Genomic DNA, 57671 nt, shown 5'->3' with positions numbered 1-57671 from the left:
TGCAAAGATGATCCCTATCAACATATTCAGCTTGGAAATTGGTACGCTCAAAAAGGATTGGTGGACGAGGCTATTCTTGAATATCGGGAAGCTGCCCGACTTTATCCGGAAAATCCGAGAGATCTATCTCGCGAAGAAATAACATTGCTTTCACAAGCTCACCATAACCTTGCTCTTATGTACACAAAAAAAGGGTGGTGGAACTATGCAATTACAGAGGCAGAATTATGTTTTGACCTTCTGCCTACAGTTGAGAACCACGAATTAGTTCAACTGGTAAAACGCCGGGCTGATCTTGTGGATTCGGGTTCGAATTCCTAAATACGCAATCGCGAAAAAGTCCACGGCGCACCTAGGCCGATCCACAATCCAATACATAAAAACATTACCCAATTGAATAAATCTGTCGCCGGAAAGGTAAATTTAAATCCGGAATAAAGTACCACGGCTACCGCCATCCCAATTATAGCTTTTGCAATCTGCTTCCAAAGAATCGTCGACATGCGAAAATTTCCCCAAGATTTTTCCAGAAAAAGACCGGATAAAGCTCCTGCCATTAACCCTCCACCTTTTACCGTTAGTTCATGATAGAATACAGTTGGTATCAATACGCCCAAAAAACCACATATTAATGCCATGGGAATTGGCTCAAATTGAATCTTACGGAATTCAATCCTTTTTTGAATCTGAATTCCAAGATATAGCGTTGTAAATCCAATAAGCCACCCTGCGATTACATCCTGGATAAAATGAACTCCAAGATATACGCGTGATATTCCAATAAGGAAAATAATTAGGGCAGGCCATCGGTAAGATTTTGTCATCCATGCAATATAGCCCCACAAAACCATCGGCGCTTGAGCGTGCCCAGAAGGAAAACTAAATCCCGTTGCTTCAATTAATCGGATTGACTCGTTTGGTCGCAAAATACTCCAGTATTCTTTAAGTACCACATTTAACACAAGGGTAGAAATCAATAATAAAGCAAGCGGTACTGCAGCATCCTTTCTCCAACACCAGTATGCAATAGGCAATACAAGAATATAAAATACTTCATCGCCTAAATGTGTAATGCCGCGCATAAGGTGCACCACAAAGGGGAAGTCAACTTGCTGTAAATATTGGATGAATGTCATTTGATTTTATGCATCCGGATTAATTTATGGATAAATCATCGTTCCAAAAAATGGGAAGCACAATACCAACATGCTCGCCTCTAAATAGTGGTTTTTTCTCGCCGATCTAACTCATTCCTAAATTCCGCAGCCTCTTGATCCAAAACTTTTTCTTGGTTTTTGTACAAAAGTTTAAAAAGAACCCGAGCGGTGTTCGCCACCATCACAATATATAATGGAGCAGTTAATAAAGTTGGCTTCCGGCTGTAGAAGCATTGATATAGTTTTAGCAATATCCTCAGGAGTTGTCGTGCGACCCATGGGGTTCCGCTTTTTTGTATTTTCAACCCAAGCTTCCCAATTCTGAGTAATTTTAGTTAAAGCGCGAGTTGGCGTTACGCCCGCCTGAACTGCATTGGCAGTAATCCCGTGCTCGCCCAGCTCCCAGCCAATTTGTCTAATAATTGCCTCCATCGCTACTTTTGCAACACTTACTGGACCATACCCATCCATCGCAACATAATTCCCCTCGCTGGTTAATCCCAAAACTCGAGATCCTTGCCCAAGTAGTTTTTCATCAAACAATTTTTGCGTCCAGTATAACATCGAGTTCCCCATAATATGAACGGTCATATCCATTTGCTTTTGAGTGACTGGTTTTTCACCGAAAAAATTGGTAGTGGTTCCAAACGCGATAGAGTGTAGCATCAACTTCAGGGGCTTGCCTCCGGTGATTTCCTTAATCTTCGGAATGTATTCGTCCATCGTATCTGAATCTGCTGCGTTGGTATTCCAAAAATGAACTCTACCACCATTAATTTTTCCAATAGCTTCGCGCGCTGCTTCTGCTTCTTTTTTTACGTCTCCACGATCAAAATGAAATCCTATGATTCCATAGCCATCTTCTGCAAGTCGCTTTGCAGTAGCGCCACCGTGCCCGGTAGAACATCCAAGAATTAGTACCCAATCTGACATATATGCCTCCTTGTATTAATCTATAATTTAGTCATGCTTTTTGTCCTTGCAAAAGAGTAACGCCAAAATCATACCTGCTGTGTAAATTCTACACTTTGTGAAAGGAAATAAATGAACATAAAATCATCATACACCAAAAAAGATCTTTTTGAAATTGGCTCTGGAGCTATGTTTGGATCAAAAAATGGGAAACTCCCCACACCTCCAATGCTGATGATAGATCGAATTACTCACATTTCTAATGATGGTGGAAATTATGGTAAAGGCAAAATCACTGCAGAATTAGATATTGATCCAAAACAGTGGTTTTTTGATTGTCATTTTAAAAACGACCCTGTAATGCCGGGTTGCCTCGGTTTGGATGGCTTTTGGCAGTTGGTTGGTTTTTTCCTTACTTGGGCCGGCGGGAAAGGCAGGGGACGCGCTCTTGGCGTTAAAGAAGTAAAATTTAAAGGTCAGGTGAGACCATACCACGATACAATTACTTACCAAATTGATATTAAAAAATTCATACAAAAACCGACATTTATGGCTTGGGGGGATGCTGTGTTACACGTAAAAGACGAGGCAATATATTTTGCAAAAGATCTGCAAGTTGGGTTGTTCGAAAAATTAGTGTGGGATACCGGTATGGATCCGGGTCTTGACCCGTTTTAATTCACTTATATTTTTTCTTAATAATTATTAGATCATGTCTTTGCGTTGCGGAATCATAGGACTGCCAAATGTTGGTAAATCAACTATTTTTAATGCATTAACCCAATCATCTGTCCCAGCAGAAAATTATCCATTTTGTACTATAGATCCGCATGTAGGAGTTGTACCTCTCCCGGATTCAAGACTAAATCGATTAAGCGAAATTTATCGACCAAAAAAGGTAACTCCCGCTACAGTAGAATTTACAGATATCGCTGGGTTGGTTCGGGGTGCCAGTAGAGGAGAGGGGCTTGGAAATCAATTTTTAGGTCAAATAAGACAAGTAGCAGCTATTATTCATGTAGTGAGGTGCTTTGAAGACGACAATACTGTTCATGTAGAAGGATCACTAGACCCGGTTCGAGACGCTGAACTCATCGAGACAGAATTGCTAATTGCTGATATAGAATCGCTTGATAAACGAATCCGAGTTACAGAAAAAGCTGCAAGAAGCAATGAAAAATCCAACAAAGAATTAGTTATTTTGAATGCACTTCTTTCTCATTGTAACAATGGTCATAGGGCTCGGACTTTCCCAGTTGACGAAGACAATGTTTCACTTATTCATTCACTTCATTTGTTAACCCAAAAACCTATTCTTTATGTGGCTAATGTTGATGAGAATGAAATAATGCATGAAACTCGAGGGCCTCTTTGTCAGTCGCTTTTTGATTTTGCGAGTAAAGAAAATAATCTTTCCATTAGACTTTGTGGGGCTCTAGAACAAGAAATTGCATCTTTACAAGAAGAGGAAAAACATCTATTTCTAAATGAATATAATTTATTCGAACAAGGGTTAAATAAACTTATTCACGCCGGTTTTAGATTGCTTGGATTAGAGACCTTTTTTACAGGTGGTCCAGAAGAGGTAAGATCTTGGACAATAAAAAACAACACCACAGCCCCAAAAGCTGCAGCAGAAATTCACACTGATTTTGAACGAGGATTTATAAAAGCCGAGGTGTTTCCCTATGCTAAATTAGACCAACTTGGATCGGAAAAAGCCGTAAAAGAGGCGGGGCAGATTCAGCTACAAGGTAAAAATTATGTAGTTCAAGATGGTGATTGTATTTTTTTTCATTTTAACGTTTAAGTTGATTGTATGTGGTTTTTCATGGTGTTATCATACATTTTACTTGGGATTTCTGGGTTTGGGCTGATTGCTATAGGAATGAATCATTATCTTCACTTTTTGGCTCATCAACACATCACTTTAGACATTTTCGTAAGCCTAGTTTTTCTCGCTGGACAAACACTTGTAATGTTCTTTTTTGTTGGTACCGGTGTAAATGTGCGAGAATATTCAGAGTCGCAACCAGAGTTAGGCGATCAATTTATTAAAGAAATGCTTGGGTTAAAGCGTTCATTGTATCCACCAACTATGTTAACAACAATAGTGTTTATGATAATGGTTATTCTTGATGGTGTTTTTTTTATGGGGAGGATATCGGAATGGTGGTTTCATATTTTATACCCATTATCATTTTTTCTTTTTGTTCGTTCAACTCTTGTACAACATAAAAGTTTTGTTGGAAGCACTCATATTGTTTTGAGCATGACAAAGTCGTTTAGAAAATAAAAAAGGCGGGCGACCCACCTCTTTTCAATATTTGTTATAGTAAAAAGATTTATTCTTCATAATCGTCGTAATCATAATTTTCATCATCATAGTATTCGGGAGGATAAGCATACATATAGGGATTATAGTTTTGATAGTCCCACTCATTGGTTTCTTCTGATCCCTTTTCTGCATCATCCTGTTTTACAATAATTACCTTTGTATTATCGGCATCGTCTTCATCAAGAGCGTTACGAACAAGAGCGGCTTCTTTGTCTGTTAAAGAAGGTGCGGTGTTTTCAGATGGAATTGTTCGTTTAAATACCATTCCAAATAACAATGTAAAAAACAAAATGATTAGAGACATGATAATACCTTCGGGTCTGAATTCTATCCCGCCAAACATATTTTTTGATAATCCATAAGTCAGGAACACCCCAAGTGATATAAGAGCACCGGATAAAATCATAATATTACCAGTTTCAGGTGGATTGGGAGTGTTCATTACTGCCATGTAAATAAACCAGCCTAAAACTCCCACGACCACAAAGATTATCCCAATAACATATTGCTCGGCGAAAATAGATAATACAAACCCAATTAATCCACCAAAGGGAAATAGGAATCCTATCCCAGATCGTATATTTTCAGACATCGGTTGTCTCAACCAGTGTTAGACTATTTTTTAAAGATTTGATAAGAACATACCTCGAATTTGTTCGGTGAAAATTGATAGTATTTACTCACTAAATGCAAGGAAATTCGGGATTAATTTATTACCCTAGATTAAGCGTAACTTTAGAAACTTATAACCTGAAATCATGCCGAATCCGAACACAATCAGTATTGGCGTTATTGGGGTTGGTCATTTGGGCCAGCACCACGCACGACATCTAAGCCAACTATCCAATATTAATTTTATTGGTGTCTATGATAATAACAAACATAGATGCAATGAAATTGCGCAGAAATTCAGCACTACTGCATTTACGGATCTTCCAGGAATTATCGATTGCGCAGATGGTCTTTGTGTGGTTACTCCCACCTTGTCGCACGCAGCGGTTGCGGCGGAGTGTATCAAATCGGGAAAACATGTGTTTATTGAAAAACCGATTACACAGTCAATTGAAGAAGCAGATATGTTACTTGCCCTTGCAGACAAAAATAAAGTATCCATTCAGGTTGGACATATAGAACGGTTAAACCCTGCGCTTTTGTCACTTCAAAAGTACAATTTGAATCCAAAATTTATCGAGGTGCAGCGTTTGGCGCCTTATACAACTCGGGGCACAGATGTTCCTGTGGTGTTGGATTTAATGATTCACGATATTGACATTATTTTATCCCTAGTCCGCTCTCCGGTGGAAAATATTCTTGCCAGCGGATTATCAATTATAACAAATTCAGTTGATATTGCCCATGCTAGGATTCGATTCGAAAATGGTACCGTAGCAAGTATGTTATCCAGCAGAATTGCAAAAGACAAAGTCCGGAAGGTAAAAGTATTCCAGAAAGATTTTTATGTAACCATAGATTTTTTACTTGGGCTGACTGAAATATATAGGGTGCAAGATGCTAAAAACGAAGACTTAGAGGTGTTGATGGCAGTTCCTTTGGATGAAACAGATTTAAATAAACAAATTGTATATGAAAAACCACCCATTGCAGAAATTGATGCTCTAAAAATGGAACTGGAAAATTTTGCAAACGTAATTCGGGGTAACGAAAAACCAATTGTTGACGGCAGCGCCGGACGTGCCGCATTAGAAGTAGCCACACAAATTCATGATTTAATTATTGAGGATTTACATTAATGGATATACGTCAATTTTTCTTTCAATACAGAAGTTTTACTCCAATCCCTATTGCTCTTACTATCATCTATTTCTCTCAACCAAAAATTGAACAGATAGTCCCCGGAGTGGGAATGCTTTTGATTGGAGAATTAATTAGGATTTGGGCAGTTAGTCATGCTGGCGGTGCAACGCGTACACGAAATGTGGGAGCACCTTTTTTATGTACATCGGGGCCATATAATCGAGTGAGAAATCCTCTTTACATTGGAAATTTGATGATGTTTGCTGGAATTGTTTTAATTGCCGGATCACCAAATATTTTAGTAATGCTGGGCGTAACGCTCACTTTTTTTATCGTACAATATTCGTTGATTGTATCTCTCGAGGAAGAGACGTTGATCGATCTCTTTGGCGATCCTTATGATATATATAGGAAAAACGTTCACGCACTGTTTCCTAGATTAACAGCTTGGAAAGATGCAGAACCGAGAGATCCATCTCCGCTTGGGCAAACTCTAATTACGGAAAAAAGGACCTTACAAAACGTTGTTCTGATTCTATTGCTGATAGCTTTAAGAGCATATTTATCCTGAAAATGATAAGCGAGTTCTGGAAATGAATTCACTCACCTATTTTCTAGTTGTTGGGGAGGCATCCGGGGATCTGCACGGAAGCAATCTAATCCGTGAAATAAAACGCCAATATCCAAATGCTGAATTCGTTGGGCATGGTGGTGATCGCATGGCAAAAGAAGGAATGAAAATTCTTGAACATGTGGATAATTTGGCGATCATGGGGTTTACAGAAGTTGTCAAACATTTACCATATTTTACAAAGGTTATGAGTGAAACCGTTGACAAAATCAAAGAAATAAACCCAAATAGAATTATTTTAATTGATTACCCCGGATTTAATCTGCGTCTTGCAAAAAATGTTCAAGGATTAAAAACTCCAATTACGTATTTCATCATGCCTCAAATGTGGGCGTGGAAAGAATCGCGTGTGAAAATACTAAAAAAGTACATTGATCAATCCTTATGTATTTTCCCTTTTGAGCAAGATTGGTTTGAGGATCGGGGTGTGCCTGCATTTTTTGTGGGACATCCATTTGTTGACGACTCAATGAGCAATATCAATTCTGCAAAATTTTATTCCAAACATTCTTTAACGAAACAAGATCCTATCCTTACCTTACTTCCCGGGAGTAGACAGCAAGAAATAGAAAATCATTTGCCGATATTTTTAGAAACATATCAAATGTTGAAAAAAGAATTGCCTTCGCTCCAATGTATACTAGGAAAAGCGCCCGGCGTTACAATTTACAACTTACCACCAGGTGTGCGGGTTGAATCTGAACATCCACCTTCCGCTATTCAATTTGGAACAGCGGCGGTTGCAGCATCGGGGACGGTTACTTTAGAATGCGCTGTATTGGATACGCCAGTCGTTGTCTCTTATAAACTATCAACTCTATCATATCAATTTATAAAACGGTTATCAAAAGTACCCTTTGTATCAATAGTTAACCTTATAGCAAATAGGCAAATTGTGCCAGAATTTCTACAATCAAAAATGACGGCTAAAAATCTTACTAAAGCGATACTTCCTTTATTATCAAAAACTCAAGAACGGAAAACTATGATCATAAATTACGAAGAAGTCCGTCGAACATTAGGGTTGCCCGGAGTATATCAAAGAGCTGCAGATGCAATTTTGTCAAAAACAAACATGGCTCGATGAAAAAAAAATGTACTTTTTTGCTTGGGGCCTATTTAGGGAAACCCTTATTAAAATTCCTGTACAACACCAACCGCTGGAATATTGAAGGTGAGCATTTTTATACTGATGCGCTAAACAGTGGGAAATCCGTTATTGTGGCGTGTTGGCATAATTGCTTGCTCGTGCCATTTATGCAATTATCCGGACAAAATAATTATGGAATTGCAGGTACACATGGCGATGCGGAAATCGTTTCGAGAATTGCAGAAAAACTAGGTTGGCAGGTGTTAAGAGGATCCAGCACAGAGCGTGGAAATGAAGTTTATAATGAATTACTAAATGTATTAAACGTGCCGGGGAACCTTGTTGCTATGACACCGGATGGGCCAAAAGGACCTGCTAAAGTTCCAAAAGCAGGGGCTATTCGCGCAGCACAAAAAACCGAAGCTGTTATTGTTCCAATGGCTGGAAGATCTACTAAAACATGGGGATTTACAAACTGGGATACTTTTCTTGTTACAAAACCATTTGGTACCATTGAAGCTATTTACGGGGAGCCATTAGAATTTCATCAGGATGATGAGTTTGATTTATGTAAAATTAAATTGACCGAAGCTCTAAACGCTCTTGAAAAAAGAGCAGAAGAAAAAGTTGCAATACATAAAACATAAATCTTTCGGAATTTTATTAATTCCATTAGCGTTTTTTTATCGCGCCATGATCTTTTGGCGAAATTTTTTCTATAATGTCGGATTTTTTGTTTCAAAACGATTGCCTTGCATCGTTGTTAGTGTTGGGAATTTATCTGTTGGTGGTACCGGAAAAACCCCTACCGTTATCTACATTGCCAGCACTTTGCAAAACAGCGGAAAGCGTGTGGCGGTTTTAAGTCGGGGATATGGTAGAAAATCTAAAGGGACTGTACTAGTTTCGAATGGGAAGGGGGAAATTGTATCGTGGCGCGAAGGAGGCGACGAACCCGTTCTAATTGCAAAAAAACTTCCTCAAATTCCTATCGTATCCGATGAAAACAGAATTCGAGGTGGGCAATTTTTAATTGAGCATTTTAATCCAGATTATATCATTTTAGACGATGGGTTTCAGCATCGGGCGATTGAGAGAGATTTAGATATAGTGTTAATAAATGCACAGTCGGATGAAAAAAACCATACACTTCTTCCATTTGGAATGCTTCGAGAACCTATCAATCAATTAACACGAGCTGATATTATTTTTCTAACCAAAACTAATTTGGGGAATGCAAAACCATCTTTACCAACAAATTTATCTGTAGCTATTTTTAATAGTTCAATTTTAACTCAAGAAACCTTAAAAGGAATGGCTGGAGAAGCTCTATCAATTAATGAAATATCTACAAAAAAAGTTTTTGCCGTTTCCGGTCTAGGTGATCCTGTTAGTTTCCATTCTACGCTCACTCAAATCGGCGCTCAATTGTCCGGTCATTTTACCAAGCCAGATCATTACAATTATACCAATAATGATTTGATTGAAATAAAGAATTGCGCAGAGGATTCCGGTGCTGATTATATTTTAACTACAGAAAAGGATTTAATTAAATTAAGCGAATTAAAAGCTAGCGATATTCAAATTTTTGCAGTTCCCATCAAATTTCAACCAGACGTTGATGGGCGTAATCAGCTATTAAAAATGCTGACGCTTAATTAGCGTTAAATCTGAGCCATTCCCCAAGCAAACATAACACCAACAAATGTCAGCAACAGCGGCCACCCACGATTAACCATTTGCCGGGCGCTTGGATCTTCAAAGACATGAACTTGGACTTCGTGCACTGTTGTAGCTCCTCGCTCATCAATGGCCGTAATAATAATGTCATTTGGGCCGCGTTGACGGGCTCGAGGTTTCCATCTAAAAAGACCGGTTTTTCTGTTAAATGTTGAATATTTTGGAAGTTTAATTGCGCGAAATTGGATTTTATCACTATTTAAATCTTCAGCCATAATCCGATAGCGATATTCGTGACCAGTGAGCGCAACGGGCTTTGGCGTTGAAATAATAGTTGGATTAATATTAATGAATAATTTGTTTTCCTGGATATCTTCTGTGTAACCATCTTCTACCTTTACGGTAAAGTAGTTATTATTTATCTGGGCGGTTTTGGGTATCCACACAATTTTGCCCTGTTCGCTGATCTGCATCCCTTGGGGGCCCTTTAGTAGCGAATATTTTAACTCAGCATCAGAGTTTTTATCTTCCACACGAATTTGATATTTAAATACTTCTTCCACCATCCCACCTACCGGAGAATTGGATACAATAATTGGAGGGTAATTGATATAAACATCAAACATTTGCTCATCCCTTGTATAGCCATCGGATACAATGATTTTTACAGGATGGATATCAAACTGATTTTTTCCAGGTGTCCATCGTATCGATCCTGAATATTCATCTACAACCATTCCATCCGGAAAATCTAAAAGGGAATATCTATAAGGGCTCATACGTTCAACCATAACGCGAGGCGGTACTCCCTTGCTCCCTTGAAAAAATTCCCATAGCATATCCTTAATCGAAACCGTTCTTTTGTCAAGAGCTTCAATAATAACGATTAGGCGATCGTCCTCATAAAATATAGAAGGAACATATTTTTTAAGATTAAGTCTTGCAAAATTTTCTTCGCCCAAACTCTCAGGATCAATTAGATACACTGCTTCTGCTGTCTCCCAATCTCGAATATAGCGATCAATATTCTCCCGGTAAATATCATCAGATATATTGACAGAATAAATCCTAACGCGATCCACATCATCAATACGAATCGGATTCAAGTATGGCAACAAAGCACCGCGGTTTTGGTCGGATATAAGAATTGGATACTCAAAAGGTGAATCCATTGACCCAACCATAGGAGGTAGCGAAACAATTCGGATTGGGGCATTCACAAAAAAGTCTGACTCTACAATTTTCGTCTCACGACCATCGGTGATTTCAATTTTCAAATGGGAAAAGTCAATATTATCGGAATTAGGCTCCCAGTGGATTCGTGCTGTATATGGATCCATTCGCATTCCTTCCGGCATTTCTACAGCAGTAAAAATAAGTTTATCATTTGCGTTTGGATCTTGAGCCATTATTTCAAAATCAAAATCTTCGCCCAAATTAACCACATTCATAAGGGGGGGGGCTTCTTCAACAATCGGTGGGTGGTTCACAAATAGGTTTACCCACTGCGTATCTCTTGCCATACCATGATTGGCAACTATAAAATATGATTGTGTATCAATTTGGGACACAGAGGGCGTCCAAGCAATCATTCCTTCTTCGGATATTATCATTCCTTCCGGATGGTCAATCAATTCATAACCAACTTGATATTTTAAATCGGGACGCCATACTTCCACTTTGTAGGTATAGGGTTTTTCAACTTGGATTTCAATTTCAGATTGAGAAAGGATTTTTATTCCCGCTCTGGCAAATAAACGAAATTCTTGAAGAGCTCTATCAAAACCGTCCGATACTATAATTCTGACATCATATACATCTACGTGTGTACTATCAGTTTTCCATCGGATGGTATTGGTTCCATCAATTAGCATTCCTTCCGGTTTTACTTCTAATTCATAGCGCAAATCGGCATCACTATTTCTATCCAAAATGAGCGGTTTATAAATAAACTCGGAATTAGCTATAAATTCTGTCCGAGAAGGTTCGCTCAAAAAGGCTGGTAAATCGTTTACATAAACCCAAAGTTTCTCATCATATCCTTCTAAATCCGGTATCATTTGATAGGTTAAGAGAGTGTCGTTTTTTGAGGTTTCTAACTTTACATTTTCTCCCACCTTCATTTCAACATGATAAGAAATGTGGTAGGCCCCAAGTTGGGAATCATCCGGAATCCAGCGAATTGATTTTGACTCATAATGAAAAAACATTCCGCGTGGTGGAGGTTCAAGCCACCGAAAACTGAAAAACCGGGTGGCCTCATCCTCTGGCAGGGTGTAAGCAAACGATTGGTTTACAGGTAACACGTGACGCGGGAGCACACCTGCCGGTAAAGGTTGCCCCACAGATTCAAGCGGTTTGGGAGTGCGTGGAAAATCTAAAATTATATCCGGGTTGAGTTCTGGATACAAACTTAATATATCTTCCTGATCTCGAATATCTAACTCTGTAATGCTATGCGGAGGGGAAACTATATCCGGGGTTTTTCCAATGTCAGTAATAAATACAGATGTTTGTCTTCCATCCCAGCCTGCGGCGACAATGGAACCAGAATATTCTCCCTGAAATTCTATAGGTAGTGATGTAAATACTTGAGTGTTTTCATGTTCTGCTTCAAGTGTAAAATATTCTACAGGACTAATCAATCCTTCGTTTGTACCATACGCCAAAGTAAGGATATTCATTTCTCCAGACACAAGCAAAATATCATTAAATCCATCGTGATTAAAATCTGTGATATTCATGTCCGACATTGGCCCTCCATCTACAGGCAATGTGGATACCGACACCATTCCGATTGAAGGTGTTAACGCTACAACATGTCCACTTTGGAAAGGCAACAATACATCGTTAAAACCATCAGCATCCCAATCAGTCTTAGAAATTCTAAAGGGCAAAAAACCATCTATTCCTTGGATTTCTTGCTCAACGAGATCGCCGGATAAAAATTCGCCACCTGTATTAAAAAATGGTTGAACCCGCAAAATACTTCCCTCCGGGCTGAATGTTAATAATTCATCAAACCCATCTCGGTCATTATCAACAGATGCTACATACACAAAACCAATCCCAGATTTCAAACCTTCCGGGCTCAATGCTTTTAATTCTCGAATGGATCCGTCATCAGAAATATCTAATAGTTTAATTCCTCGAACCGGGCTACCAAGAGAAACGGCTAATTCTTGATCTGAATCTCCATCCACATTAACCAATTCAAGATTGTGGCAACGCAAAAACCTTTCCCCAGATGATAAATTAAATGTTCCACCCGGATTTTCTGTAAACCCATCTTTATCCCAGGAATAATAGAATACAATCGGCTGAAGAATTTCTTCCTCTTCAACATCAGAGACGTTTAACACAGTTACAAGTTCAGGAACGCCGTCGCCATTCAAATCTCCAACTTTTACCCCCACAAAACTACCAAGAAGGCCATGCGGCGTTTCTAATTCCCAATTTAGACGCTGGTAGCCTTCTTCGTCTATTTCATAATAACGGACAACCGAAACAGCGGCATCCTCTACAAATCCTGTTTCTATTGTTACAAATTCATGGAGTTGATCCTCGTCTAAATCATAGGTTCCATCCATGTAAGTAATTTTCAAATCCTGCGCTGATACAAAAAACATTAGCAAAAGATAAGATGATATATTTCGGGCATTTATCATGGGTTTATTACTTCCGAATTTAATGCAGGAATTTTGTTTTTCAATTTTACCGATGGAAGTGGTATCGCTCTAGTGAAATCATCATCCGAATGAATAAGATTTGTTATTATATGTGTAGAATAAAATTCATCAGAAAACCTGAATTCTGATATTGTGGTTGCAGAGCCATCATCTCGGAATCTAACTGTTCCTCTAATTTCATATAAGTCGCCAGCATTAAATAAAATCCTTACAACATGGTCTGGTCTTGATGGTCCAATAACCTCAATCCATTGAGATAAAGAATCTGTTTGTATTGCAGATTCTCCTTCATGAAAAACGATTGAATTTTCTAATGAATCCATAATTAAATCTTGCTCAAACCCGTGAAACAAATATTCAGGAAAACCTAAAAGGTCTCGATCCCAATCTCCCGGATAAAACGTTTGAGGAATGGAATCTAATGCAGGATTAAGTGTTACAGAAAGCACATTTGAATTTAAATCGTGAATAACGGATAACTTTAATTGGGGCATAGTATCGGCTGAAGACGAACGAAGGGAAAATGAAATTTCATCTTCGCGTGGTAAGGATTCAATATTGGTAGAAATGGAATGGTGTAAACCTGTTCGCCCCGGAAGCACTTCGGTCTCTAATTGGTAAGATGCTTTACCTTTGAAAGTATAGGCAGTAGAATCATACTCATTCGTTCGAACGGCCATTGAAAATATTTTTTTCTTGAATGGTGGATGTATAACGGGAGGCGGATACCATTGGGTTGAATCAACAACAACCAAACCCCAAGTACTGTCGCCCGGAATCAATACAGGAATTATTTGGTGACGATCCCCAAATTCATCAACATCTTCAATAAGTGATTCATTGACGCGGATTTTAAATGAATAAGAAAAAATATGATGCCCAATATCTTCATCGCTAGGAATCCACCGGATTGAACCAGAATGGGGATCAAAATATGCGGAGTCCGGTTGGTGACGGGTCCATCTAAAACTGTAAAACCCTGATGATGAATCAGGCATCGCTGAAATTAAAACTGTGTCACCAACAGATATAGTGTCTATAAATGCCAGAGAAACAGAATCCGGAAATTCGCTCTCAAGAATCATTAAAAAATCTGAATCAATCAAGCCTGCGTTGATTTGAGCTTCTAGAAATGTATTGATTTCTGATTCATTCGCGGTGGGTGGTAGCGTAAAGAGTCCTGACTGGCTAAGGTATGTCTTGAAAAATTTCAGCGAAGAGTCTTCAATTGTAATTGAATAAATATCATCATTTGTAAACGGTAACAATATATCATTAAATCCATCTCCGGACAAATCTCGCACCTTGATTGAAAAGGGATAAAGGGACAATTCTGGAATCGGAAAAACTTCTGAGAATTCCGGATAGTCCAGCGAATTGTTATTAAACACATCCACACTAATAGAATCAGATTCCAACGAAAATACAGCTAAAAGGGGGTTATTTTCAGTGCCAAACCATTCACACATTATTTTTCCGAGACCGTTTTTCATTAAAAGAGAATCGATAATCCCAACTGATGCAAAAGTTGTGGAATATAATTCGGGTTGATAAATCAAAACTTCCCGGGTGGGGCTATTCACAGAAATGGCTACGAGATTTAATTCTGAAGAATATGAAATGTGCTCTAGTCTAAGACGATCGCCCTTCTTTTTCCCAGAGATAAGAGGCGCGCCAAGGTCAGAAAATGTGGAATCTTTCCATTGAAATCCCTCAAGGGAAATTAATTTATTATCAGATCTTACGTTCAAATTGGGGCCGCTTAATACAAGAAAAGTTGTGGTTGAATCACTATTGGAAATCATTTCAACATGGCTCAAAATGAACGGAAAATCATCTAAGGATTTAGACCATAAATTCACGTGGTTCATCTTTTTCGTAAGCTCAATATATCGGACGGTTGGATTTGCACCTTGATCAATAAGGATGAATTCTCCGAATCCATCTTTGTCCAAATCATATCCAGAAATAATGTACATATCACCGGCTGTCGTTAGTGAGACCATCACAACGAAAACGATAATTGGATAAATCCAACCGCAAACGATTCCCTTCATTCCATTCATGTTTACTCAATACCATATTTAAGGGAGGTTTTAACGGTGAAAATATCATCGTTGTTACTATTCCCTTACCTCAGATTCTCGGCAAATATAGAGTGGCCCCTCGGAATAATCAAATTAAAAGGATCTGCCAAACAAGGTAGATCAAAATAGGATAAAATCTGATTATTAGACGTTTGATATTCACGGCTATTTTTCTAAATTGTTATTTCATTCTATTATCATGACAGATATTCGCACCAAAATTTTGCTGACGGCATTCGCTGTCTTTTTATTACAAAATCCTGCACAGGCGCAGGGAGATATGTTCCCCGTAGATGAATTTTACGGAGGCGGAATCGGGTACAGCGCTATGTTTATGACACTGGATTCAATCCCGGGAAGTAATCAATTGAAAACTTTGGGGTTAAATCCTGATGAATTTAAAACCCCATTCGTAATACATGGCGGAGAGGGATTTACACACATAGCCGGGCGATGGAGACTTGGTGGATACGCCGGAATGGGATCTGCTGAAATTTCGGACATTTTCCAAGTGTATCTTTATGTAAATCGCGATACGGTAAGCGGATACCAAGCACCTACGCCGGGATCTACCGGGGATTATGCAGTCGCATATGAAAGTGAATTCCCAAAACCTTCCATCCGAGCTCGCTTTTCATTTTTATTAGGAGCTGTTACCATGGAATATGTTGTCCCTATTTATCGTGACCTAGAAGTTACAGCTGGGGCGCTAATGGGAATTGGAAGGGTAAATTTATCGTTTGACCAATTTGCCGGCAATCCAGAATGGGGAAATCTGTTTTCAAATAATATGTATGGCGAAGTAACAAATGGCATTATTTATTATCCCGTAGATACAACAGGATCAAACATCCAAACTGCCATTGATACATTACAGGGACAATATTTAATACCTATAAACGTGACTCATAATATGACAAATTTGACGGGGACTTTTTTCAATTTTCAACCTTATGTTGCCATAAAGTGGCAATTCCTGGATAGAATGGGACTACGAATAAGCGCCGGATTTAATAAAGGCACTATCGCCAAAAGCGGGTGGGTGTTAAATGATCATTATCCAATTGACGATTCTCCAAAATCTGCCATCCAAGGTATGACCATTAGGGCGATGGTTTATTTTGGTTTGTAAATATTCGGCAATTAAAACCTAGTTTCCTCTTTTTATGAAATATCCTAAACAAAACAAAACTAAAAGCCGGATTTTTCTGTGGTTTTCGGGGATTATGTTAACCCTATTTATTGCAGGCCCATTTTTCCAGCAGCAGTTTTTCTCTGCTCAAAATCCCTATAATGTTCTTGAAAACAAGATGAGGACACTGAATCAAATATTAATTCATGTGAATGAACTTTATTTTGAAGATGTGGATATGGAACAACTTATGGATGGCGCTTTTTCCGGCATCATGAAAGAACTTGACCCGCATTCAATTTATATTCCTGCAAAAAAACAAAAAACTGTTGATGAACTTTTTCGGGGGAAATTTCAAGGAATCGGAATTGAATTTGATATTTTAAATGGGTACATCACAGTTATCTCGCCCGTGGCCGACAGCCCCTCTGAGCGTGTCGGGTTACTCCCCGGGGATCAAATAACAAGTATTAATGGTGAAGATGCATACAATATCACAAAAGAAGAAGTCTTTCAAACCCTTCGTGGCCCAAAAGGGACTAGTGTAGATTTGTTAATTAGAAGAATTGGTGGTGAAGAATTTCCGGTTACCATTATTCGCGATGATATCCCGATTTACAGCGTACGCGCAGCTACAATGCTCGATGAAAAAACAGGATACATTTGGCTCACGCGCTTTTCAGCTTCAACATCTAAGGAAATGAAAGCGTCAATTAAAAAACTTGAAAATTCAGGAATGACCCAACTTATTCTTGATTTAAGAATGAATAGCGGAGGTTATCTTGAGCAAGCAGCAGAAACAGCAAATATGTTTATCGCGCGGCCAGATACGCTGGTATTCACCAAAGGTAAGCAAAATCAACTTGAACAAACTTTTATTGCCAACCCCAAAAAAGGAAGAGAAGATTATCCACTAATAGTCCTAATTAATAGAGGGTCTGCAAGTGCTAGCGAAATTGTTGCAGGCGCTGTACAGGATTTGGATCGTGGATTAATTGTCGGAGAAACCAGCTTTGGAAAAGGATTGGTGCAAAGACAAATTCCCATGAAAGATGGATCTGCTATTAGAGTTACAATTGCGCGCTATTTCACTCCCAGTGGAAGATTGATTCAGAGACCTTTTGAAAAGGGTAAAGATTATGATTATTACAAAGAACTATATGCCGAGAATCGAGAAGCTAAAATAGATTCGTTAAAAAATTTAAGACCAAAGTATAATACCCGACTTGGAAGAGTCGTTTATGGTGGTGGTGGAATAACGCCCGATAAATATATTCCTCAAAAAGCAGCTATCCAATCCGGTACACAAAAAATAATCGCTAACCCAAAGCGGCTTCTTTTTAATTGGGGGTCCAATTATGCAAACGAACATTGGGAAGATCTTCGAGACTATACCGAGTTTAAAAACAGTACCTTATCTGAAGATGATTATAGTAATTTTTTAACCTACTTAAATGAGCAGGAAATAATGCCAGATACATCTGATTTGAATATAGATAGAAAATATTTATTCGCAATGTTGCGAGCTGAAATCGCTAGCGCCCGGTGGGGAAAAGATAGTGCTTTTGGGATAAGAATTCTCGCTGATGAACAAATAATGACTGCATTTACTTTCTTTGACGAAGCTACTGCATTCTTGAATTCTTCGCAGTAAATTCCGCGTCAGTATTTAATGAACCGAGGAAAATGAACTTATATAATTTTATTAACATAATCATTACACGGAGGTACAACCTATGGTACAATATTTCATAGATGGCGGCTCTTTCATGTGGCCTATTTTGGTCTCATTGGTTTTCGGACTAATGTTTGTAGGAGAACGTGCATATTCATTATTGAAATCTTCCATCGACTCAAAAAGGTTTTATGATGATGTAACAAACTTAATAAACGATAAAGGTCCTGAAGCGGCATTAAAATTATGCGAAGATACACATGGACCCGTTGCAGAGATTTTCCATGCGGGGCTCTCAAGAATCCATCGTGGAATTGAAACTGTCGAAAAAGCAATTCAAAATGCGGGTTCGCTTGAAATGGCTTTTTTAGAAAAAAATATGATTTGGTTAAATGCTGTAATCACTATCGCACCTATGATTGGATTTACCGGAACTGTTGTAGGAATGATTAGCGCTTTCGATGCAATCAAAGCGGCAAATGATATTTCACCCGCCGTTGTTGCGGGAGGCATATCCCAAGCGTTATTAACTACTGCTTTTGGACTTATTACAGCTATGATTATTCAAGTGTGTCAGAACTTTTTTGTATCAAGAATTGATAAACTAATTCAAGATATGGAAGAACATTCTATCCAACTTGTAGATCAGCTCTACGAACTAGAAAATAAAAAGGCATAAATAATGGCCGGCAAGCGGCGCATAAAGGGAGGTGCAATACCCACCTCATCTATGGCAGATATTGCCTTTCTGCTTCTCATATTTTTCCTTGTAACAACTACGATTGATATGGATAAGGGGCTTGGTATCGTTCTGCCCGCTGAGGGGCAAGAGATGGAAATCAAGAAAAAAAATATTCTCAATTGTCTTATTAATTCTTCTGGACAAGTTCTTCTTGGTGACGAACCCACACCTGTAAGCGAAATCAATCGAGTCATTAGACAAAAAATAAAAGAAAACAATAAGCTCATTATTTCAGTTAAGGCACATAATAAAACACCTTATAAATCTTACATATCTGTCATCGACCAATTAAAAATGGCAAATGCAACTAGGATTTCAATAGCGGATTCCGATTAATGTCTTTTGCCAGAAAAACTCAACTTGATACCGAGATTCCAACTGCATCCATGCCGGACATTATTTTTATGTTACTCATCTTTTTCATGGTTACAACCGTTCTCAGAGAATATTCCGGCCTTCCAATTGAGCTTCCACGTGCAAAGCGAATTGAAAAACTTAAATCAAAACGACATACATCTCATATATGGGTATCTAAAGATGGTCTTGTTTCCATAGAAGATAAACTCTATGATGTTAAAAGCGTTAGGAATGTCATGTATGAAAAACGTGTTTCCGATCCACAATTAACCGTTTCGTTAAAAGCTGATGGATCCGCAAAAATGGAACTTATATCGGGATTACATATAGAACTTCGTAAAGCAGATGCCCTGAAGCTAAACTATTCAACTAAAACTGCTGTAGATTAATGGTGGGCCTAAGTCCAAACGGTTTGCTCTCTTTAAAAAAACAATATCGAATAACGGTACGTTTGGCAGGGCTGACGGGTATATTGCTGATTACATTTGGGTTTCTTATTTTTCCCAGAAGCGCTACCGTAATGGAACTAGATGAAGAAGTTCAGATTATTATCGAACAAATTGACATTCCCCAAACTGAACAATTTGATCAACCGCCGCCACCAGCCCGTCCATCTGTACCTGTGGAATCAGAAAGTGAAGATATCGCTGATGACGTTACATTAGATGAATTTGATCTGGAAGGCTTTGATCCGTGGGGCGCTCCGCCTCCACCGCCCGAAGGACCCAATGTAGTTTTCATTCCATACGATGATCCGCCACAACCCCTTTCACGAATCAGTCCAAAATATCCTGATATTGCTCAAGAAGCTGGTATTGAAGGAACTGTAGTAATTCAAGTCTTCATAGATAAAAAAGGTCGAGTACAAGAAATGAAAGTTTTAAAAGGCATTCCAAATACCGGGCTAGATGAAGCTGCAATGGAAGCGATTCGAAAAACTCGATTTACACCAGCCAAACAAAGGGATCGTCCGGTTGGCGTTTGGATTTCAATCCCGGTTAATTTCCGACTGAAGAATTAACAAAAAAGCCACTTTTAAAGTGGCTTTTTTATTTCTGGTTACTGTCAATGTCAGTCTGATAGATTGGCAGTATTGAATTCCCTGTTCATCCTTGCTATATGACCTATAGATATATCTTTTGGGCACTCCGCTTCGCAGGCTGCCGTATTGGTACAATGACCGAACCCTTCCTCATCCATTTTGGAAACCATATTCATTACTCTTTCTGTTCTTTCAGGTTGTCCCTGTGGAAGTAATGCTAGTTGCGAAACTTTTGCTGCAACAAATAAACTCGCAGACGCATTTTTACAAACCGCAACACAGGCACCACAGCCAATACAGGCAGCAGCATCAAACGCTTCCTGCACAACCGGCTGAGAAATTAATGTGGCATTTCCATCGGGTGCGCTTCCTGTATTCACCGAAATATATCCACCCGAATACATAATTCGATCAAATGAGCTTCTATCCACAACCAAATCTTTAATTATTGGAAAAGGCCGGGCGCGCCAAGGTTCTACTGTAATCGTATCGCCATCTTTAAAATTAAACATGTGAAGCTGGCAGACCGTTGTCGATTTTAATGGTCCATGTGGACGCCCATTAATAACCATAGAGCAGGCACCACAAATTCCCTCCCTACAATCATGATCGAATGCAATTGGCGTATCCCCGGTTTCAATTAATGTTTCATTTAACACATCCAACATTTCAAGAAAGGACATGTGTGAGTTTATTCCATCAACAGAATATCTTTCAAATTTCCCGGGTTTAGTTGAAGAAGGCTGCCTCCAAATTTTAAGCGTTAAATTTAGATCGCTCATTTATAACTCCGCTGGGTTGGAGTAACGGTTTCAAACACAAGGGGTTCCTTATGACAAATTGCCGGATTTTTTGATCCTTTATACTCCCAGGCAGATACGTGTAAATTACTGTCATCATTACGAAGAGCTTCACCTTCTTCTGTTTGATACTCTTCACGAAAATGCCCACCACACGATTCTTCTCTATCAAGTGCGTCTCGTATCATTACCTCGCCTAATTCAATAAAATCAGCGACACGTTCTGCTTTTTCTAACTCAAGATTAAGTTCATCATTTTCCCCGGGAACCTTTACATTTTTCCAAAAATCAGATTTTAATTCCTGGATTTTATCCAATGCTTTTTTCAGTCCTTCTGCATTGCGAGCCATTCCACAATAATCCCACATTATAACCCCCAAATCTCTGTGAAGGCTTTCAACCGTTTTGTTTCCGTTGTTATTAATTAATTTATCAATTCGATCTTTTGTTTCTTGTTCGGCTTGAGAAAATGCTTCATGATTTATATCAACCCCCGTTGAGTTGATTTCGTTTACCAAATATGTACCAATAGTATAAGGAAGAATAAAATAACCGTCTGCCAATCCTTGCATAAGAGCAGATGCGCCTAGACGATTTGCTCCATGATCAGAATAATTACACTCACCAATAGCAAATAACCCGGGCACCGTTGTCATTAGATTGTAATCCACCCAAAGACCACCCATTGTATAATGAACTGCCGGATAAATCCTCATTGGCTGTTCATATGGATCATCATTGGTAATCTTCATATACATTTCAAATAAATTTCCATATTTTGAACTCACTACTTCTTTGCCCATCTGGTCGATTGCATCTTTAAAATCTAAGTAAACAGCTTGCCCCGTTGGTCCAACGCCATATCCGCTATCACACCGTTCTTTTGCCGCACGCGAAGCAATGTCTCTTGGAACAAGATTCCCAAAAGCCGGATATCTCCGTTCAAGATAATAATCCCTCTCATCTTCGGGAATATCATTCGGCTGTCTTGTGTCACCCTGTTTTTTCGGCACCCAGATACGGCCATCATTTCTGAGTGATTCGGACATCAGAGTTAATTTTGATTGATAATCCCCAGAAACCGGGATGCACGTTGGATGAATTTGAGTAAAACAGGGATTCCCAAACATGGCACCTTTTTTAAAAGCCTTCCATATTGCGGTTACATTGCTTCCCATTGCATTGGTTGACAAATAAAACACATTCCCATAGCCGCCGGTTGCAAGTACCACTGCATGCCCGAAATGCCGCTCTAATTCGCCGGTGATGAGATTTCTAGCAATTACACCACGGGCTTTTCCATCAATCATAACAACATCAAGTATTTCATGTTTACTAAACATTTCAACTCGGCCCATAGAAATCTGACGGTTAAGCGCACTGTACGCTCCAAGTAATAATTGTTGGCCGGTTTGCCCGCGTGCATAAAACGTGCGAGAGACCTGAACACCACCAAAAGAACGATTATCTAGCGTTCCACCATAATCCCGAGCAAACGGAACGCCCTGCGCTACACATTGGTCAATAATATTTCCACTTACTTCCGACAATCGGTAAACATTTGCTTCCCGGGAACGATAATCCCCTCCTTTAATTGTATCGTAAAATAAACGATAAATGCTGTCTCCATCATTTTGATAATTTTTTGCAGCATTGATTCCACCTTGTGCAGCAATAGAATGGGCACGGCGCGAACTGTCCTGAAAACAAAATGCTTTTACATTGTATCCCATTTCCGCAAGAGACGAAGCGGCGGATGCTCCTGCTAACCCTGTTCCAATAATAATGATATCAAGTTTTCGTTTATTTGCCGGACTCACCAATGAAAGACTAGATCGATAATTTGTCCATTTATCTTTTAAATCTCCTGGTGGTATTTTTGCATCAAAAATCATACTTGACCTCCACCCAAGATGCCAAACCAAAAAGCAATCCCAAAAAAGCCTAAAGGAATCACAAACCAAAAAAGGAAACCAACGCGCTCAATAAATTTCCCAATTCTAGTCTGCTTCATTCCGAACGTTTGAATTGCAGATTGAAATCCGTGCCTTAAATGGAATCCTAATAAAACCATAGCTAATAAGTATAAAATGGTAATAAAAATATTCGAAAAGCCAACAGGACCATTAACAACAATATCGTAGTAGGCTTCATGATCTTTAGCAATTTGAAATCTGTACCAGAAAGTAGATAAATGGGTTACAAGAAAAATAAAAATGATGCTCCCCGAAATACCCATCGTACGAGAAAATATCGAACTATTTTCTCCGGAAGCGTCTATCTGATATCTGATAGGTTTCGCTCTGCGAGAATCCAAAGATAGTTGAGATCCTCTGAAAATGTGCATTAAAAAAATGCTCAATAAAATAACTTCGATGACTCTAACAAAAGGTTTTATACTTTCAAGATTGCCAACAAGATGGTTAAAAGTTCCGGGACCTGCAAGTAAAGTAAGGTTGTTACCAAAATGTATTAAAAGATAGAGGCAAAGTAGAGATCCTGTAATTGCCATAACCAACTTTTTCCCTATGGATGAATTGATATATGTTTGAGCGGATTTCATTGTTGAGGTCAAATTTAGCCAAATCGCGGTGCTTGAAATTAGGTAGTTTTCACTAATTTATTAAATGGATTTGCTCATTATTATATTTTTCCTGAAAGCAATATGCCAAGGTGGGATCCATAGAATAATAAGCTCACAAACAAAAACCCAATTATTAAATAGGGTTTACCCAATTTGAGAAAATTTGAACCCATTTTTTTTCGCCAAATCCAGAGCCCGGCAAACCCGAGTGATACAATTATTTGTATCGAACCATGGGTTGACAATGTGCCAGAAGTGTTGTTCATGTGGCCAATTACACCATCTGATATATTCCCGGTAATAATTCCGACAATTGCAAACAACAAGCCAATATTTAAATTCCATTCGCCAGCATTTGTTAAAGAATAATTTCTAAACAATGTTCCAGCAGCATCAAATAAAACGGACATTGTTAGGAGAGCAATAGGAAAATGAATCACCATTGGGTGGATATCGTTAATTGTCATTGATAACACATATTCGGATGTAACAATTGGTCTGAAAAAACACCAGTTTGTTTTAAACTAAAATTAGCTAAAAAACTTGTCGCCATAAATAAACTTACTCATTCTATTACATTAATACAGCCTTGTTTTGTGTTGTGACGACATTTAGTTTATTTAGTATTATGAAATACGGATTGATAGCCGCAGGAGAAAAACACACCGCAGAAGCTGGGCAACATATTTTAGAGTCTGGAGGTAATGCCTTCGATGCTGCTGTAGCAGCAGTTTTAACATCTATGACATCTGAATATGCACTCACAAGTGCAGGGGGCGGTGGAGCCTGTTTGGCTTGGCCAAAAAATAAAAAACCCATCGTATACGATTTTTTTGTAGATGCACCAAAAACGGACAAAAACAGGAATATCGAATTTTTTGAAACCGTGGTTAATTTTGGTACAACTAAGCAGCTGTTTCATATTGGGAAGGGGTCTATTGCTGTGCCCGGATGTATAAAGGGATTATTCCAGATTCATAAAGAATTGGGCATTTTGCCGATTGAACAAGTAATGGAACCTGCTATTCGGGCCGCACGATTCGGAATTCGTTTAAACAAATGTCAAGCATATGTAATAAAATTACTTGAGCCAATTCTTACCTATAATCAATTAGATGAACAAATATTAACTAAATCAGATGGAACGTTAATCGGCGAAGGGGATATTCTTAAAAATCCTGATTTTGGTGATTTTTTAGAAATCTTGATAAAAGAAGGGCCCGATTACTTTTACAGCGGAATAGGATCTAACCTTATTCTCTCGCAATCTAAATCGGGCGGTTTTTTAGATGAGCGAGCGTTGCAACAATATCAAGTATATCGAAGGCATCCTGTAAAATCCCAATATCATGGAAAAACAATTTATTCAAATCCTGCACCATCAACGGGGGGAACACTTATTGGATTCTTTTTGGCTATTCTTAATGAGAGCAAACTATCCCCTTCGCCTGAGAATATTGCCCTAGCAATGAACATCACCCATCAAGCTCGGCATCATTATAAAAAAGAATCTTATAATATTCTTTCAAAAAATAATATTAACACATTTAAATCAAAAATTGAAAACCAGGAATGGGTGTTTAAGAAAACCAATCCAAGCGGTAGGGGTGATACTACCCAAGTAAGTATTTTGGACAAAGAGGGAAATGCCGTTAGCATCACCACCACAAATGGTGAAGGCAGTGGATATAGTATCCCTGGGATGGGAGTCGTGTTAAATAATATGTTGGGAGAAGAAGACTTAAACCCCGATGGATTTCATCTTTGGGAAAAGCAAGTCAGAATCCCAAGTATGATTGCTCCTACAATTGTTGCTAGTGATGCGGGTCCTGAACTTATTCTTGGAAGTGGAGGCAGTAATAGAATTCGTTCTGCAATATCGCAAGTCATCATTAATTATTTTCAAAATAATAAAGATATTGAAACTTCTATAGCTCATCCTCGAATTCATTTGGAGGGGTCTAGCCTCCATTGTGAGCCAGGAATAAAACTAGATTTTCAAAACAAAATTCCAGAAGAAGTGGACATTATAAAATGGAACAATCAAAATATGTTTTTTGGAGGGGTAAATGCTGTAACAAATGATGCGGCGGTTGGCGATCAGCGCAGGGGCGGTGTGGGAATAGTCTGTTAGGATTCTTTTCTGTTGCTAGCTTCCTCTGAAAGCCATTTAAACAATTTTAATTGATCGGGATTCCCCGGCATTAGCTCAGGATGCCATTGGACTGCAATAAACGCCTCGGGTCGTTCTTTGTCCTCAATCGCCTCAATAAGTCCGTCAGGTGCCGTTGCAACACTTTTTAATCCTTTGCCGAGTGTCCTAATCCCCTGGTGGTGCGTGGATGCAACTTCAATAGTTTTATTCCCAATAATCTGATAAAGTAAACTACTCTCATTAATAGTAACTGAGTGATAGGCGACATTTCCTTTAAATTCTCCATGAGATGCTGGATTTTTAAATTGCACATTTAAATCCTCATATAATGTCCCACCAGAAATAACATTTATCTGTTGCATGCCTAAGCAAATAGCTAAAATTGGTTTTTTTCGTTTTCTCATCGCGCAACAAAGTGCTCTATCAAATGCTTCTCGCGTAGGATGAAGAATATCTTTATCCAAAAGTTCCGGATGCTTGCCGTTATATAAATCATTTGGGATATCCGGACCGCCAACCATTATAAGCCCGTCAATTGTATCCGCAATATTATTGACACCTTCATTGTCATCAGGATAATGAACTGTAAAGGGTATTCCCTCGCCATGCCAGACCGCATTATAATACCGATCTTTTGTACCGTTCCAAAGTGCATCATCCCATTCATAATAATATGGATTTATTCCAACCAACGGTTTATTCATTTGTTATCCTGTTTATAATAAATGTGCGCAATGAAGCATCGGTCTTTCGAAATTCTTCCTGAATTGATTGCGATAAAATTCCATTCGAATCAATGAGATTTAAATAGGGTTTCAAGTACTTATCTTCATTGTCCCATTTAAATTGTTCTGATCGAATTTTTAAACCGGTAATAGCGAGTTTACAAAAAGTGCGAATCCAGTCTTCTAAAGTTTTGCCATTTGGCCCTAATTGAGTTATGTCTATTTTTTCTACTGTTTTCCTCAAAGTTTTTCTGTCGTTAACCGACCACTTTTCTAATATTTCCATAATTTCTTTTCTGGTTTCACTCACCATAAGTATTCCCGTCCACAATGCTACCGGGGCCATTTCATATCCTCTTGGAGGTCTATCCATTCCTCTAACTTCAATTACATTTTTGAAACGAACGTGGGTAAATATCTGGTGTAAAGCTGTAAGAATATCACTCTGTTTTAATTCTCCAGACGCTTCAAGCCCTTCTAACCGATCGCCCAATGTTCCATCAAATGCTTCATAATGATTTTCTTTATCTAAGGAAAAGATAGAAGGAACCGTTGTTATATATTCGCATAAATCATTGAGTAGATTTTTGGGTTCAGCTATTCCGTGGTCTAATAAAAACCCTGTCCTTACAGGATCGGTTTCATTCCAAATGCAATATCTTAGGTTTTTATCCCCCGATATTTCCCCTGCTGCAAACGGGCTGTTTGAAAATAAAAGTGATATAATTGGAGTAATACAATCTACTATAAATGCCATTTCTTCAGCATCAGTTTCTGATGTCAAATCGATGTTAACTTGGACACTGTTTGAACACCGCATCATCCATTGGCCATGTTGACCGATTAACATAAACCGATCATGCATTAGATGATATTTTTTAAAGTCAATTAATTCAACTTCGGTTGGATTGTAAAGAGGGTCCATCGCATAATCGGCGAGAAAAAGTCCATGATGCGAGGCTACTTTCAAAAGGGTTTCCATAAACATTTCTAGTTGATCATGAATATCGTGGAGGTTGATAAACGGCGTAGAGCCCCATTCAATTTGTCCGCCAGGCTCAAGTGATGTTGTAACACCTTTTCTATTAATAATTTCAGTGTGTTGTATTGCGTTCAACAAATCTGTTGCTGAAAACTGATTACATGGGTTTACCGGAATTCTATTCAAATTTCCATCATAAAAAATGCATTCCAACTCAATACCAATTTTTCTTGATTTCTCTTCAACAAGATTGGAAAGAATGTATTTTTTTATATGATTATTTATAGTCACAACATTTATTCTTTCATTGTTGGATCGAGCGCATCGCGCAATCCATCGCCAAGAAAATTAAAGCCCATAACCGTCATAGCAATGGCAATTCCAGGACTCAATGAAATCCACGGTGCTATTCGCATAAAATCTTTTCCATTGTTTATCATTGACCCCCAGCTGGGTGTAGGTGGCTGAGCGCCTAAACCAAGAAAAGACAAACTTGCTTCAGCCATTATTGCGCCTGCAATTCCTAAAGTATATGTCACCAAAATCGGTGCAATACAATTTGGTAAAATATGTTTCCATAAAATTCTTTGGGTGGAATAGCCAAGCGTTTGCGCTGCATAAACAAATTGTTCTTCTTTTATTTTGAGAACTTGTCCCCTCATCAACCTGCACATACCGGGCCAAGAAACCAAACCAATTGCAATAAATACTACAGTAAGACTGGGGTCAAATGCAGCGGTTATTCCAATTAAAAATAACAAAGTAGGAAAACCAAACATTATGTCTGTAAACCTCATAATGATTTTAGAAATAAATCCTTCGCGGTACCCTGCCCATGCTCCTAAAAAAACACCAATCAACATGGAAATTGAACTGGCACTAAATCCTACAATTAATGATATCCTGGCACCATACACAAGTCGAGAAAAAATATCTCTTCCAAAATGATCCGCACCCAACAGGAAAAAAACATCGTCCTCAAATGTAATTTGCGAATTAAGGATTGTCTTTTTCCGCCCAGCGAGATCTGTGTATTCAATTTTATTCCCCGATCTTTTTAGGGAGGAAACGGCTTCTACTTGTTCCGGCAAAGAAGGTGCATATCGAAAACGAATTATGTGGCCGCTAAACCCCGGCGGAACATTTCTATATTCTAATATCTGTGTAGTTGGGCTCATAGGTGCAACAATGGGTGCAAATAATCCCATAAGCATTATAAAAGCAACAAGGGCCAAACCGACTACTGCTGCAGAGTTGGATTTCAATCGTAGCCAAACGGATAACCACATGCCTTTAGTTTTCGGAACCATTACTTTCCATCCTGATTCGAGGGTCTATAACGCCGTATAAAATATCTACTAGCATATTTGCTGTAATAAACATCAATGCCATAAAGAGAACGGTTCCCTGAATTACGGGGAAATCCCGTTTTAAAATTGCTTCAAGAGCAAATCTTCCAATACCGGGCCAACCAAAAATTGATTCCGTCAAAACAGCGCCGGAAAGATAACTGCCAAAGTCTGTTCCTATCACCGTTATTACGGGAATCAAAACATTTGGGAAAGCGTGTTTCATTACAACAAGCCATTCAGGTACTCGTTTTGAACGAGCCGTTCGAATATAATCTTTATTCAATACATCCAGCATTGATGCCCTCGTGATTCGCGCCAAATATGCTGCGGATCGAACACCAAGGGTAATGGCGGGAAGAATTAAATACTCAATGCCACCAAACCCAGTAGGTGGAAGCCATTGCAAATATACTCCCACAAACATTGCCAGCATTAATCCTAGCCAGAATACCGGAGTGGATATGCCGGCTAAAGCAAAAACCATAAGGCCTCTGTCTAATAAGGAATTGGGGCGCAATGACGATATCACTCCCAAACTAACTCCCATTAGAACAGCAATAAACATCGCCGAGGCAGCAAGCAATGCGGTATTTGGAAATTTTTGCAGCAAGTCAGAAGTCACTGACCTTCCTGTAATAAAGGATGTTCCTAAATCCCCTCGGACAACATTGCTCAAATACATTGTAAACTGCTTCCACAGTGGATCGTTTAAATGTAAATCTTCTCTTAATTCTTGTATGCGCGCTTCGTCAAACCGCTCTCCTACCATCGAAATAACGGGATCGCCTGGAATGATATACATTAATATAAATGTGATTATAATGACGCCCAAGATAACCGGAATCGATTGCCAAACTCGCTTGATGATGTACCGAACCATAATTTTTATTGATGAATCGTTAAATATCTTTCGGCATTAAAAATAAGTTTAGGTGCATAGCCTTTAATCCAAGGCTGAACTGCAGTATGGGTTTTCCCGTGCCATAAAAACACCCACGGCGCATCATTTTTAATCATCATATGAGTTTCTTCAATTAGGATGCTTCGTTTTTCACCGGGAGTTAATCGCTGAATCATTTCAATATTTTTATCGACTTCCGGGTTGCTGTATCGACTTCTTTTTGTCATAGATTCTCGACTGTGAAAAAGAGGATATAAAAAATTCTCTGCATCTGGATAATCTGCATACCAATCAAGATAATATAAATCAACTGTGCCTTGACGAACTGCTGTTTTAAATACATTCCAATCGCTATTTACAATTTCAACCGTAATTCCAACGGCTTCCCAATACGATTGAAATGCTTCCAATACATGAAACATTTCTGAGCCGCCCGCAACCCATAACTTCGTTTTCAATCCATTCTTATATCCCGCAGATTCTAATAGCCGGATTGCTTTTTCAGGATTAAAAGGAAACGGATTATTTTGTATAGCGCTCATAAGCTGTGGGGGGACAGGGCCTTCGGCTAGCGTCCCGGATCCAGATAAGAGTAGTGATATTATTTTTTGTCTATCCAAAGCTAGATTCATTGCCAACCTTACTCGTCGATCATTAAATGGAGGTCGGATGTAATTCATCCCTATATACCAAATGCTCAACTCGTCTTTTCCAACAACTTGCCCTGTCCAGTTTGCCTTTTTCTTCCATCGTGTTAGTTCTATATCTGGAATTTTAACAATATCTAAATTCCCAGCTTCAAATTCGGCCATTCGAGCCATTGATTCGGATAAAATTCGAAATGACAATTTTTTAGATTTGGGAAGGACCCCCCAATAATGCTCATTTCGTTCGTAAGAGATAAATCCGTCGCGCTCCCAATTTTTCATTATCCATGGCCCGCTGCCTGATGGGATTTCTTTAATAGTTGCTTCGTGTTTAATATTAATTATTGACGCTGATGGCATTGCCAGATATTGAATAAAGGGCGCAAAGGGTTCCATAAGCTCAATGACCAATGTAGAATCGTTTATATTCTTTAGACCAGATACAAAAGGTGCGTTCCCATTCGTATATTTATTTGCACCTTTTACCTTATTAAAAAGCCATGATTGTGGAGACCCTATTTCCGGAGATAATAAACGCATAAAAGATGCTATTACATCGGATGATGTTACAAAAGTGCTATCATGAAATCTAGCAGTTGTGTTCAGAAAAAAAGTGTATTTCTGACCACTTTCATTTACGTCCCAAGAATGTGCTATGCCGGGAATTAATTCAGTAGATTCCCCAAATTGAACAAGGTTATCATAAACCAATGCCATCATTCCACCTGTTCTGATGTCTGTGGCAAAAGCTGGGTCAAAACCTCGAATATCAGTAATAAGAGCTAAGTTTAATGAATTAGCGTCCCGTTTGTTTTTACCACAATTTGTAAAGAGTATTAAGCAAGTGGTAAAAACAGTTAAAGCATGGCAATTAATTAATTTTGTTTTCATGGTATCATTAATTTATAATATTCGTATAAAGTTAGGAATCTTCCTTGCGAGACAAAAAGATATCCTGTTAACTTCTACGCTAATTTAACTTAATGAGGTAATACTTATATGAACCAGTATGTTTATTTTTTTGGCGGAGGGCGTGCTGATGGAGCCGCAAATATGAAAAATCTTTTAGGCGGGAAAGGCGCAAATATGGCCGAAATGGTCAATCTTGGAATACCCGTTCCCCCAGGGTTTACAATAACAACTGAAGTTTGTACCCATTATTATGAAAACGAAAATGCATACCCAGAGAGTTTAAAAAATGAAGCAGTAGGATCAATCAAAAAAATGGAAAGCGAAATAGATGGTTCCTTTGGGGATATGGTCGATCCTCTTTTAGTATCAATTCGCTCAGGGGCGCGAATTTCCATGCCTGGAATGATGGAAACGGTATTAAACGTTGGTCTTACTTCTAAAACCATTCCTGGGTTAATTAAAAAAACAAATAATCCCCGGTTTGTGTATGATGCCTATCGAAGATTGATGATGATGTATGCAGATGTTGTAATGGAAAAAGCTACCGGAGTTGATCCTAAGGATGGACAGGGCATTAGGTTTAAGCTCGAGAAAATTTTAGACCACTATAAAAATGATAAAAATTATACAGCAGACACTGATCTTTCGGGAGAAGATTGGAAAACAATATCAGAGTTGTTCAAGGTAGAAATTAAAAATACGTTGGGGAAGGATTTTCCCGATGATCATTATGAACAATTATGGGGTGGAATCGAAGCGGTTTTTAGAAGCTGGAATGGGAAACGTGCTGTGAATTACCGTCGTATTGAAAATATTCCGGGAGAGTGGGGGACCGCTGTCAATGTTCAAGCAATGGTGTTCGGAAATATGGGAGAAGAGTCGGCAACGGGAGTTGCTTTCACTCGGAACCCAGCCACCGGTGAAAATGTATTTTATGGAGAATGGCTGACAAATGCACAAGGTGAAGACGTTGTCGCCGGAACACGTACTCCAAATCCGCTAAACGAATCTACAAAAACAGATGACACACAGTTGATGAAGTCTCTTGAAAAATCTATGCCGGATATTTACGAAGAACTCCTTGGGATACGATCTATCCTCGAGACTCATTATTCCGATATGCAGGATATTGAATTCACTATTCAAAATGGTCAGTTGTGGATGTTGCAAACTCGTGTGGGAAAACGCACTGGAATGGCGGCTATTAAAATGGCAGTAGATATGACAAACGAGGGAATGATTACAAAAGAAATTGCTCTTATGCGTGTGAACCCTGAACAATTAGATGAGCTCCTTCATCCTATGCTAGATGCCCAAAGTGAGCAACAAGCCGTATTGCTTGCGAAAGGCCTTCCTGCGGGACCGGGGGGAGCGTCGGGAAAGATCGTTTTTACCGCAGATGATGCGGAAACATGGAATAAGAATGGCGAGCAAGTTATTTTGCTACGAGAAGAAACTTCGCCAGAAGATATTCATGGAATGCATGCGGCAGAAGCAATCCTTACGGCAAAGGGTGGAATGACTTCTCACGCTGCTCTAGTTGCGCGAGGTTGGGGAAAATGTTGTGTTGTTGGTTGTTCTGCGCTTCATATAAACGGTTCGAAAAAAACGGTTCAAATTGGTGAAAAAGTTCTTAAGGAGGGCGATTGGATTACTCTTAATGGAACACGAGGAACAATTTATGAAGGGAAGCTTGATCTTATACCGGCAAATCCCAATACCCACCCTGAATATCTAGAACTAATGAAATGGGCAGATAGTATTAGAAAATTAAAAATAAGAACGAATGCCGATACGCCTGGCGATGCTGATCAGGCAATTCAATTTGGTGCGGAGGGAATTGGTTTATGCAGAACTGAACATATGTTTTTTGATGAAGCTCGTATTTTAGCAATCCGAAAAATGATTTTATCAAATGATGAAAAAACACGTCGTGCTGCAGTTATGGAACTATTACCATTTCAAAAGGACGACTTTAAAGGCATCTTAAAAGCAATGGAGGGAAAACCTGTTACCATTCGTTTACTAGACCCTCCCTTGCATGAATTCATGACATTAACACATTCCCAAATTGATGAGCTGGCAAAACATGTCGGATTGGAAACAAATCAGGTTGAAAAACGCATTGCGGAGTTGCATGAGCTAAACCCAATGTTGGGTCATCGTGGTTGTAGGCTCGGTATCGCATACCCCGAAATTACAGAAATGCAAGCAAGAGCTATTTTAGAAGCTGCAGCAGAACTTACAAATGATGGTGTTTCTGTTTATCCTGAAATCATGATTCCACTGGTTGGAGCCGTGACTGAATATGTAAATCAGGAAAATATTGTTCGAAGTGTCGCAAAAGAGGTATTGGAACAAACGGGTAGTAAGGTAAACTTTTTGGTTGGAACAATGATTGAGTTACCTCGAGCATGTTTAACCGCTGATGAAATCGCGAAAAAGGCTGAATTTTTTAGCTTTGGAACCAACGATCTTACCCAAACAACTTTTGGGTTTAGTCGGGATGATATTGGTTCGTTTTTACCTGATTATCTTGATCAAAATATTCTTCCCGGAGACCCCTTCCAAAGCCTTGATGTCTCCGGTGTTGGTAAACTTGTATCCATGGCCGTGGATTTAGGGCGTGAAGTAAAGCCAAATCTAAAAATTGGTATTTGTGGAGAACATGGTGGTGATCCCAATTCCATACAATTCTGTAAAAATATTGGTTTAGATTATGTTAGTTGTTCCCCCTTTCGCATACCAATAGCTAGGCTTGCTGCGGCTCAAAGTGAGTTGAATTAAAAAGCCCCGTTTTATCTTCAATTATCTTGTGATAAAAACGGGGCTTTCCTGTTCTAGAAGGAACTGATTTAAGTTTTACTCAATCATTTCTGATCCACCTACGAAGTCTTCTAAATTATATGATCCGTCTTTCTCCATTTGTTTGGCAGCTTGTACAATCGTCTTTCGGGCACCATCAATCTCTCGTTTTGAAACTGCACCTTCAATCGGTTCATACATTGCCTGTTTTTTCTGAGGAAGGTTTTCAATTACACGATTACTGATATCTTCAGACATTCCTTTCAGCGCAAGTGCAACCACATCCAGTTCAACAGAATTCATTAAATCTCTTATAATATTATCTGGAAAAAGTTCAAAAATTGCCTCAAAGGTTATGTGATATTTTTTTACTTCCTCTGCGAGTTCTGGATCGTCAATGATAAGCGCTTCTAAAAATTGCTTTTCTTCTTCTGGGCTCATTTCGCCCAGCAAATCTGCTACTTCTTTTCCACCACCTCTGGAGAATTCAACAGTTTTGGGTAATGTTTGGGAATTTTTCCTAAGTCGGGTGGCAATATTTACAATCGCCTGAAGTGGAACATCTTTTAAATTGCCCATATTTCTAAGCACAGAGTTTCTAACATCTGCATTAAGTCTACTCATTACCGCAGTTTTCCGTTCATTTGGAACTTGTGCTAATATAATAGCAATTACGCGTGGTGGTTCAGTACTTAGTAAGGCAACGAGCTGTTCATCTGTTATTTCTGTTAAAAATTCAAATGGTTTTTTAGGGTCATCACTTTCATCTTCTTCAAATTTTTCGCTGACAAAATTGAAGTAAAAATCCTCCATAACTCGTTTTTTAACAGAGAAAATAACATCGTCCATTTCTCTAATTGTTGCCCTAATCTTTCGAATTTCTGTCTTACTTAAATCCTTTACCAATGTAAGCGCCAAGCTTTCGCCTAAAGTCGAAAACAGGATGGCAACTTTTTGAAGGCCGGATAACTGGTTATAGTCGGTAATCATTTCCTATCCTCTACTTTTTCTTTTTTTTCTTCTTTTTCTTGCCACCATCCTCTTCTTCAGAAGACTCTTCGGGCTGAACAACTTCAGGTTCTAGTGGTGCGGGAGCTTCGGTTACGATCCAGTCCTGAACAATTTTAGTCGCTGTGGATGGTTGGCCAACGCTCATAGAAACTACCGCTTGCTTCATATCATTAATTTCACTCTGAATAACACTTGGATCTTCAACAGCTTGTACTGCTTTCGGTTGAGATTCTGTTGTAGGGATAACAGTTTTGTTTGATTCACCATTTACTGTGTCATCTTTTTTTTTACGGGATCGGGGTGGATACATCCATGGCGGTGGCGGAGGAAATGCCTGTTGTTTATTCTTATTTCCCATAAGCACCATAACCAAAACAACTACAAGTACGATAACAAGCGCACCAAGGATGGACATAAATACTACCATCATGGTTGAACCACCTCCAGATTTTCTGTCGAGGTCAGATTGGATAGACTCCAACATATTCATTTTTTCCGCAATTTGATTATCTAGTTTTTCTTTTTCACCCTCTTTGAGGCTCATTTGTGCTTGAAGTCCTGAATCGGGTGTTGCAGAAACAATCTTACGAAGCTCTTGTATTTCATCATTTAAAGATTGAATTTTGATAGAATCGTCTTGTAAAATATCTGTTTTTTCGTTTTCATAAGCTCGAGAACGTGCAGCCATTTCGAGCTCTGCTAACTTGGATTGAAAATAAAGCCTATCTTCTTCTCTGCGTTGCGCTTCGTTTTCTTTATAACGATCTAATTCGGATTGCCATGTTTCTTCATTCTCTGAATCTGAAGCATTTTGTTCTTCAAGCGATTCCAATTTTTCTGCGATATTTTTTAATAATATATGCTCTGCTGTTTTTTCATCCCTGCGTTCTTTAAAAGATGCGGTCATAATACTGAGCACATCACCGCGCGCACGATTAAATCGTGCGGCAATCATTACAACTTGCCGGATATTTTCAATTAACTCCGGAGATGCGCCTTCCTGGAGAATGATAGAAATATCCATTTCTTTAACGCTGGCAACTGATGGGCGAGTCTCAATATGCGTTCTGGATTGGTGCTGTTTATCCGCAGGTTTTTGTTCTATCACCTCATATTCTTCTTCAACATTATCTGCAATGGGTGCAGATGGTTCTGGGTCCACCTCAAAATCAAACCCCGGTATCGGAAGACCAACTCCTGATATAGATTGGGAAGATGTATTAGATTCTGCTTCGATATCTTCAGCAATCGCACCAAGCCTGTTTGGTGCTGGAGAAGAATTTTCTTCTCCTGTAATTATCGTAAACTGCTCTTCAACCGACCTCGTTAATTCTAGCTCTACGCTTACATCAACAACATATTTTTTTTCATCAATAACTTTAGTCAAAGCATCGGTGATTCTTGCCCGCAGATCGTTTTCAACCATTAGTTTTTGTGCTAAATAGCCAGATCCCTCTTGGGCTCCGAGAATTCCCAAACAGAGGACAGCCATCCATAAAATTGGATGATTCTTAAGCCTCTTCATCATAATAATCTCCTTATTAATTTCCTGTAAATATTAACCAGGTCCCGCTTGTTCAACAAATTTTGTTGAGTGGTGAGCTGGCTTTAAAAATGTGATTTCTACTCGTCTGTTTCTTGCTTTTTTCTCTGGACTAGCATTAAATGTTTTTACTGTTTCCGAGTTTAATTCCATCATGGGGTCTTTGTCTCGTGGTGCCCAATGTGCATAGCCAGTTGCAATTAGGCGCGTTGGATCTACACCAAGAGCTATGGATTCTCGAACAACAGCAGATGCGCGAGACGATGCAAGCTCCCAATTACTTGGGAATCTATCGTGAAATTTTTTAGGAAGAATATCGCTGTCAGTATGCCCAGATACCTCTATTTGAAAAATAGAGTTTTTAATCTGCGGAACCACATGGTCTCTTAAAAGATTTTGTAAATCATCTTTTAAATCTGCGCTACCAGACCCAAAACTAAAATCACCGCTGATTTCTAAAGTGACACCCTTTGGCCCTGTTGTAATTTCCACAGGTGGGCTTCCTTCTGATTCTTTTTCCAATTCTTCAATCATTTCTTCTAAATTATCTTTTACGTCCGCCAAATTTGATGCTGCATTGTCTTTTTTAATTTTAGTTCCAAGTGATTTCCCCGTTGAATTGGCCATTTCCATAAGCTTCACAGGATCAATTGTTGAAATCGCTGCCAACAAAACAAAGAAAGCAAACAACAAAGTCATCATATCTGCAAAGGTTCCAAACCATCCCGGCAATCCTTCGTCGACTAAAGTTTTTCCCTTTTGAATTCCTTTTTTGTACTCTTTTTTTTCTTTTGACGTTTTTGCCATTTAATCTACTCGGGTGATTTCCATTCCTTTGGTGGAATAAATGAATTCAGTTTTTCGCGAACAATTAAAGGGTGTTTCTTTTGGTGAATAAGCCTTGATGCCTCTACAAGCATTGCTTGAAGTGTACTAGTAAAACTGGTCCGGGTATCTAGTTTTTCACTCATCGGAAGAAAAAATAAGTTCGCAAATACAGCACCATAAAAAGTGGTAATTAGTGCGGCAGACATTCCAGGGCCTAATGCGTCAGCGCCTCCTTCACCACCAAAACCAGAAAGCATAATTACTAAACCAATCAGGGTCCCGATCATTCCCCAAGCCGGAGCCATGTTACCCATTGACTTAAATAATCCAACCTGAGTTTTTTCACGAACTTCTCTGTATTCAATCCGTGTTTCTAAAATTTCTGTTAATTCATCCAAGGAATATCCATCAACCACCATTTGAACTCCGTCCCTAAAAAATGGGTTTCTAATTCCTTCCACAGCTTTCTCAAGATCAGCAGCTCCTTTTCGACCGACGTCCGCAGCCTCGACTGCATCATCTACAACATCGCCTAATTTTAATTTTCCACCTTTAAATACTGCGCCCATTGCTGCACCCAACTTCATTACATCCGAAAGGGGAAATGCAACCGAAACAGAGGCTACCATCCCTCCGAATACAATTGCAAAACTTGAGGGAGAAATAAACCCCGCCATGCTGGCATTAGCTGCTGAGGCGGCCATAAAAATCCCTCCAAAAATGGAACCTAAGCCTATTATAATACCTACTATTGTTGCAATATCCATAAATTATTAATCCTCCAAGAAGCTAGTGGATTTCAAACGGTTTTCATGAAGAGCCTTCAGCACATTTCTTACATCATCATACTCCGGGTCTAATCGCAAAGCCAAATTCCAGTTAATAGTTGCTCTTTGAATGTCTCCCAACTTGTAGTAAATCGATCCTCTGCGAGCATAGGCCAATGCGAGATCTGGCCTCAGGTCTAGTGCGAGGTCAACTTCTTGAAGCGCTTCCCTATAATCGCCGGAATAAAAATACCTTAGGGATCGAGATAAATGTCGCATAGCTTCATTCATATGTTGTTCGTCAACATTTTTTGAAAGTTTAATTGAAGATAAAGAGTCTTCAAGAAATTTTGATTTTTGATCCATGGCAGACAGGCGAATAATCAAATTTCGCATTTCATTGGTCATCATGCTCATCGAATCCCGCAAAGAGTGAACAGCGTAATCCGCTTCCATTAAGGTTGAATCAAATTGGGTCCCATACTCTACAGATGCTGAAGTTAATGGAGACGGTCCATCAATTGGAGCTGCCCTGGAAAGCCCTCGCGGTACCGACATGTCTAAGCCAATAGTCCATCCGGGGTGACCATTCCAATACCGCTTATTCCAATCTGGTAATTTTTCTATGTGGGTGAACCCTAGGTTCAAGCGATAATCCGAGGTAAGGGGGATGCGGAGTCCCACATTGATGCCCGTTCCATCGAATTCACCCACAAGATCTATACCTCCCCAATTTTGCATAAAGGGAGTATTTAAAATAAAACCCGCAAACACGCCGGCACCGCGTCCGGATGTTTGGGATGTATCAAGAGCCGAAAGAGTATCCTGCGCGGCAAATCCGCCGGTTCCGAACCCAATAAAAGTACTCATGGCATACGTGCCGAGTTGTTTCTCGCTACTAACTACACCAAAAAATGAAAGCTGATCGGGGTCTAGCGCTAGTCCACCTTTATCTTGATTTTCAAAAACAACATCGTGCATACCAATTGATAAAGAAACATTATTATATGTATAAACCCTTTGTTGAAAATGAAATCCAAATTCTACAGGTGGCGTATATGTGGATACATCTAAATTTGCCAAAGAGGTTGTATCAGCGCCTTGTGAAGAAGAAAAACCGAGAATAAAGTTTTTCCCAAGGCCCATATCAAAATAAACCCCCTTCACAGAATTAAAATTTGAAAAATTGTGAATTTCTGAACCAAACCCAACTCTAAATAAATATGGAAGTTGTCCAACGCGACTTGCAGGAATTTTCATCATCAGCCCGGGTCTTGTATATGCAACGCGTGTTACACTAGATGCGGAATCAGTTAAGACGAGTACCAGAAAAACACTGAGCAGTAGTCTAAACTTTTTCATTTGATTGCCTCTGCCTTTGCCAATTCCAACCCAGCAAGCTTTGCGTATTCACTTGTTGGATGGTGGGTTACAATTGCAGAAAAAGCACTAAGCGCCTCAGCCTCGCGCCCAAGTTTCCGATACACTAATCCTTTTTGTACTAATGCATCTGCCTCTCTATTTAAACCGGGACGGGTTAATAATTCTTCAAGAATTTGGAGCGCATTCTGATATTGGTCCATTTGTAAATAGGAGTCTGCCATCCAATACATAATATTTTCCGCTGTGCGTGGTGGTGCTAAATCCAAATTCAAAGATGAAAAATGTTCTAACGCGGTGTCGTAATCTTCTCTCTGGTAAGCAAAAACGCCCGACATATAAATAGATGTATTAAACTTCGCTTTTGTTTTAAACAAAACATTTTTAGATGGGGACACAGACCTCGTTATTGCACCTTGGAGTGGTTTTGGACTAAGAAAAGAATCTTTGAGTTCGGCAATTAATTCTTTTAATTCATTGTTCTCTTGTTTGAGAGACAAAATATCATTCCTAATGGAATGATCCAAAGAAGAAACTTTTTCCTGAATGCTATCTAATGTTTTCATCATTTCTTTCGACGATGCCATATACACAGACCCGCTTTGAATTTTTTTTACTCTGAATTTTACTTCGTCCGATGTTCTTGCAACAACCCGAGAATAGGATTCGCTACCATCTGACGGCTCAATTACAATTCCAAGATCTAGAAAAAAGATGTCTGAAATTGATTCTTGGTTTTGGGCAGAGCTCACTGAAATGGTGAAAAACAACACGAAGATACTCAGCAATTGAATCCATGGATGGGAAATGACCTCGGATCGTAAATCCATTATTCGTATTCCTCCCAATCAATAATATAAGAATACCCAATAAATGACCCGAATGAGTGTGGAACATAAAGTTCAAATCCACCCGAAGCTCCAGGTAATAAAGTGGCATCAGTCGTGATACCGGATTCAAATGTGTGGTAGGCACCACGAACAAATGTTGTTAATGTTTTAGTTTCTCCACTCCAGTTTTTCCTAAAAACAAAATCAACCTTTACAAAATCAGAGCGTCGACCTCCAATATTTTTTACTTCACCGGTAAAAATATAATTCCCTTGTTTATCTTTCTTCTCGCTGATGTTTCCAACTAAAACACAATTGGCCGAATATTGCTTTGCGGCATCTCTACTTAAGCTACCCGATGTATATTGAGGCTCGGCCAGCTTCGGCATTGGTGGTGGAGAATAACTATCCCGTATTTGTTCAGGAACATACTCTTGGGATTCCTCTGTCACCACATTTTCAATAATACGAACTACATTTTCACGTTTTATTATTAGATAACCCACAAGAGTTTCTACTTTTAGAGTTTCTTCATCTTGATACACAATTTTTCCAAAAACTGTGCTACCATTCTTAAGTATAATTTCTTTTGAATAAATTGCAAGGGGATTAATCCACATTTTGCTTAACGCTTTGAGATCTTCCATTTCATTATTTAAATGCTTGATTTCAGCGTTGAGCTTTTTGACTTCAAAATTCAGTTCATTTATAACATAATCTTTATCCGACCCCGAAACTTCTTCAGGCTGCTCAACAGGCTGGTCGGAAACATCTTCGGCTTTTTCTTTTTGAGCAATCGGCTTAGGCTCGTCAGATGAAAGTATCACATCTCCTAAATCGACATCGTCATCCACAACTGATACCGGTACGTTTGCTGTCCCTTGCGCACCTGCGTCTATTTTAATAGAATATTCTCCGGGAAGGACATCTTCAAACGAAAAACCCCCACCTCCCATACCAAAACGTTTTTTAGATGATTCCGTTCGCTGGGATTCTGAACCGTCTTCTTTTAATAATAAAACCGTTGTTTCGGTGACTTTTTCTTCATCGTCGCCCACAATGTTTCCGGATATTTCATATTCGTCCTTTGCCTGAAGGCCCGATACAAATATCGTGAGAAGTAAAGGACATAAAATTGCCGCTTTTACAAAGTTTGTTTTACTCATTTACAATTACCTCGGATTGATTTGGAAAGCTATTATTTAGCTAACCAAGTACAGCTAATTTTACTTCTACTATGCTAAGGTGTCAAGTAAAAAACCTCGGGTTCTCAAGTTGGGTTTTTATAGAAAATATTATATATAATAACTTTAATAAATGATTTATTTCCAGAAATCTTTGTATGTTTTTTCCCGGGATTTAGTTCTAGATAAATGTTGCATTGCCTCCTTCCGAAGGCGATGTGAAAGTTCTCGGGAAATTGCTTTTTGATATGATTCAATAATTAACTCAAAATCTTGATTGTCTTTTTTTTCGTACACTCTTCCCATCCAATAAAAAGCTTCTCCAAGCGAATCAATTAACGCAGCAGAATGGGCATACGATTCCAACGATTCCCAAAGCGACGACTCGTCTCCCTTTTTAAATAGCTGATGCCCTTCAATCATAGAAAGGTGATATATTGCCTCAACATTATTTGGATCCAAATTCAGTGCATTGCGATAAGAATTTTCCGGAGACTTGGAAGATTGTGCTATATTAAGGTGGGCTGTAACAAGCGCTATTTTTATAATTTTATCATTTGGGTTGGCCGATAAAAGTGAGTCCTGAACTGCAACCACCTTTTGGGGGTTGGTTTCTGCGAGCGAAGTGAGAGATGGAGCGCAGGAAACCCAAATGAACGCAACAAAAAGAAGAATGGGATAAGAAGTTTTCATAGGAAAAAAGGTAATAATTATCCTTTATACCAAAATAGGTTTTGATTAGCGTAAAAAGATCGGTACAGACTGTCCAATGAATCAATTACAAAATATCGATCTTGAATTGCGCTGTAGTCAAACCGAGTCATAACAACATCCTCTATATTGTAAGGAAGAAATTCAGATGATGTAGATTCCCCTTTGCTGCAGGATACAACACGCTTTGTTTCAGCATAGCTGGATAAAATTCCTGCGCCATATATTTCATGGCTCATATCATTATTAATTTTTTGCAAGCCATTACCTTTGTCATGTTTTTTCATAATACCAAATTCATAGGTCCACCAAGCAAAGTTCTGAAGTCGTTTTAAATTATGTGCCACAAGTTCCGATCCAAGTCCTTTGTCGTCTTTAAGAATTTTAAACCCAAGCATACCAATATCGGCTAAAAAATCACCGTATTTCTTATTCATTAACATTGGGATGTGCCCCCAAACATCATGAAAAATATCCGGCTCTGGTGTATAGTCGTTCTCATTTTGGATTGACACATCGCCGTATTTTTCTTCCATTCTCTTTGATTTTCGTACAATATCTGTAACTGGAAATTTGCGATTGGCATTAAGTTCAAAAAAAACATATTCATCCACAAATCCTGCTACAGGGATTAATTCCCAACCACTTGCTTTTTTAATCTTTGGGTTTAATTCTGAAAAGTTTGGAATTCTATCCGAATTGAGATTAAGCAGGAAAAGGCCATTGATATATGTTGCGCATGCATATTCCATCAAAGGGTTAATCAACTTGCCTTTAAGCCTCTTCCATATATTGTGCTCTTCATTCGTAAGTGCATTATAATCTTGCTGTATAATATAATCATCTTCTTGGGAATATATTTTTATTCCGCCTATAGTATTGGGGCGCAAATTAGAAAACAGGGTGTCATATTTAGTATATTGTTCTATCATATTTACCAATTATTCTATAAAAGAAATTTACGGTTTTTTTGATCAATAAGGTGGAATCTTAATATAACCAAATGAAAGTCATTCCCCTGTTTTTTGTTCCATAATCAACATGGCTTCTTATTCCGCATTCGGTGCGCATATCCATACTTTCGGGATGAAAAATCCCATAATCTTCTCCATAAATTACAGCTTTAAACCGACCTGATTGTTCAGAGCACCAAACGCGAACAGCCCCTCGAATGGCGCCACTACCAACGCCGTGAATCACCTTGATAACTCGAATAGTACCCCCATGCATTGCCAGGCTCACAGCAGTTTCAAGCTCAACCATTGCATTGTCCAGAGAATAATTATTATGTCCGATGTCTACTATTTTCATTGAGTTGATTATCCGATATATTTGTTAATTTTAAGAAAGGAAATTTAAACAATTGCGAAAAATTATTTTAGGAAGAACTCAAGAAAGTGTATCAGTCATAAGCCTTGGTACATGGTCTTATGGCGGGGAAAACAAAAACGCATCAGTTTCTGTCGGATGGGCAGAACAGGATGATGCCGATTCTTCGGCAGCGCTTTTACAGGCGTGGAAGTCCGGCATCCATCATTGGGATACTGCCGATGTGTATGGAAATGGTCGTTCTGAATCCATCATTGGCGCCATGTGGAAATCTATCCCAAGGAATGACATTTTTCTTGCCACAAAAGTTGGGTGGGATAAAGGTCCTTATAATACATGGTATACCCCTAGCCATATGCGACAAAATATGGAAAGGTCTCTGAAAAACCTCAAAACAGACTGCGTAGATCTTTTGTATTTACATCATTGTAATTTTGGGAAAAATGGCGAATTGTTTGATGGGGCGATAGATACAGTTAGAAAATTAAAAGAAGAGGGGAAAACCCGGTTTATTGGTCTATCTGATTGGGACCTTGGAAAAATAATGAAATATATAGAAAAAGCTGATCCCGATGTCGTTCAACCGTACAGAAATGTCTGGGACGATAATTACAAATCCAGTGGATTAAAAAAATGGATTGAGGAAAAAAATCTTGGAGTGTGTTTTTTTTCTCCCTTAAAGCATGGTCTTTTATCTGGCAAATACAATGAACCGCCTTTGTTTAAAGACGGTGACTTTAGAGTCAATGTAAATGACTTCAAGAGCCAAAAAATTATTGATATAATGAAACACAATGCCGATCAGTTGCGCAAAAAGTTTTTCGATCGTCCTCATCCTGTCTTGAGTGGAGTTATTGATATTCTGCATTCTGACTCTTCAAACAGTTGTGTTTTGTTGGGGCAACGAAATGTGAACCAAGTAAATAACGCAGCTTGCCTTGGCGAATTGCTTTCTGATGATGAAATAAATTGGGTTAGGAAATTATATGACCACTAATTAACCGAAAACGGTACAGATAGTTTAAAAGGGTCAATTTTTGCTAAAAAACTTTCGCCAGAATCTCTTATCATTCTAAAAGCACCTTTCATCACTCCAAAGGCCGTTGGAAGCGGACAATAACTCGTATATTCAAATATGTCATTATTTTGTAACCTTGGTTGATTCCCAACAACGCCCGGTCCTCTAATTTCCTCGATATTCCCATTTGCATCGGTAATGTGCCAATATCGATCTTTCAGTTTCACAGGATGATTGCCATCATTTGTAATGGTGATATGATATGCAAAAACAAACAGTGGTTTTGGAGGGTTGGATCGTTCGGGAAGAAAGCTGGACTTCACTTCAATCCGAATGCCATTTGTAATGGTTGTCGCCATAGTATAAATTTTTAATTAAACTTCTTTCCCGAGCATGTGCAATTGCCAAAGATCTTGACTGCTTTGATGAAGAAACGGTCCAAGCGCCATCATACCGGTTTTTCCAATATTATCTTCCAAAAAATGAAGTTCATTGAATTTGTCTTTTAAATCCTCATCGGGCTCTACATCAACGCCGGCTTCTCTCATCATCAGCACACCTTTAGCGCGCATGGATAATTCAAGGTGTATCCTCAGAAGACAAATCATATCAAATACTGCTTCGCCAGGGAAGCGATCTTTAATAGACTGTAAATATTCTCCTACTTTAGTGTCAGACATTTTACCTTGGTTAACCATATCCAATAATTCCTGATCGGAATCAAAACCAACGCCAAGCCAGTTCTGTAGAAATTTTTCGGAGCGTTTAAAAATAATCATCAAAATAACCGGAATGGTGATCACATTCAAAAGTGTTAAAATTAGCGGGTTGAAAAAGAAATGGTTGTAAAAAGAATGAAAAACAACCGCCGTAAGAAACCCGGGAATAAACCCTCCCCACTCTCCCCAAACCTTTCGATCTGTCATTGTCTTTGCAATCATTGCAAATAAAGTCATCGTCCCGCCGTGCATCACTGCTGTTCCGAAACCACGAATAATAAAAACGGTTAGATTTGTGTCAGTGGCAAGTACATAAACATAGTACAAATTTTCAATAATCGCAAAGCCGGCACCCAGCCCAAATCCATAAATGGCTGCATCAATGTTGAATCCAATCTTATTTGTACGAATTAAATAAACCAAAATGAAACCTTTAAAAAACTCCTCAACAAACGGTGCGCCATACCGAGAATAAAATGTCCAGACTGTATCTATGTCTATGACAAATTTATCCGATAGGTACGCTACTAAGGGATCATTTACAAAATATGATACTACTGCGGATAGGGACCCAATGATAATTGCTATAACCACGGTTTTTATGTCCATGAGTTTATAGCTATCCATAAACATGAACACAAGAAGCATAATTACAGCCGGAAGAAGGCTGAAGGCTATTTTAAGAATCAGATCAAAATACACGTCAATCCAATATCTGAAGGGATATCATCAGCTCCGGACTATACTCTAAAGTTGAGCCGTTTTTAAGCTCTGCCTTTGCAATAGCATACCCCACAGATAGTGTTGATCTCATATAAGAAAAAAGTACAAGTCGGAAATCAATTTGAGCGCCCAAGTTTGTAGCTCGTGTAATTTCCTCGCCAAAAGTTGAGCTTTCATAGCTAAGCAGATTCCCTGCAAAAATTCCGCCTTGCAAAACAGATGAGAATAGTGACAGTCGAGCCCAGTTCAGGTAGAAAAAAGGTGTGCCCACATGGCGGAACCTGAGAGCGGGTAGAATTAATTCACCCAATACTTTAACAAAATTTGTTCCACCAAGGCTCGTAATTCCTGTGCCCGGAAATGTATAATATTGCCGGTAACGTTTAATGCCTTGATAATCAATCCAGTTATTGCCAAAGCCTCCAAAATAATAATAGCCGAATGAAGCGTTTTCGTCTGCAATTGTTTTATCGCCTAAAATTCTCATGGAGTTCCCTGCGGAAGCGCGAATCCATAAAGGGAGGTGATCTACAAGTGGAAGCAGTGCACCATACGAGGCATTTAGCGTTCCTTTCGTGTATAATTTAGGAGTATCCGCAGAGTGGGGAAGATAAGATCCAGATAACGAGAAAGATGCAATCCTGCCTTTTTCCTGATCTATAGACCCAAGTGTTCGGCGTGCTTTATAATGACTAAACGATAGACTTCCTGAAAGAAATTTATCATATGCTGCCGGCTGGTCCTGATAGTCGGGTAACTCTTCAAACCCACCATAAACTGCAATGCTTGTCGCCATGTTTAATGGTAAATGGCTATTGATCGATTTTGAAAAACTGGTGCGGATAAAGGACCCCTTTCGGCTGCTGATGGTTGGACCAAAAAGATCATAAAAATCTGAAGCGTCTTTCCCGCCACTAAATGTCCACGAACCTGCCAGCGGACCGGTCATCACATTCAATTTAAATGTTCCAATCGCATGAATTTTCTGGTCATCTGGAATGGAATCTTGTGGGGAATATGTAATAGTAAGGTCGGCTTTATTCAGCCCAAGGGTGGACATAAAATTCATGCGAACTCCATACGCAGGATATTTAGGGTCTTGGTACGCCTGCACAACTGGATATATAGATGAAAGACCCATGGTTGATATTGGTTTATAGTCGCCTTCTTTAATTATAATTTTTTCAAGATCAAGATTGGTGGGGGCTTTTGTCGCCCATGTCTGAACAACGGGATGTTTGTCATAAATATCCCAACCAAGAAAATTAACGGCGCTTACATCTTCCACTTCCTGATTAGGAATCATCACCGGGCGAAAACCGTCGCTTGTATATCGTAGCACAATTAAAGAATCATCGGAAACTGGGATTGGGTTGAAGAATCCGGTTTCTGCATTGCTTAGTGCAACAACTGTGTCTTCCGCCGCATCATAGCGAAAAATATTTGAAACACCTGAATAATAGGAGGATCCGTATTGGTATCGTCCATCTTTTGAGAACACAAAGTTCTCGGGTGCGCTTGTATCAAAATCAAAGATTGGTTTTCCTGTAAAATCTCCGGACATCGCGCTTTCCATGGAAACATGCGTAAGCCGGTGAATGCCATTCATATCCACCTTTACAATAGATAGGGTTTCCCCGTCTGGCGAAATATCCATTGTGTGAGCATCGTATTCCTCAAACGCGCCACCGTAACCAAACGTTTTAATTGAGCTGAATTCCTCGTACGGCGCTTCTAGTCGGATGACCGTTGAGTATCCATCTGCATTCCGAATTCCCCATAGTGAATTATCTGCTTGGTTAAATGCTAAATGCCCGGTTCTCAAATCTTCGTACAACTTTTTAGATTCCTTGGTATAAACATTTACCATCCAAAGATCGCGCCAATGTCCGTTATCCATGGTGAAAAACAAATCGCCTTTATCCGGATCGAACGCCGCAGACATTACAAAAAAGATTGCAGCGCCGTGGATGTCTGCCACTTTTTCCATTGCGCCGGTTTTTACATCAATTGCAGCTATGTGCGACACTTCGGCGGGATAAAAAACGCCTACATAAATTTTTCCATTTTTATCATCATAAAACCCTTTTGAGACAGACCCCAGCGACATATTTGAAACCGGACGAAATTGTGTGGTGGGATATTGTCTAACGAGTTCAAGATTGTTTGTTTGGAATTCGCGCTCCCATTGAATCCAATCAGACCATGCTTTGTCAATGCTTAGCCCAAATACTTTTTTAAACTGGGATGTAAAATATGCTTTACTGCCATCTTTTCTTGAAACCCACTCCACAAATTTTTCCGGACCATAGGTATTTGCGGCATAGCAAATAAATCGCGTGCCATAAAGATAGGAATTGACACCAATTTGGAAATCGGTTGTTTTTCCTTCAGATTCAAGACCTACAATATCATATATTGTAGCATTAGCTCTTACGCGAGTTCGGAAGACCATTTCATCGTAAGCACCAAAAACGCGTCCTTTTGTATTTGCCATCCAAGATTCCATAAAAACTGCCGAGCCTTCGTGATACCAGCGGGGGGCATACCTTCTTGGATTGGTGAGGTAACTATACATAATCGAAATAGGATCGTCAATGGAGGTGGATACCTTTCCGCGAAAAAGCCCGCGCCAAAACCTATCAACATTGTTTGGCATATCTGTGGTCACAATATGCGTCAACTCATGATGCATAAGCCAATTCATTCGTTCGCTGGCGGGCATTGTTTCATAAACATAATTAAAGGGTCCAATCCCGATATTGACGTTGTTTGTTGGAAGTGCATCTGCGCCACCATGACCAAAGTCCCCAAAATCCTGCATTAGGATTGTAATATTCTCTGTGGGTGTATAATCAAACATATTCCTATGGAAATTGTAAGAATTGGTGAATGTGCTTACAAGTTGGGGTATAAGATATTTATGCAGTGGGCTTGTATAAATAATTTGGACATCCTCGGTTTCTAAGGATTTTAGCTGGGCTCTCCCCGGCGTTAAGAAAGCAGCGCTTACGATAAGTGTGGTGGCAAAAAGATAGTATTTTGAATTACACATTGTTTAGGTCTCCCAATAATTAATAGAATTTCGACAGGCGCCGGCTGTAAAGTCAAACTGTATAAAAAAAAAGGAGGATATGGTTTCCCATATCCTCCTTACCAGAACTTAGACCGTCAATAGGCCTTATGGCAATTCTGTTATTTTTTTATACTATTGATGCTAATTATGAATCTCAGATACAATAATTTTCAATTCAGAATTTCGGTTTTTTAATATTTAAGAAGCATTGAACCAAATTCTGGATTTGCCATCATTGCATTAAATTCAGCATTGCCTAACATTGCGCCAAATTCAGCATTGCCTAACATTGCGCCAAATTCAGGCGAAGCTAGCATTGCGTTAAATTCAGCGTTTCCAAGCATGGATGCAAATTCTGCATTGCCTAACATGGCATTAAATTCTGCATTGCCTAACATGGATGCAAATGCTGCGCTGCTGGCGAGAGCATTAAATTCAGATCCGTTTAGCATGGCGCCAAATTTACCTTTTGGCATTTTCTCGCGGAATTCCTCTGACTTCATTGCTTTTACTAAACCATCGGCGCGTAATGAAGCGCCAAATTCAGCATTGCCTAACATTGCGCCAAATTCAGGCGAAGCTAACATTGCGTTGAATTCTGCATTGCCTAACATGGCTCCAAATTCTGCATTACCTAACATGGCGCCAAATTTACCTTTTGGCATTTTCTCGCGGAATTCCTCTGACTTCATTGCTTTTACTAAACCATCGGCGCGTAATGAAGCGCCAAATTCAGCATTGCTAAGCAGTGCGCCAAATTCAGGTGAGGCTAACATTGCATTGAATTCGGAATGTGCTGCAAGGTTTCGGAACTCTTTTGAATGCAGGGCTTTTTTCATTTCACCACTTTCAACCATTTTGCCAAAGTCTGCATTTTTCAACATCGCTCCAAACTCAGCTCCGCTTGCAAGTGCTTTAAACTTACCTTTTGGTAGACGCTCTTCGCTGATTTTCATCGCTTTGCCCAGATCGTCAGCTTTCAGCGCGGCACCAAACTCAGCGTTGCTGAGCAGTGCTCCAAATTCAGGTGAGGCTAACATTGCATTGAATGCATTGGATCCTAACATTGCGCCAAATTTCTTTCGTGGGAATTTTTCATCTCCCTTTCCCTTCATTTCGCCGCCTTTTTCCATTTCGCTGAGCTTACCGGATTTTAGGGAAGCTGCAAATTCAGCATTCCCAAGTAAAGCCTGAAATTCTCCACTAGAGAGCATGCTCATAAATGCTGGATTTTGCGTCATGCTTTGGAACTCTGCGCTGGTTACCAAAGTTTTGAAACCCTGGTCCTGCATAAGCCGGCTGACGCTGGCCCCTTCGCCTAAACGAGCATCTCCTTCTTTAAACTGTCCTTTCGCTGCACGGCGTTTTCCAATCGTTCCGGAAAGACCGTCTTCGCCTGGAGGATAGTTCATCACTACCAGCGCAATTGCCACAACGACAACACCTATGCCAACTAGCAGTTTGGTATTATTATTACCACTATCATTTAATTTACTTGCCATTTTATAGACCTCCTGCCTATTTGTCTGTTTCACTGATTGTAAAACCAAGTTTATTATGGTTTTACTTTTTGTACAAGAAAATAATAAGATTTTCAAATACATGTATGTGATGGGGAACACAAACCCTCAATTATTATTTACCTGGGGAATTCCCTCGAATTGTCCAATTATTTTATCCTGTTTTACCTAATCAAAACAATCAATAAATTGTGGGGTAATGAGCGCACATCAATCTATACAGATTCCAAACGATCAAGACCGCATTGATCATGTGCGAAAATCTTTTGATCGCTTTGGGGAGGAAAACCAACTTTCTGAAAAAGTAGTCCATGATATACAAATGGCTCTTGACGAACTTTTGACCAATATTGTGAATTACGGATATGAAGATGATGGTGAACATACTATTGAAATTCTTTTCGACGTGGACAAAAATAATTTGAAAGTAGAAATTGTGGACGACGGAAAATCCTACAATATGTTGGAACGTGAAGATCCCGACACATCGCTGTCGGTTGATGATAAGCCAATTGGAGGGCTTGGAGTGTTTTTGGTAAAAAAACTTATGTCACATGTTGATTATTTTACCGAAGGAAATAAAAATCATTTTATAATGATTAAGGAACTAATCTGAAATCATTAAAACAAAAATAAGGAAACAAATTCATGGAAATACGAGATAAAAAAGAGGGGGAAGTCATCATTTTAGAACCCGTGGGAAGAATTGATACTAACACGTCCGGTGAATTCGAGGATAAAATTGTAGAAGTTTTGGACCGAGGGGAAACTAGGTTTGTTATTGATTTAAAAGAGATTGACTATATTTCAAGTGCGGGGCTTAGGGTTTTTCTGATGGCGGCAAAAAAACTCAAATCTTCAGGAGGATCTTTTGTGCTATGTTCAATGAGTGACCATATAAAGGAAGTGTTCGACATTTCAGGATTTACTCCCATATTCACAATCACATCTGACCAAGCAACCGGCGCAGAAGCAGCTTAAAAGGCGATTATAATGAGCGAAAACCACCAAGTAAGAAATTTGAATGCACTTCTTGAAGTTGCTAAGGCACTTGGCGGTGAAATGCAGCTTGATAATCTTCTGCCTATAATTCTACAAAAAACGACTGAGGTCATGGATGCGGACAGGAGCAGTCTTTTTATTTATGACGAATCAACCAACGAGTTATGGAGTAAGGTTGCTGAAGGGCTTGACGAAAAAGAAATCCGATTCCCCGTTGGAATAGGAATCGCCGGCGATGTGGCAAAAACTCTAAAAACGGCCAATATAATCGATGCTTATGATGATGATCGGTTTAATCCTGAATTTGATAAAAAAACCAATTACCGAACCAAGTCTGTACTTTGTATGCCAATGATGAATAATGAAGGCAATCTTGTTGGAGTGGTTCAGGTTCTTAATAAAAAGGATGGTGAATCTTTTGGTTCTCAAGATGAAAATTTATTAGAGGCACTATCAGTTCAGGCCGGGGTGGCCATCCAAAGGGCACAGCTTTTGGTTGCATTTGTTGAAAAACAACGCATTCAGGAGTCGCTCAAACTTGCAGCTGATATTCAAATGGGGATGCTACCAAAAAATTTCCCCGCCTTCCCCGATAGAGATGATTTTGATTTATTTGCAAGTATAATCCCGGCAAAAGAAGTTGGAGGCGATTTCTACGATTTTTTCCTCATAGATGAAGAGCACCTTTGTTTCGTGATTGGAGACGTTTCCGGGAAAGGTGTGCCTGCAGCATTGTTTATGGCTGTTACTAAAACACATGTTGCAGCAAGCACAATCCCGGGGGTTGAGCCTTCTGATATTTTATTTCGGGCGAATAACGATCTTAGCAAAGACAATGATCAGGGCATGTTTTGTACTATTTTTTACGGAATTTTAAACACTAAAACTGGGGAAGTTCATTACTCGAATGGTGGACATAATCCACCCTATATTGTGCGCGAAGATGGAACAAATGAACAGTTGGATGGCACGGAAGGTATTGCGCTTGGTGTAATGGGTGACATGGATTTTGGAGTAAAAACCATTACACTGGAAAAGGGTGATTCTATGTATTTATATACAGACGGAGTTAACGAAGCAATGGACGCCGGTGGAAATGAGTATTCTTATGAAAGATTGGAAGAATATCTGCGCTCAACCGCCGGAAAAAAATCAACTGAAATTGTGTCTGGGAGTTTGGACGATATTAATTCCTTCGTCGGTAGCGCAGAACAATCTGACGATATTACCGTCTTGATGGTGAAATATACCGGCTAATCTTTCCCCTCGATCGCTTGTTGGGTGTTTTCAATGTTTTTCTTCAATTCATCTCTTAGGTCTAACACCGCCCGTACATAATTTTCAGAATGATTGTAAGCCCAAACCGATTTCCAAATCGGCTTATCTTTTGAAAAATCTGTTCCTTTATACCCGTTCTTTTTTAGATAATTAGCAATGCTTCCGAGAACATCTGGCCACTCTAAGTGGTGGCGCAGGCCATCGTTGTCAAAATCCACAGAAAACATGCTAAAGCTCGAGGGAATAAACTGCCCAAACCCAAATGCGCCGGCATATGATCCTGAAATATCCTGAGGGTCCATACTATTTTCATGACATAGTTTTAAGAAGTGATACAATTCTTTTGCTGCCCATTTTTCTTTTCTTGGAAGGCGGTGAATAATAGTGTAAAGCGCATTAAAAACAGAATACTGTGCATGATGTACCCCATAATTGCTTTCTATGCCGGCAATGCTTAGTATGAGAAAGGGATCTACAGAAAAACTATCTGACACTGCATATAAAATAGGCTTGTTCTTTAAATAAAATTCTGTTCCTTTTTGAATTCTCGACTCTGTAACAAACAATTTTCGGTATGATGGAAAATCTTTTTTCTCCCATGGGTGGTTGAACTTTTCAACGATTTCTTCGTGTATTTTTATATCCGGATTAGAAAAGGCGCTGTCCAGAAAAGATTTTGGAACAGATGAGTGTTTAAATAAATCTTTAACCAGATTAAACGCTTTGTCCTCATTAATGTGGTGTGAAAATCCAGGCGCTAACAGAATAAAATAAATACATAGATGTATTATTCGGGGAATTTTGTACTTCATAAGAGTAATATAATTTACATGTTTCTAATTGTTCCACAGTCATCAAATTCCATTATGAACAAAAACATTATTTTACTGCTTATCCTTGCACTTTTTGCCACAAGTTCGGCGGCTGTATTGGCACGGATGGTGCCAGAATTAAATCCGGTGGTTATTGCGTTTTGGAGGGTGCTAATTGCAGCAGGATTTTTGTGGGCATATAGTGGAATACGTTCACAAGGGTCTATAAAAAATGGATATAGAGGAACGATTGTTTTAACGGGAGTTTTGCTTGGGCTTCATTTTGCCTGTTTTTTCCAAGCAGTCAAATTAACAACCGTTGCTAATGCTACTTTGTTTTCAACCATTCCACCATTATTTACCGCATTGGTGGAGCGATTTTATCTAAAACGTCAATGGAATAAAAAAATAATTTTCGGCCTTTTATGTGCGTTCGCAGGCTTGACCCTTGTGTTTTCAAACCAAATAAATGTAAATACCAATCATGTCATTGGAATCGGATTTGCGATTATAGGATCTGTGTTAATTTCTGCGGTGTGGCTATTATCTGAAAAAATTCGACAGAACACAGAATCTATTGTTTACATTAGAACCCTGTTTCTATCCGCTGCGCTTCCACTGTTTTTGGGGTCATTATTTTTTGGGGATGGTGTTGCAAACATCAAACCCGTTGATATTGTTTGGCTTACGGCCTTGGGATTGTTTCCTACGGTGATAGGGCACGGGCTATATAACCATGCTCTTAAATTTATGAGACCAACAATCGTGGCGTCTTTCCCGCTTGGAGAGCCCATCATAGCATCCGGACTTGCTTATGCTGTTTTTGGAGAGCCAATTGGGTTACTGTGGGCGGTGGGTGGATTAATAACATTATTTGGATTGATCATTATTACTCTAAATCATTGAGCATTCTGATTTTTAAATGATTGGGATTACTTTCGTTATTGATTAGCACCATGACGTTTTTCTGGTAAGGGCCTACCATTGAAGTATATACCTGAATCTGAGTAAATTGAATTCATGCGGCGGGGAATATTTTTCACATTTTTATTGTTTTCTTTTAATGCCTACCCGCAGACAGATAAATCAACTAATTATTGCTCGCGTGTCCTGACAAGCAAACGCCTACTTCATCATCGTTCAACAATGACTGAAAATCAGGAAAAATTTGATGTTACTTATTATCGAATAGAATTAAACATTGATTTTGGTCTTCCTCATCAAATTTATGGAGAGGTTCAAATTCGGGGTGGAGTTGGGTTTCAACAACCCGATTCTATTGAATTAGACTTTACCACCGCTATGACGGTTGATTCTATTTACCTTTCCAATCATCTGACAAATTTCGTCCATGAAAATAACCTAATTAAAATTCCAGCGGGTGTGACAATTCCCGAGGGTTATGAATTTCAAGTAACCGTTTATTATCACGGTTCTCCGCCCGAATCAGATTTCGGATCATTTGTTTTTGATGAACATAATGGTATTGACCATGTTTGGACACTGTCTGAGCCATACGGAGCGCGCAACTGGTGGCCCAGCAAAGACGATCCCTCAGATAAGGCGGATTCGGTTGATATCATCATCAATGTTCCGGGAAATCAAATTGTCGCTTCAAATGGAATACTTGTATCTGAAACAAATCTCTCAAACAATAGAAAAGAGTATCATTGGAAAGAGTCGTATCCGATTTGCACATATTTGGTGTCCTTGGCGATTTATCCTTACACCGTTTGGCAGGATTATTATATTTCGGTATCTGGTGATTCTATGCCAATTGATTTTTACGTTTATCCCGAGAATTATAATGTTTCTCACGCCAATTATTTGAAAACCAAAGATATGATTACTCTATTTGCTGAAAAATATGGCGAATATCCATTTCTCAACGAAAAATATGGACATGCTGATTTTGGCTGGGGAGGGGGAATGGAACATCAAACGCTGACGAGTATGGGAGGTCATTCCGAATGGCTCATTGCTCACGAGTTGGCTCACCAATGGTGGGGGGATTTAATCACATGTGCGAGTTTTCATCACATTTGGTTGAACGAAGGATTCGCTCGTTATGGTGAAGCACTTTGGGAAGAACATACGGGTGGCGAAGAAGCGTATAAAACATATATGTCTAACCATACTTATTATGGTCCGGGAACGATTTATGTAGAAAACCCTGAAAATGTGAGTGATATTTTTCATGGTGGGTTGTCTTATAATAAAGCAGGCTGGGTTGTTCATATGCTCCGGCATGTTGTGGGTAATAGTACATTTTTCGAAATTTTACATTCCTATTCTTCTAATGATTCGTTGGCATACGCTTCGGCGACCACTGAAGACTTTCAAGCTGTGGCTGAAGATGTTTCCGGTCTTGATTTGAATGATTTCTTTCAGCAATGGATTTATGGAAGTGGCTATCCCGAATATGCAATTTCCTGGACAGCTGATCCGGCGGATGGGTATTTTATCCAAATTGATCAATTACAAACTACTGGATATTTTCACATGCCTATTGATTTATACATTACTGGTACAAATGTAGATAGTCATATTGTGGTGGATAATTTTGAGGCGTCACAAGTATATCATGTGGGTGGTTTTGGAACCATTATTGATGATATTATTTTGGACCCAGATAATTGGATTTTGAAAAATGTGGAGTATAATGTATCTATTGATGAAGAGAATAATGTACCAAAATCTTTTTCATTAATGCCTGTTTATCCCAATCCATTTAATCCGGTAGCAACTATCCGTTTTAATATTGGGCCTGGAATGTCACACACAACTTTACAAATTTTTGATATAGGTGGACGATTGGTGCAAAATTTGATGAATGCTGAGCTCGCTAATGGAGAGCATGAAATTATTTGGGATGCATCAAAAAAACAAAGCGGCGTGTATTTTATACGGTTACAGATCGGTGATTACATTGAGACACAAAAAGCGCTTTTACTTAAATAACTGTATTCACTTTCACCGATCGTTTTCTATTCGAATATCTTTTATCCGACGGTTTCCCTTAAAAACACCATGATGTTTTTCTGGCATGAGCGCTGCAATTCTACACATTATTTCATCACCAAAATTTTTAAGTGCTTCGTCTTTTGATTTTCCATATTTTTTCAAATTAACCGGGCCAAATTTTTTCCCTATACTAATTTTTATCGTAGGTCGAATTCCGCGGAAAATGCTTTTCCATGCGTTAGTTGTTCCTTCTAGGCTCATGGGAACAACCGGAACTTTTGTTACTGCAGATAAATAGGCTGCACCTTTTTTTGCATGACGAAGCTGGGTTGAGTTTGAAGTTGCTTCAGGAAAAATAACAAGTATTTCACCATTTTTAATGGCAGATATCGCCTGTTTAATAACTGACGGTGCGAGTTGTTCGCGATCCAGCGGAATTAATCCATACAACCATGGGGCCCAAAAATAAAACCAATCCACATGTTGGTCGCTCGCCATTAGAAAAATGCCGGGTCGGAGCAAACCATACACAACAAAAGCCCCATCTATAAGACTAAAATGGTTCACCACAACAATAAAGGGTCCCTTTGGGGGAAGATTGTGTCGGCCTCTAGCTTTTGTTTTAGTTAATGTTGAAAACAGCAGCATTGCTAGATAGCCTAACAATTTTCTTATCACCTTGGGTCGAGGAGACAGATTTTTTAATATATTGGGTCCAACCTTCATAAAACTGCATTTATTGTAAAATATAATTTAACTCGTTGAACATAATAATTATAAAACAGAGAATTTTTTATACAGTAGTATTGAGTTTGGTGTTTGTGAG

The 57671-nt window shown here is 39.0% G+C and carries 53 protein-coding genes (1 of these 53 running past the window's edge); 23 read left to right on the top strand and 30 right to left on the bottom strand.

All coding sequences use genetic code 11. The features are described 5' to 3' along the window. Positions 1-321, top strand: partial view of a tetratricopeptide repeat protein gene (locus HOD97_08140; protein ID MBT4281567.1) — the 3' portion only. 60 nt of this gene lie to the left of the window's left edge; 321 of the gene's 381 nt are visible here — the last part of the coding sequence; its start codon lies off the left edge, out of view; it ends in the stop codon at positions 319-321. Here the strand turns inward: HOD97_08140 and HOD97_08135 are convergent. Both HOD97_08135 and HOD97_08130 read right to left on the bottom strand, forming a co-directional pair. Next, positions 318-1136: a phosphatase PAP2 family protein gene (locus HOD97_08135; GenBank protein ID MBT4281566.1), complete on the bottom strand. Its 819-nt coding sequence runs from the start codon at positions 1134-1136 to the stop codon at positions 318-320. The two genes, HOD97_08140 and HOD97_08135, sit on opposite strands and share 4 nt — an antisense overlap. Before the next feature lie 171 nt (positions 1137-1307). Beyond that, positions 1308-2090 carry an SDR family oxidoreductase gene (locus HOD97_08130; protein MBT4281565.1) on the bottom strand — a complete coding sequence of 261 codons (783 nt, stop codon included), beginning with the start codon at positions 2088-2090 and terminating at the stop codon, positions 1308-1310. A gap of 111 nt (positions 2091-2201) precedes the next feature. On the opposite strand from HOD97_08130, the gene fabA reads away from it, so the two are divergent. From fabA to HOD97_08115, 3 genes are read left to right on the top strand one after another with little or no spacing between them, the layout of a single operon-like run. Then, on the top strand, positions 2202-2747 hold the full coding sequence (gene fabA / locus HOD97_08125) for a bifunctional 3-hydroxydecanoyl-ACP dehydratase/trans-2-decenoyl-ACP isomerase (protein MBT4281564.1): 546 nt from the start codon (positions 2202-2204) through the stop codon (positions 2745-2747). Positions 2748-2781: 34 nt separating this feature from the next. After that, positions 2782-3879 (top strand): redox-regulated ATPase YchF, encoded by a 1098-nt coding sequence (gene ychF / locus HOD97_08120; GenBank protein MBT4281563.1) that lies wholly within the window; start codon positions 2782-2784, stop codon positions 3877-3879. A gap of 21 nt (positions 3880-3900) precedes the next feature. Beyond that, positions 3901-4365 (top strand): hypothetical protein, encoded by a 465-nt coding sequence (locus tag HOD97_08115; GenBank protein ID MBT4281562.1) that lies wholly within the window; start codon positions 3901-3903, stop codon positions 4363-4365. 49 nt (positions 4366-4414) lie between these two features. Here HOD97_08115 and HOD97_08110 read toward each other — a convergent pair whose 3' ends face one another. Further along, positions 4415-4999, bottom strand: a complete 585-nt coding sequence (locus HOD97_08110; protein MBT4281561.1) for a hypothetical protein — start codon at positions 4997-4999, stop codon at positions 4415-4417. Positions 5000-5165: 166 nt separating this feature from the next. On the opposite strand from HOD97_08110, the gene HOD97_08105 reads away from it, so the two are divergent. The 5 genes from HOD97_08105 to lpxK are packed head-to-tail and all read left to right on the top strand — an operon-like array spanning position 5166 to position 9545. After that, on the top strand, positions 5166-6158 hold the full coding sequence (locus tag HOD97_08105) for a Gfo/Idh/MocA family oxidoreductase (protein MBT4281560.1): 993 nt from the start codon (positions 5166-5168) through the stop codon (positions 6156-6158). Then, a complete protein-coding gene (locus HOD97_08100) occupies positions 6158-6733 on the top strand; it encodes an isoprenylcysteine carboxylmethyltransferase family protein (GenBank protein MBT4281559.1) in 576 nt (191 codons plus the stop codon). Before HOD97_08105 ends, HOD97_08100 begins: the two co-directional genes overlap by 1 nt. 22 nt (positions 6734-6755) lie before the next feature. Next, positions 6756-7880, top strand: coding sequence for a lipid-A-disaccharide synthase (gene lpxB / locus HOD97_08095; protein ID MBT4281558.1), 1125 nt, complete (start codon positions 6756-6758; stop codon positions 7878-7880). Further along, positions 7877-8530: a DUF374 domain-containing protein gene (locus HOD97_08090; GenBank protein ID MBT4281557.1), complete on the top strand. Its 654-nt coding sequence runs from the start codon at positions 7877-7879 to the stop codon at positions 8528-8530. Before lpxB ends, HOD97_08090 begins: the two co-directional genes overlap by 4 nt. Then, positions 8511-9545 carry a tetraacyldisaccharide 4'-kinase gene (gene lpxK / locus HOD97_08085; GenBank protein ID MBT4281556.1) on the top strand — a complete coding sequence of 345 codons (1035 nt, stop codon included), beginning with the start codon at positions 8511-8513 and terminating at the stop codon, positions 9543-9545. The genes HOD97_08090 and lpxK overlap by 20 nt, the downstream gene beginning before the upstream one ends. A 2-nt stretch (positions 9546-9547) precedes the next feature. Here lpxK and HOD97_08080 read toward each other — a convergent pair whose 3' ends face one another. Together HOD97_08080 and HOD97_08075 are read right to left on the bottom strand one after the other, a co-directional pair. Beyond that, entirely contained in the window at positions 9548-13231 is a 3684-nt protein-coding gene (locus HOD97_08080) for a hypothetical protein (GenBank protein MBT4281555.1), read from the bottom strand. After that, positions 13228-15318 carry a hypothetical protein gene (locus HOD97_08075; protein MBT4281554.1) on the bottom strand — a complete coding sequence of 697 codons (2091 nt, stop codon included), beginning with the start codon at positions 15316-15318 and terminating at the stop codon, positions 13228-13230. Before HOD97_08075 ends, HOD97_08080 begins: the two co-directional genes overlap by 4 nt. A gap of 220 nt (positions 15319-15538) precedes the next feature. On the opposite strand from HOD97_08075, the gene HOD97_08070 reads away from it, so the two are divergent. The 6 genes from HOD97_08070 to HOD97_08045 all read left to right on the top strand — a co-directional run bounded on the left by HOD97_08070 (position 15539) and on the right by HOD97_08045 (position 20266). Beyond that, positions 15539-16471 (top strand): hypothetical protein, encoded by a 933-nt coding sequence (locus HOD97_08070; GenBank protein MBT4281553.1) that lies wholly within the window; start codon positions 15539-15541, stop codon positions 16469-16471. A 94-nt stretch (positions 16472-16565) separates the two neighbouring features. Next, a complete protein-coding gene (locus HOD97_08065; protein MBT4281552.1) occupies positions 16566-18125 on the top strand; it encodes a S41 family peptidase in 1560 nt (519 codons plus the stop codon). Between the two features lie 82 nt (positions 18126-18207). Further along, on the top strand, positions 18208-18825 hold the full coding sequence (locus tag HOD97_08060; protein MBT4281551.1) for a MotA/TolQ/ExbB proton channel family protein: 618 nt from the start codon (positions 18208-18210) through the stop codon (positions 18823-18825). Further along, the gene (locus HOD97_08055; GenBank protein ID MBT4281550.1) at positions 18826-19224 is read left to right on the top strand and encodes a biopolymer transporter ExbD; all 399 of its coding nucleotides are present in this window, start codon (positions 18826-18828) and stop codon (positions 19222-19224) included. It abuts the gene before it with no gap. Continuing rightward, entirely contained in the window at positions 19224-19634 is a 411-nt protein-coding gene (locus HOD97_08050) for a biopolymer transporter ExbD (protein MBT4281549.1), read from the top strand. The genes HOD97_08055 and HOD97_08050 overlap by 1 nt, the downstream gene beginning before the upstream one ends. Beyond that, positions 19634-20266 (top strand): energy transducer TonB, encoded by a 633-nt coding sequence (locus HOD97_08045; protein MBT4281548.1) that lies wholly within the window; start codon positions 19634-19636, stop codon positions 20264-20266. Before HOD97_08050 ends, HOD97_08045 begins: the two co-directional genes overlap by 1 nt. Positions 20267-20316: 50 nt before the next feature. On the opposite strand, the gene HOD97_08040 is transcribed toward HOD97_08045, so the two are convergent. From HOD97_08040 to HOD97_08025, 4 genes are all read right to left on the bottom strand, one after another. Then, entirely contained in the window at positions 20317-21069 is a 753-nt protein-coding gene (locus tag HOD97_08040) for a succinate dehydrogenase/fumarate reductase iron-sulfur subunit (protein ID MBT4281547.1), read from the bottom strand. Further along, complete coding sequence (locus HOD97_08035) at positions 21066-22982, bottom strand: fumarate reductase/succinate dehydrogenase flavoprotein subunit (protein ID MBT4281546.1); 1917 nt, start codon at positions 22980-22982, stop codon at positions 21066-21068. The genes HOD97_08040 and HOD97_08035 overlap by 4 nt, the downstream gene beginning before the upstream one ends. After that, positions 22979-23650, bottom strand: coding sequence for a succinate dehydrogenase cytochrome b subunit (locus tag HOD97_08030; GenBank protein ID MBT4281545.1), 672 nt, complete (start codon positions 23648-23650; stop codon positions 22979-22981). Before HOD97_08030 ends, HOD97_08035 begins: the two co-directional genes overlap by 4 nt. 80 nt (positions 23651-23730) lie before the next feature. Further along, positions 23731-24138, bottom strand: a complete 408-nt coding sequence (locus tag HOD97_08025) for a DUF2231 domain-containing protein (GenBank protein ID MBT4281544.1) — start codon at positions 24136-24138, stop codon at positions 23731-23733. A 161-nt stretch (positions 24139-24299) separates the two neighbouring features. Here HOD97_08025 and HOD97_08020 point away from each other — a divergent pair, with 161 nt between their 5' ends. Beyond that, entirely contained in the window at positions 24300-25805 is a 1506-nt protein-coding gene (locus HOD97_08020; protein MBT4281543.1) for a gamma-glutamyltransferase, read from the top strand. Here the strand turns inward: HOD97_08020 and HOD97_08015 are convergent. From HOD97_08015 to HOD97_07995, 5 genes are all read right to left on the bottom strand, one after another. Then, positions 25802-26530: a gamma-glutamyl-gamma-aminobutyrate hydrolase family protein gene (locus HOD97_08015; protein ID MBT4281542.1), complete on the bottom strand. Its 729-nt coding sequence runs from the start codon at positions 26528-26530 to the stop codon at positions 25802-25804. The two genes, HOD97_08020 and HOD97_08015, sit on opposite strands and share 4 nt — an antisense overlap. Next, complete coding sequence (locus HOD97_08010) at positions 26523-27824, bottom strand: hypothetical protein (protein MBT4281541.1); 1302 nt, start codon at positions 27822-27824, stop codon at positions 26523-26525. The genes HOD97_08015 and HOD97_08010 overlap by 8 nt, the downstream gene beginning before the upstream one ends. Before the next feature lie 5 nt (positions 27825-27829). After that, on the bottom strand, positions 27830-28747 hold the full coding sequence (locus HOD97_08005; GenBank protein ID MBT4281540.1) for an ABC transporter permease: 918 nt from the start codon (positions 28745-28747) through the stop codon (positions 27830-27832). A gap of 79 nt (positions 28748-28826) precedes the next feature. Continuing rightward, entirely contained in the window at positions 28827-29765 is a 939-nt protein-coding gene (locus HOD97_08000; protein MBT4281539.1) for an ABC transporter permease, read from the bottom strand. A 5-nt stretch (positions 29766-29770) separates the two neighbouring features. Then, the gene (locus tag HOD97_07995; GenBank protein ID MBT4281538.1) at positions 29771-31324 is read right to left on the bottom strand and encodes a hypothetical protein; all 1554 of its coding nucleotides are present in this window, start codon (positions 31322-31324) and stop codon (positions 29771-29773) included. 108 nt (positions 31325-31432) lie between these two features. On the opposite strand from HOD97_07995, the gene HOD97_07990 reads away from it, so the two are divergent. Then, complete coding sequence (locus HOD97_07990; GenBank protein ID MBT4281537.1) at positions 31433-34132, top strand: pyruvate, phosphate dikinase; 2700 nt, start codon at positions 31433-31435, stop codon at positions 34130-34132. A 75-nt stretch (positions 34133-34207) separates the two neighbouring features. Here the strand turns inward: HOD97_07990 and HOD97_07985 are convergent, their stop codons facing one another. From HOD97_07985 to HOD97_07940, 10 genes are all read right to left on the bottom strand, one after another. Beyond that, positions 34208-35140 (bottom strand): hypothetical protein, encoded by a 933-nt coding sequence (locus tag HOD97_07985; GenBank protein MBT4281536.1) that lies wholly within the window; start codon positions 35138-35140, stop codon positions 34208-34210. Between the two features lie 10 nt (positions 35141-35150). After that, on the bottom strand, positions 35151-36689 hold the full coding sequence (locus HOD97_07980; GenBank protein MBT4281535.1) for a hypothetical protein: 1539 nt from the start codon (positions 36687-36689) through the stop codon (positions 35151-35153). 30 nt (positions 36690-36719) lie between these two features. After that, entirely contained in the window at positions 36720-37511 is a 792-nt protein-coding gene (locus tag HOD97_07975) for a flagellar motor protein MotB (GenBank protein ID MBT4281534.1), read from the bottom strand. A 5-nt stretch (positions 37512-37516) separates the two neighbouring features. Beyond that, complete coding sequence (locus tag HOD97_07970; GenBank protein ID MBT4281533.1) at positions 37517-38299, bottom strand: motility protein A; 783 nt, start codon at positions 38297-38299, stop codon at positions 37517-37519. A gap of 6 nt (positions 38300-38305) precedes the next feature. Beyond that, positions 38306-39661 (bottom strand): hypothetical protein, encoded by a 1356-nt coding sequence (locus HOD97_07965; GenBank protein ID MBT4281532.1) that lies wholly within the window; start codon positions 39659-39661, stop codon positions 38306-38308. After that, on the bottom strand, positions 39658-40509 hold the full coding sequence (locus HOD97_07960) for a tetratricopeptide repeat protein (protein MBT4281531.1): 852 nt from the start codon (positions 40507-40509) through the stop codon (positions 39658-39660). The genes HOD97_07965 and HOD97_07960 overlap by 4 nt, the downstream gene beginning before the upstream one ends. After that, a complete protein-coding gene (locus HOD97_07955) occupies positions 40509-41675 on the bottom strand; it encodes a hypothetical protein (GenBank protein ID MBT4281530.1) in 1167 nt (388 codons plus the stop codon). The genes HOD97_07960 and HOD97_07955 overlap by 1 nt, the downstream gene beginning before the upstream one ends. Positions 41676-41831: 156 nt before the next feature. Next, positions 41832-42386, bottom strand: a complete 555-nt coding sequence (locus tag HOD97_07950; protein MBT4281529.1) for a hypothetical protein — start codon at positions 42384-42386, stop codon at positions 41832-41834. Positions 42387-42403: 17 nt separating this feature from the next. Continuing rightward, complete coding sequence (locus HOD97_07945; protein ID MBT4281528.1) at positions 42404-43336, bottom strand: hypothetical protein; 933 nt, start codon at positions 43334-43336, stop codon at positions 42404-42406. A 58-nt stretch (positions 43337-43394) separates the two neighbouring features. Beyond that, on the bottom strand, positions 43395-43715 hold the full coding sequence (locus tag HOD97_07940; protein MBT4281527.1) for a Smr/MutS family protein: 321 nt from the start codon (positions 43713-43715) through the stop codon (positions 43395-43397). A 52-nt stretch (positions 43716-43767) separates the two neighbouring features. On the opposite strand from HOD97_07940, the gene HOD97_07935 reads away from it, so the two are divergent. Beyond that, entirely contained in the window at positions 43768-44730 is a 963-nt protein-coding gene (locus HOD97_07935) for a hypothetical protein (GenBank protein ID MBT4281526.1), read from the top strand. On the opposite strand, the gene apaG is transcribed toward HOD97_07935, so the two are convergent. The 4 genes from apaG to HOD97_07915 form a co-directional block, all read right to left on the bottom strand. Next, the gene (apaG, locus tag HOD97_07930; protein ID MBT4281525.1) at positions 44727-45110 is read right to left on the bottom strand and encodes a Co2+/Mg2+ efflux protein ApaG; all 384 of its coding nucleotides are present in this window, start codon (positions 45108-45110) and stop codon (positions 44727-44729) included. The genes HOD97_07935 and apaG overlap by 4 nt on opposite strands. Before the next feature lie 15 nt (positions 45111-45125). Continuing rightward, positions 45126-46079 (bottom strand): PrsW family intramembrane metalloprotease, encoded by a 954-nt coding sequence (locus tag HOD97_07925; GenBank protein ID MBT4281524.1) that lies wholly within the window; start codon positions 46077-46079, stop codon positions 45126-45128. A 94-nt stretch (positions 46080-46173) separates the two neighbouring features. Next, positions 46174-49248, bottom strand: coding sequence for a hypothetical protein (locus HOD97_07920; protein ID MBT4281523.1), 3075 nt, complete (start codon positions 49246-49248; stop codon positions 46174-46176). Between the two features lie 212 nt (positions 49249-49460). Then, entirely contained in the window at positions 49461-50771 is a 1311-nt protein-coding gene (locus HOD97_07915) for a hypothetical protein (protein ID MBT4281522.1), read from the bottom strand. Positions 50772-50988: 217 nt separating this feature from the next. Between HOD97_07915 and HOD97_07910 the strand changes: the two genes are divergently transcribed. The 3 genes from HOD97_07910 to HOD97_07900 are packed head-to-tail and all read left to right on the top strand — an operon-like array spanning position 50989 to position 53048. After that, positions 50989-51405 (top strand): ATP-binding protein, encoded by a 417-nt coding sequence (locus tag HOD97_07910; GenBank protein ID MBT4281521.1) that lies wholly within the window; start codon positions 50989-50991, stop codon positions 51403-51405. A gap of 32 nt (positions 51406-51437) precedes the next feature. Next, positions 51438-51770: an STAS domain-containing protein gene (locus tag HOD97_07905; protein ID MBT4281520.1), complete on the top strand. Its 333-nt coding sequence runs from the start codon at positions 51438-51440 to the stop codon at positions 51768-51770. Positions 51771-51782: 12 nt separating this feature from the next. Continuing rightward, entirely contained in the window at positions 51783-53048 is a 1266-nt protein-coding gene (locus tag HOD97_07900; protein MBT4281519.1) for a PP2C family protein-serine/threonine phosphatase, read from the top strand. On the opposite strand, the gene HOD97_07895 is transcribed toward HOD97_07900, so the two are convergent. Then, entirely contained in the window at positions 53045-53881 is an 837-nt protein-coding gene (locus tag HOD97_07895; GenBank protein MBT4281518.1) for a lytic murein transglycosylase, read from the bottom strand. The genes HOD97_07900 and HOD97_07895 overlap by 4 nt on opposite strands. Before the next feature lie 54 nt (positions 53882-53935). Between HOD97_07895 and HOD97_07890 the strand changes: the two genes are divergently transcribed. Both HOD97_07890 and HOD97_07885 read left to right on the top strand, forming a co-directional pair. Further along, complete coding sequence (locus tag HOD97_07890; GenBank protein MBT4281517.1) at positions 53936-54787, top strand: DMT family transporter; 852 nt, start codon at positions 53936-53938, stop codon at positions 54785-54787. A 114-nt stretch (positions 54788-54901) separates the two neighbouring features. Beyond that, positions 54902-56842 (top strand): T9SS type A sorting domain-containing protein, encoded by a 1941-nt coding sequence (locus HOD97_07885; protein ID MBT4281516.1) that lies wholly within the window; start codon positions 54902-54904, stop codon positions 56840-56842. Between the two features lie 12 nt (positions 56843-56854). On the opposite strand, the gene HOD97_07880 is transcribed toward HOD97_07885, so the two are convergent. Next, the gene (locus HOD97_07880; protein ID MBT4281515.1) at positions 56855-57571 is read right to left on the bottom strand and encodes a 1-acyl-sn-glycerol-3-phosphate acyltransferase; all 717 of its coding nucleotides are present in this window, start codon (positions 57569-57571) and stop codon (positions 56855-56857) included. Positions 57572-57671 lie beyond the last annotated feature (100 nt).

It is taken from the genome of Candidatus Neomarinimicrobiota bacterium (assembly GCA_018651745.1).
GTDB lineage: Bacteria > Fidelibacterota > Marinisomatia > Marinisomatales > TCS55 > JAAZYX01.
Note: the sequence above shows the minus strand (reverse complement) of the source record. Positions and strands in the feature narration are given on the sequence as shown.

Bases quoted from the DNA above. Each gene is read 5' to 3' on its own strand.
- HOD97_07995 (MBT4281538.1), bottom strand. From the start codon at position 31,324: ATGAAAACAAAATTAATTAATTGCCATGCTTTAACTGTTTTTACCACT.
- HOD97_08050 (MBT4281549.1), top strand. From the start codon at position 19,224: ATGTCTTTTGCCAGAAAAACTCAACTTGATACCGAGATTCCAACTGCA.
- HOD97_07950 (MBT4281529.1), bottom strand. From the start codon at position 42,386: ATGAAAACTTCTTATCCCATTCTTCTTTTTGTTGCGTTCATTTGGGTT.
- HOD97_08075 (MBT4281554.1), bottom strand. From the start codon at position 15,318: ATGAATGGAATGAAGGGAATCGTTTGCGGTTGGATTTATCCAATTATC.
- HOD97_08110 (MBT4281561.1), bottom strand. From the start codon at position 4,999: ATGTCTGAAAATATACGATCTGGGATAGGATTCCTATTTCCCTTTGGT.
- HOD97_08015 (MBT4281542.1), bottom strand. From the start codon at position 26,530: ATGAATAAACCGTTGGTTGGAATAAATCCATATTATTATGAATGGGAT.
- HOD97_07920 (MBT4281523.1), bottom strand. From the start codon at position 49,248: ATGTGTAATTCAAAATACTATCTTTTTGCCACCACACTTATCGTAAGC.
- HOD97_08105 (MBT4281560.1), top strand. From the start codon at position 5,166: ATGCCGAATCCGAACACAATCAGTATTGGCGTTATTGGGGTTGGTCAT.
- HOD97_07970 (MBT4281533.1), bottom strand. From the start codon at position 38,299: ATGGATATTGCAACAATAGTAGGTATTATAATAGGCTTAGGTTCCATT.
- HOD97_07960 (MBT4281531.1), bottom strand. From the start codon at position 40,509: ATGGATTTACGATCCGAGGTCATTTCCCATCCATGGATTCAATTGCTG.
- HOD97_07895 (MBT4281518.1), bottom strand. From the start codon at position 53,881: ATGAAGTACAAAATTCCCCGAATAATACATCTATGTATTTATTTTATT.
- HOD97_08130 (MBT4281565.1), bottom strand. From the start codon at position 2,090: ATGTCAGATTGGGTACTAATTCTTGGATGTTCTACCGGGCACGGTGGC.
- HOD97_08060 (MBT4281551.1), top strand. From the start codon at position 18,208: ATGGTACAATATTTCATAGATGGCGGCTCTTTCATGTGGCCTATTTTG.
- HOD97_08045 (MBT4281548.1), top strand. From the start codon at position 19,634: ATGGTGGGCCTAAGTCCAAACGGTTTGCTCTCTTTAAAAAAACAATAT.
- HOD97_07885 (MBT4281516.1), top strand. From the start codon at position 54,902: ATGCGGCGGGGAATATTTTTCACATTTTTATTGTTTTCTTTTAATGCC.
- HOD97_07975 (MBT4281534.1), bottom strand. From the start codon at position 37,511: ATGGCAAAAACGTCAAAAGAAAAAAAAGAGTACAAAAAAGGAATTCAA.
- fabA (MBT4281564.1), top strand. From the start codon at position 2,202: ATGAACATAAAATCATCATACACCAAAAAAGATCTTTTTGAAATTGGC.
- HOD97_08035 (MBT4281546.1), bottom strand. From the start codon at position 22,982: ATGATTTTTGATGCAAAAATACCACCAGGAGATTTAAAAGATAAATGG.
- HOD97_08000 (MBT4281539.1), bottom strand. From the start codon at position 29,765: ATGGTTCGGTACATCATCAAGCGAGTTTGGCAATCGATTCCGGTTATC.
- HOD97_07880 (MBT4281515.1), bottom strand. From the start codon at position 57,571: ATGAAGGTTGGACCCAATATATTAAAAAATCTGTCTCCTCGACCCAAG.
- HOD97_08100 (MBT4281559.1), top strand. From the start codon at position 6,158: ATGGATATACGTCAATTTTTCTTTCAATACAGAAGTTTTACTCCAATC.
- HOD97_08115 (MBT4281562.1), top strand. From the start codon at position 3,901: ATGGTGTTATCATACATTTTACTTGGGATTTCTGGGTTTGGGCTGATT.
- ychF (MBT4281563.1), top strand. From the start codon at position 2,782: ATGTCTTTGCGTTGCGGAATCATAGGACTGCCAAATGTTGGTAAATCA.
- HOD97_07990 (MBT4281537.1), top strand. From the start codon at position 31,433: ATGAACCAGTATGTTTATTTTTTTGGCGGAGGGCGTGCTGATGGAGCC.
- HOD97_07945 (MBT4281528.1), bottom strand. From the start codon at position 43,336: ATGATAGAACAATATACTAAATATGACACCCTGTTTTCTAATTTGCGC.
- HOD97_07900 (MBT4281519.1), top strand. From the start codon at position 51,783: ATGAGCGAAAACCACCAAGTAAGAAATTTGAATGCACTTCTTGAAGTT.
- HOD97_08020 (MBT4281543.1), top strand. From the start codon at position 24,300: ATGAAATACGGATTGATAGCCGCAGGAGAAAAACACACCGCAGAAGCT.
- HOD97_07965 (MBT4281532.1), bottom strand. From the start codon at position 39,661: ATGAAAAAGTTTAGACTACTGCTCAGTGTTTTTCTGGTACTCGTCTTA.
- lpxB (MBT4281558.1), top strand. From the start codon at position 6,756: ATGAATTCACTCACCTATTTTCTAGTTGTTGGGGAGGCATCCGGGGAT.
- HOD97_07925 (MBT4281524.1), bottom strand. From the start codon at position 46,079: ATGGACATAAAAACCGTGGTTATAGCAATTATCATTGGGTCCCTATCC.
- HOD97_07940 (MBT4281527.1), bottom strand. From the start codon at position 43,715: ATGAAAATAGTAGACATCGGACATAATAATTATTCTCTGGACAATGCA.
- HOD97_08080 (MBT4281555.1), bottom strand. From the start codon at position 13,231: ATGATAAATGCCCGAAATATATCATCTTATCTTTTGCTAATGTTTTTT.
- HOD97_07890 (MBT4281517.1), top strand. From the start codon at position 53,936: ATGAACAAAAACATTATTTTACTGCTTATCCTTGCACTTTTTGCCACA.
- HOD97_08005 (MBT4281540.1), bottom strand. From the start codon at position 28,747: ATGCTTATGGGATTATTTGCACCCATTGTTGCACCTATGAGCCCAACT.
- HOD97_08040 (MBT4281547.1), bottom strand. From the start codon at position 21,069: ATGAGCGATCTAAATTTAACGCTTAAAATTTGGAGGCAGCCTTCTTCA.
- HOD97_08025 (MBT4281544.1), bottom strand. From the start codon at position 24,138: ATGACAATTAACGATATCCACCCAATGGTGATTCATTTTCCTATTGCT.
- HOD97_07985 (MBT4281536.1), bottom strand. From the start codon at position 35,140: ATGATTACCGACTATAACCAGTTATCCGGCCTTCAAAAAGTTGCCATC.
- HOD97_08090 (MBT4281557.1), top strand. From the start codon at position 7,877: ATGAAAAAAAAATGTACTTTTTTGCTTGGGGCCTATTTAGGGAAACCC.
- HOD97_08030 (MBT4281545.1), bottom strand. From the start codon at position 23,650: ATGAAATCCGCTCAAACATATATCAATTCATCCATAGGGAAAAAGTTG.
- HOD97_07955 (MBT4281530.1), bottom strand. From the start codon at position 41,675: ATGAGTAAAACAAACTTTGTAAAAGCGGCAATTTTATGTCCTTTACTT.
- HOD97_07905 (MBT4281520.1), top strand. From the start codon at position 51,438: ATGGAAATACGAGATAAAAAAGAGGGGGAAGTCATCATTTTAGAACCC.
- HOD97_08070 (MBT4281553.1), top strand. From the start codon at position 15,539: ATGACAGATATTCGCACCAAAATTTTGCTGACGGCATTCGCTGTCTTT.
- apaG (MBT4281525.1), bottom strand. From the start codon at position 45,110: ATGGCGACAACCATTACAAATGGCATTCGGATTGAAGTGAAGTCCAGC.
- HOD97_08065 (MBT4281552.1), top strand. From the start codon at position 16,566: ATGTTAACCCTATTTATTGCAGGCCCATTTTTCCAGCAGCAGTTTTTC.
- HOD97_08135 (MBT4281566.1), bottom strand. From the start codon at position 1,136: ATGACATTCATCCAATATTTACAGCAAGTTGACTTCCCCTTTGTGGTG.
- HOD97_07910 (MBT4281521.1), top strand. From the start codon at position 50,989: ATGAGCGCACATCAATCTATACAGATTCCAAACGATCAAGACCGCATT.
- HOD97_07915 (MBT4281522.1), bottom strand. From the start codon at position 50,771: ATGGCAAGTAAATTAAATGATAGTGGTAATAATAATACCAAACTGCTA.
- HOD97_07980 (MBT4281535.1), bottom strand. From the start codon at position 36,689: ATGATGAAGAGGCTTAAGAATCATCCAATTTTATGGATGGCTGTCCTC.